The organism is Bartonella sp. B23 (assembly GCF_053793815.1).
Genome location: NZ_CP200033.1, coordinates 922,746 through 980,416, shown reverse-complemented (window position 1 = coordinate 980,416; position 57,671 = coordinate 922,746). Strand labels below are relative to the sequence as shown.

The 57,671-nt window shown below is 38.6% G+C and carries 42 protein-coding genes, 2 other RNA genes and 3 pseudogenes (1 of these 47 only partly in view); 36 read left to right on the top strand and 11 right to left on the bottom strand.

Features of this window, described 5'->3' with window-relative positions; translation table 11 throughout:
• The 24 genes from ettA to ligA all read left to right on the top strand — a co-directional run.
• Nucleotides 1-343, top strand: partial view of an energy-dependent translational throttle protein EttA gene (ettA, locus tag V4B17_RS04405; protein ID WP_455478995.1) — the 3' end only. 1,307 nt of this gene lie to the left of the window's left edge; the window shows 343 of its 1,650 coding nt (coding positions 1,308-1,650); its start codon lies beyond the left edge, outside the window; its stop codon occupies nt 341-343.
• Between the two features lie 357 nt (nt 344-700).
• Nucleotides 701-1,642, top strand: a complete 942-nt coding sequence (locus V4B17_RS04400; RefSeq protein WP_455478994.1) for an ArsR/SmtB family transcription factor — start codon at nt 701-703, stop codon at nt 1,640-1,642.
• Between the two features lie 1,484 nt (nt 1,643-3,126).
• A complete protein-coding gene (locus V4B17_RS04395; protein WP_455480184.1) occupies nt 3,127-3,501 on the top strand; it encodes a hypothetical protein in 375 nt (124 codons plus the stop codon).
• A 918-nt stretch (nt 3,502-4,419) separates the two neighbouring features.
• On the top strand, nt 4,420-4,935 hold the full coding sequence (locus V4B17_RS04390; RefSeq protein WP_455478993.1) for a lytic transglycosylase domain-containing protein: 516 nt from the start codon (nt 4,420-4,422) through the stop codon (nt 4,933-4,935).
• A gap of 80 nt (nt 4,936-5,015) precedes the next feature.
• Nucleotides 5,016-5,406: RNase P RNA component class A (gene rnpB, locus V4B17_RS04385), an RNA gene on the top strand.
• Nucleotides 5,407-5,698: 292 nt separating this feature from the next.
• A complete protein-coding gene (gene rsmH / locus V4B17_RS04380) occupies nt 5,699-6,697 on the top strand; it encodes a 16S rRNA (cytosine(1402)-N(4))-methyltransferase RsmH (protein ID WP_455478992.1) in 999 nt (332 codons plus the stop codon).
• Nucleotides 6,694-7,101: a cell division protein FtsL gene (gene ftsL, locus V4B17_RS04375; RefSeq protein WP_455478991.1), complete on the top strand. Its 408-nt coding sequence runs from the start codon at nt 6,694-6,696 to the stop codon at nt 7,099-7,101. The genes rsmH and ftsL overlap by 4 nt, the downstream gene beginning before the upstream one ends.
• Nucleotides 7,098-8,840, top strand: a complete 1,743-nt coding sequence (locus tag V4B17_RS04370; RefSeq protein ID WP_455478990.1) for a peptidoglycan D,D-transpeptidase FtsI family protein — start codon at nt 7,098-7,100, stop codon at nt 8,838-8,840. Before ftsL ends, V4B17_RS04370 begins: the two co-directional genes overlap by 4 nt.
• Before the next feature lie 23 nt (nt 8,841-8,863).
• On the top strand, nt 8,864-10,315 hold the full coding sequence (locus tag V4B17_RS04365; protein ID WP_455478989.1) for a UDP-N-acetylmuramoyl-L-alanyl-D-glutamate--2,6-diaminopimelate ligase: 1,452 nt from the start codon (nt 8,864-8,866) through the stop codon (nt 10,313-10,315).
• Nucleotides 10,312-11,733 (top strand): UDP-N-acetylmuramoylalanyl-D-glutamyl-2,6-diaminopimelate--D-alanyl-D-alanine ligase, encoded by a 1,422-nt coding sequence (locus V4B17_RS04360; RefSeq protein ID WP_455478988.1) that lies wholly within the window; start codon nt 10,312-10,314, stop codon nt 11,731-11,733. Before V4B17_RS04365 ends, V4B17_RS04360 begins: the two co-directional genes overlap by 4 nt.
• Nucleotides 11,734-11,755: 22 nt before the next feature.
• Nucleotides 11,756-12,826 carry a phospho-N-acetylmuramoyl-pentapeptide-transferase gene (mraY, locus tag V4B17_RS04355; RefSeq protein ID WP_455478987.1) on the top strand — a complete coding sequence of 357 codons (1,071 nt, stop codon included), beginning with the start codon at nt 11,756-11,758 and terminating at the stop codon, nt 12,824-12,826.
• A 4-nt stretch (nt 12,827-12,830) separates the two neighbouring features.
• A complete protein-coding gene (gene murD / locus V4B17_RS04350) occupies nt 12,831-14,231 on the top strand; it encodes a UDP-N-acetylmuramoyl-L-alanine--D-glutamate ligase (RefSeq protein ID WP_455478986.1) in 1,401 nt (466 codons plus the stop codon).
• Nucleotides 14,232-14,362: 131 nt separating this feature from the next.
• Nucleotides 14,363-15,517 (top strand): FtsW/RodA/SpoVE family cell cycle protein, encoded by a 1,155-nt coding sequence (locus V4B17_RS04345; RefSeq protein WP_455478985.1) that lies wholly within the window; start codon nt 14,363-14,365, stop codon nt 15,515-15,517.
• On the top strand, nt 15,510-16,646 hold the full coding sequence (locus V4B17_RS04340; RefSeq protein ID WP_455478984.1) for a UDP-N-acetylglucosamine--N-acetylmuramyl-(pentapeptide) pyrophosphoryl-undecaprenol N-acetylglucosamine transferase: 1,137 nt from the start codon (nt 15,510-15,512) through the stop codon (nt 16,644-16,646). Before V4B17_RS04345 ends, V4B17_RS04340 begins: the two co-directional genes overlap by 8 nt.
• Nucleotides 16,630-18,057: a UDP-N-acetylmuramate--L-alanine ligase gene (murC, locus tag V4B17_RS04335; RefSeq protein WP_455478983.1), complete on the top strand. Its 1,428-nt coding sequence runs from the start codon at nt 16,630-16,632 to the stop codon at nt 18,055-18,057. The genes V4B17_RS04340 and murC overlap by 17 nt, the downstream gene beginning before the upstream one ends.
• On the top strand, nt 18,035-19,012 hold the full coding sequence (murB, locus tag V4B17_RS04330) for a UDP-N-acetylmuramate dehydrogenase (protein WP_455478982.1): 978 nt from the start codon (nt 18,035-18,037) through the stop codon (nt 19,010-19,012). Before murC ends, murB begins: the two co-directional genes overlap by 23 nt.
• Before the next feature lie 241 nt (nt 19,013-19,253).
• Entirely contained in the window at nt 19,254-20,174 is a 921-nt protein-coding gene (locus V4B17_RS04325) for a D-alanine--D-alanine ligase (protein ID WP_455478981.1), read from the top strand.
• The gene (locus tag V4B17_RS04320) at nt 20,162-21,070 is read left to right on the top strand and encodes a cell division protein FtsQ/DivIB (RefSeq protein WP_455478980.1); all 909 of its coding nucleotides are present in this window, start codon (nt 20,162-20,164) and stop codon (nt 21,068-21,070) included. Before V4B17_RS04325 ends, V4B17_RS04320 begins: the two co-directional genes overlap by 13 nt.
• Nucleotides 21,067-22,368 (top strand): cell division protein FtsA, encoded by a 1,302-nt coding sequence (gene ftsA / locus V4B17_RS04315; protein WP_455478979.1) that lies wholly within the window; start codon nt 21,067-21,069, stop codon nt 22,366-22,368. Before V4B17_RS04320 ends, ftsA begins: the two co-directional genes overlap by 4 nt.
• A 69-nt stretch (nt 22,369-22,437) precedes the next feature.
• Nucleotides 22,438-24,189: a cell division protein FtsZ gene (gene ftsZ, locus V4B17_RS04310; RefSeq protein WP_455478978.1), complete on the top strand. Its 1,752-nt coding sequence runs from the start codon at nt 22,438-22,440 to the stop codon at nt 24,187-24,189.
• A 212-nt stretch (nt 24,190-24,401) separates the two neighbouring features.
• On the top strand, nt 24,402-25,277 hold the full coding sequence (gene lpxC / locus V4B17_RS04305; RefSeq protein WP_455478977.1) for a UDP-3-O-acyl-N-acetylglucosamine deacetylase: 876 nt from the start codon (nt 24,402-24,404) through the stop codon (nt 25,275-25,277).
• A gap of 171 nt (nt 25,278-25,448) precedes the next feature.
• A complete protein-coding gene (locus tag V4B17_RS04300; protein WP_455478976.1) occupies nt 25,449-26,342 on the top strand; it encodes an outer membrane protein assembly factor BamD in 894 nt (297 codons plus the stop codon).
• 6 nt (nt 26,343-26,348) lie between these two features.
• Complete coding sequence (gene recN / locus V4B17_RS04295; protein WP_455478975.1) at nt 26,349-28,010, top strand: DNA repair protein RecN; 1,662 nt, start codon at nt 26,349-26,351, stop codon at nt 28,008-28,010.
• 107 nt (nt 28,011-28,117) lie between these two features.
• A complete protein-coding gene (gene ligA / locus V4B17_RS04290) occupies nt 28,118-30,277 on the top strand; it encodes an NAD-dependent DNA ligase LigA (protein ID WP_455478974.1) in 2,160 nt (719 codons plus the stop codon).
• Between the two features lie 286 nt (nt 30,278-30,563).
• On the opposite strand, the gene V4B17_RS04285 is transcribed toward ligA, so the two are convergent.
• From V4B17_RS04285 to V4B17_RS04275, 3 genes are read right to left on the bottom strand one after another with little or no spacing between them, the layout of a single operon-like run.
• Complete coding sequence (locus V4B17_RS04285; protein WP_455478973.1) at nt 30,564-32,390, bottom strand: aminopeptidase P family protein; 1,827 nt, start codon at nt 32,388-32,390, stop codon at nt 30,564-30,566.
• A gap of 17 nt (nt 32,391-32,407) precedes the next feature.
• Nucleotides 32,408-33,277 (bottom strand): 50S ribosomal protein L11 methyltransferase, encoded by an 870-nt coding sequence (locus V4B17_RS04280; protein ID WP_455478972.1) that lies wholly within the window; start codon nt 33,275-33,277, stop codon nt 32,408-32,410.
• 31 nt (nt 33,278-33,308) lie between these two features.
• Nucleotides 33,309-33,890 (bottom strand): SCO family protein, encoded by a 582-nt coding sequence (locus tag V4B17_RS04275; RefSeq protein WP_455478971.1) that lies wholly within the window; start codon nt 33,888-33,890, stop codon nt 33,309-33,311.
• A 132-nt stretch (nt 33,891-34,022) separates the two neighbouring features.
• Here V4B17_RS04275 and V4B17_RS04270 point away from each other — a divergent pair.
• Nucleotides 34,023-34,316 (top strand): annotated as a pseudogene (locus tag V4B17_RS04270) (chloramphenicol acetyltransferase); the annotation flags it as partial.
• Between the two features lie 48 nt (nt 34,317-34,364).
• Here V4B17_RS04270 and V4B17_RS04265 read toward each other — a convergent pair.
• The 5 genes and pseudogenes from V4B17_RS04265 to ssrA all read right to left on the bottom strand — a co-directional run bounded on the left by V4B17_RS04265 (nt 34,365) and on the right by ssrA (nt 38,358).
• Nucleotides 34,365-36,709, bottom strand: a pseudogene (locus V4B17_RS04265) (ATP-dependent helicase).
• 120 nt (nt 36,710-36,829) lie between these two features.
• Nucleotides 36,830-37,081 carry a ribbon-helix-helix domain-containing protein gene (locus tag V4B17_RS04260; RefSeq protein WP_455478970.1) on the bottom strand — a complete coding sequence of 84 codons (252 nt, stop codon included), beginning with the start codon at nt 37,079-37,081 and terminating at the stop codon, nt 36,830-36,832.
• A 10-nt stretch (nt 37,082-37,091) separates the two neighbouring features.
• Entirely contained in the window at nt 37,092-37,274 is a 183-nt protein-coding gene (locus tag V4B17_RS04255; protein ID WP_455478969.1) for a DUF4169 family protein, read from the bottom strand.
• A 12-nt stretch (nt 37,275-37,286) separates the two neighbouring features.
• On the bottom strand, nt 37,287-37,832 hold the full coding sequence (locus tag V4B17_RS04250; protein ID WP_455478968.1) for an SspB family protein: 546 nt from the start codon (nt 37,830-37,832) through the stop codon (nt 37,287-37,289).
• 169 nt (nt 37,833-38,001) lie between these two features.
• Nucleotides 38,002-38,358: a transfer-messenger RNA gene (ssrA, locus tag V4B17_RS04245) on the bottom strand.
• 95 nt (nt 38,359-38,453) lie between these two features.
• Here ssrA and V4B17_RS04240 point away from each other — a divergent pair.
• Nucleotides 38,454-38,759 (top strand): DUF2853 family protein, encoded by a 306-nt coding sequence (locus V4B17_RS04240; RefSeq protein ID WP_455478967.1) that lies wholly within the window; start codon nt 38,454-38,456, stop codon nt 38,757-38,759.
• Between the two features lie 81 nt (nt 38,760-38,840).
• On the opposite strand, the gene V4B17_RS04235 is transcribed toward V4B17_RS04240, so the two are convergent.
• Both V4B17_RS04235 and V4B17_RS04230 read right to left on the bottom strand, forming a co-directional pair.
• Entirely contained in the window at nt 38,841-40,148 is a 1,308-nt protein-coding gene (locus V4B17_RS04235; RefSeq protein WP_455478966.1) for an MFS family transporter, read from the bottom strand.
• A 1,069-nt stretch (nt 40,149-41,217) separates the two neighbouring features.
• Nucleotides 41,218-42,522, bottom strand: a complete 1,305-nt coding sequence (locus tag V4B17_RS04230; protein ID WP_455478965.1) for an MFS family transporter — start codon at nt 42,520-42,522, stop codon at nt 41,218-41,220.
• A 202-nt stretch (nt 42,523-42,724) separates the two neighbouring features.
• Between V4B17_RS04230 and V4B17_RS04225 the strand changes: the two genes are divergently transcribed.
• The 10 genes from V4B17_RS04225 (at nt 42,725) to ilvC (ending at nt 55,496) form a co-directional block, all read left to right on the top strand.
• Entirely contained in the window at nt 42,725-43,519 is a 795-nt protein-coding gene (locus V4B17_RS04225; RefSeq protein WP_455478964.1) for a thymidylate synthase, read from the top strand.
• Nucleotides 43,516-44,025, top strand: a complete 510-nt coding sequence (locus V4B17_RS04220; protein ID WP_455478963.1) for a dihydrofolate reductase — start codon at nt 43,516-43,518, stop codon at nt 44,023-44,025. Before V4B17_RS04225 ends, V4B17_RS04220 begins: the two co-directional genes overlap by 4 nt.
• A 137-nt stretch (nt 44,026-44,162) precedes the next feature.
• Complete coding sequence (gene hflK / locus V4B17_RS04215; protein ID WP_455478962.1) at nt 44,163-45,308, top strand: FtsH protease activity modulator HflK; 1,146 nt, start codon at nt 44,163-44,165, stop codon at nt 45,306-45,308.
• Between the two features lie 2 nt (nt 45,309-45,310).
• Nucleotides 45,311-46,246 (top strand): protease modulator HflC, encoded by a 936-nt coding sequence (gene hflC, locus V4B17_RS04210; RefSeq protein WP_455478961.1) that lies wholly within the window; start codon nt 45,311-45,313, stop codon nt 46,244-46,246.
• Between the two features lie 177 nt (nt 46,247-46,423).
• Complete coding sequence (locus tag V4B17_RS04205; protein ID WP_455478960.1) at nt 46,424-47,917, top strand: Do family serine endopeptidase; 1,494 nt, start codon at nt 46,424-46,426, stop codon at nt 47,915-47,917.
• 605 nt (nt 47,918-48,522) lie between these two features.
• Entirely contained in the window at nt 48,523-49,410 is an 888-nt protein-coding gene (miaA, locus tag V4B17_RS04200) for a tRNA (adenosine(37)-N6)-dimethylallyltransferase MiaA (RefSeq protein WP_455478959.1), read from the top strand.
• 226 nt (nt 49,411-49,636) lie between these two features.
• Nucleotides 49,637-51,436: an acetolactate synthase 3 large subunit gene (locus tag V4B17_RS04195; protein ID WP_455478958.1), complete on the top strand. Its 1,800-nt coding sequence runs from the start codon at nt 49,637-49,639 to the stop codon at nt 51,434-51,436.
• 370 nt (nt 51,437-51,806) lie between these two features.
• Complete coding sequence (locus V4B17_RS04190; RefSeq protein ID WP_455478957.1) at nt 51,807-52,928, top strand: ATP-dependent DNA helicase; 1,122 nt, start codon at nt 51,807-51,809, stop codon at nt 52,926-52,928.
• 84 nt (nt 52,929-53,012) lie between these two features.
• Nucleotides 53,013-53,747, top strand: coding sequence for a pyridoxine 5'-phosphate synthase (locus V4B17_RS04185; protein WP_455478956.1), 735 nt, complete (start codon nt 53,013-53,015; stop codon nt 53,745-53,747).
• A gap of 729 nt (nt 53,748-54,476) precedes the next feature.
• Nucleotides 54,477-55,496: a ketol-acid reductoisomerase gene (gene ilvC / locus V4B17_RS04180; protein ID WP_455478955.1), complete on the top strand. Its 1,020-nt coding sequence runs from the start codon at nt 54,477-54,479 to the stop codon at nt 55,494-55,496.
• 167 nt (nt 55,497-55,663) lie between these two features.
• Here ilvC and V4B17_RS04175 read toward each other — a convergent pair.
• Nucleotides 55,664-56,971: pseudogene (locus V4B17_RS04175) on the bottom strand (amino acid permease).
• Between the last annotated feature and the right edge of the window lie 700 nt (nt 56,972-57,671).

Sequence of the window (57,671 nt, the reverse complement as noted above, 5' to 3'; positions counted from 1 at the left end):
AGCAAGTTTGTCAGGAGGGCAGCGCAATCGCGTACATTTGGCAAAGCTTTTAAAAGAAGGGGGTAATGTCCTTCTTCTTGATGAGCCAACCAATGATCTTGATATTGAAACGTTGGGTGCATTGGAGGATGCTCTGGAAAATTTTGCTGGTTGTGCGGTTATTATATCGCATGATCGTATGTTCCTTGATCGATTGGCAACGCATATTTTGGCCTTTGAAGGTGATGGACATGTAGAGTGGTTTGAAGGTAATTTTGCAGAATATGAGGCTGATAAGGCTCGTCGTCTTGGGCCAGAGTCCCTTAATCTGAAGCGTAGGAATTATAAGTCCCCTATACGTTAGCGTTGCTTATTTACTTTGCCCTCTTGTCTTAGAAGATGGTGATGCTTTCGGTGTTGCTTTTATTCTTCGGGAGGTATGTTATTATCATATTTTTTCTAAAGTATAAAATAGCTTAGCATTTATCTAGATTGTAATAGAGAATCATAGGTTTTTATACGCAGTTTTGTAGATGGTTGGAATACTGATAACTTTGTCATCGTTGTTGTGAAATAGCCGGGAGGGGCTTTTCATTTTTTAGCAATTATCCATTTTTATCTTATCAAAAAACAGTATGAACAGAAGTGATGCAACTATATTCCTTCTGCTTGATTTTCTATTTGTAGGAATAGATGCTTATCTGAGCAGTAAGGAATATTTATGGAAAAAGTAGAAAGCTTGGATGTGATGATTGTGTTGCTAAAAGCGATGGCAGAGACGAGTCGTTTGCGTATTCTTGCACTTTTGTATCATGAAGATTTAACAGTAGCGGACTTTATATTTATCTTTGGTCAGTCGCAATCGCGTGTATCACGGAATTTACATTTATTGTGTGAAGCACAATTGATTGAGCGTTATCAGAAGGGGGAAAAGGTTTGTTTTAAACTTTGTCATAGTTGTTTGGCTAAGAAAGATATTGTGATGGCTGCTCTTTCAGTTCTTCCAGAGCATGATTTAATGCTTATGCACGATTTGGTACGCTTGGTAGATGCAAAAAAACAGCACCAAAAGAAAGAAAAGAAGGATTTCTTACAAAATGTGGCGCAATGGAATGCATTACGGTTATCGTATGTTGCAGATCACGTGGTGGAAGACGCTTTACTTGAAATTATTGGTGATAAACCATTTGAGACTATGCTGAGTGTTGGTACGGATACAAGTTATCTCTTAAAATTGTTTTCAAGTCTTTATACGCGTGCTGTTGAAGTTGCGTTTAACAGCGATGTTTTGCATTTATCTGTTGGAGATGCGACTTTTGATTTGGTTATTCTTTATTGGGCTTTAAATTTTCTTGAGAATCCTGAGATAGTTGTTAATGAGGCAGCGCGTGTTTTGCGTCCTTGTGGGCGTTTGCTGATTGTAGATTTTGTTTGTTATGAAGTTGATCCTTTGCATTCTTCCCATGCTTATAGGCATTTTGTATTTTCAGATTCACAAATAGAACAATGGCTTAAAAATGTGGGGCTTACTATAGAACAAACGGCTTATTTTGCTCCTCTGAAAAATAAAAATAATGAAGGGTTGATGGGTAAGCTTTGGCTTGCACGTGATCCGCGTTTACTAGTTGATGATATCAAAGACAAAAAAGTAGATTTTGCATAATTATATTTGTTAACGTGCTTCATTTTTTGGCTTTTCTCAATTAGAGGCGCAAGAATGGGATTTTAGTAACTCTTTGAAGAGTTATCGTTTTTGGGGCGTGTATTGTATTTTTTTATGAGATTATAGATGCTTCAAGAGATGCATATGTAGATGTATCAGCTAACGGAATTTTTATAGAGATGAGGCTATAATGGCAGCCATTTAATGCATGTTGTATAGTATTTGTCGATTGACTAGTCTATTGATTTTATGAACGTTAATTCTAGGTGTAAGAATATTTTCTTATTTTAAACTTTTTGATTTAGAAATTAAAAATTATTTATTTTTATGTTACGAGAGAAATTAATGTACGAATAAAAATCATTTGAACAAGTGGTAAATATGTCTCTTAAATCGTTGATATGTAAGAACAGTCATACATTGGAATTAGGTAGATATAGTATGGTATTGGAATGTAGCTTCACTGGATATAAGGATAGATAGTTCTAATAGATCTTGTATTTTATCGTTCACAAATAGTGCTGGGAGATGAGATTAGGAGCAAGGTGAGATCTTTTTAAAGTAAATAGGCGAGCGCGTAGTCTAAAGGCGTACAGTTCCTCGTAGAAGATGTGATTCCATTAAGAAGGATGAACAGCAAAAAAGAAGATACTGTAGAATTCCCTTAAGAGCGGATAGCATACAAAGGTTTCCGAATACAGAAGCTATAATTTTGTTATTTTCTTGGGTGATCGTTTCTATCGTAGAGATTGGAAGAAATTCTCTGCGCTGGTCGTTGTCTATGATGTGTTATAATTTATTGCTTGTTGTCAATTAATATGCAGTTATTTTAAGCTAAAATAATGGATGATTCGAAGAATATTACATTTAGAATTTCGGATTTTTGTGGTGGTAACTACTGAACAAATGACTGCTGCTTTTATGAATTTTGCTATTCATAAGGGGAGTTTGTGTAAATTACCTGTATTGTTAACCTTCTACGGTTACGCGATTTTTTGGGAAAGGTTATTTTTCAAATTGTGATGATTTCAGATTCTTCTTATTGATACTTATTGAAATAAAATTGCTTCAAATTGGATCAATTAGAATATTTTTTGCCTAAATTTTTCCATTTTTAAACGATTTATAATTTTTTTATGTTTTTTTGCGTGGAAGATGATAAGAATTTCTTGTTGTTTAAAACATTTTATTCCATAGCAGGAATATTGTGTTAGCTACGTTAGTAGTTGATGCGAAAGACGATCGGGGAACCTCCTCCCCCCCCCCCCGCGTGGATCCCTTAGATTGTCTGGCCTGGCTGGGGCTTTCCTCAGTCAGGTTTTTAGGTTTTAATATTGCGGTTTTTGGAGTGTTATTAAAGGGGGAAGAGTGTAGGCATTTTGGCTTGTGTAGTGTTTGTATATTAAAGAGGAATGCTATGGTTTTTGATGGGTGGTGTTGTTTATAGGGATGCTTTTTGTGCTATGATGCTTAGGTAATAGATGATGGGATTTTGCTGGCGTCGTGTTGTTTTTATTTTGTTTGTGTTTTTGGTGTTTTTCATCAGTTTTTTTGCTTTTCGGAATGCTTCTGTTTATAGGTTTTTGTTTCATCGACCTTTTTTTTCTCAGCAGGTTGATGTTACGGAGGAGGCGATTCTAGAGAGATTAGCGGTTTATTTTCCTGATATTATAACACAACTTTCTAAGTTAAATCCTAAGCAACAGAAGCAACTGATTGAGAAGGTTTGTCGCGATATAGTTGCTGCCGCTTCTGCAGGTGGTCAGAATAATGAACAGGCTCAGAAGTTGGGTAGAAAGGTTGCTATGGTTTTATCGAGAGCGGTTTCTCGTCCCTCCATTGCTGATGCTTATTTTTAATTGTTTTTTTATTATACATCTGCGATCAATTTTAAAGGGCTCTTGTGTTTTTCGTGGATTTTGGAAAATGTGCAGGAAAAGTACTGCTGATTTTGTTCCATAGGATGATAAAAATAGTAAAGTTTTTGAAATCTCTTTCTTCCTGCAGATTTTAAAATTTTTGTTCGTTTCTATGATTTCTGAAGACAGCATGAGGTTTTGCATGGTTTATGAAACCATAGTATGCAGGTGAAATATTTCAATGGGAATGAACAATGCAAATTTTTATGTAGATGTTTTTGAGATTTTTGTATTACTTCTTTTACAGAATTTTCCAAAAATAGACAGAATAATTATTAATTTTTTCTGTAAAATCAAAGACCGGTGTGTTTGTGCATATTTGTGCGTTTCCTATACATAGTAGTCGTTTTTGGTAGATGACTTGTTTGGTATAGTATTTTCCGCAGTGAGTATTTATCAAGCAACAGAAAAGCTGATAATGATTTCCCTTCTTGGTAGATTTTTTGCGATATAGATGGCATTTGATGAAGGTGTCTTAGATTATGTTGCTTTTTAAGATTATGAAACTTATTTTTAATAAGATTCAATAATAAGATGTAAAATATAGAATAAGTGTTTTTAATGCTTTTTTCATTTATTAAAATTATATTTTTGTGCAGTTATTGTAATAAGTTAATGTTGTATATCGTATTTTTATTGCATTTAAAATATCTTTGTATTTTATTTATTATTTGATATCCTATAAGATGAAAGACATATAATAAGAGATTTGAGTTATTTTCTTATTTTTACAAAAAAATATCTTGAAATAATCTTAATATTTTCATTTTCGAGCCGTTTTTTGGCTTTTTTTCTCTGTATGATGCGTCCATAAAGCCGTTGCGGTTAGGATTTGAAAATGTCTTGAAGAGAAAGAAAATGCAATTTTTGAAGATTTTTTTAAGTGCAGCATTTGCTGTATTTTTTGTGTTTGATATAAGTTTTGCTCATATTATCTTGAATGTTGCAGACTCAAAAGAAAACTCAGGGGCAGTTGCTTCTAAGATTCTTTCTCGTCCTTATGAATCTCTTATTCAGAGATTTGCAAATAAGTATAATGTTCCTGTTAATTTAGCACATGCTGTTGTAAGAGTTGAAAGCAATTACAAGGCGCGTACAAAGGGAGCTGCTGGCGAAATAGGCTTGATGCAAATTAAACCATCTACTGCGCGATGGTTGGGTTTTAATGGTTCTGTGCAAGATCTTTATGATCCTGCGATCAATCTTGAATATGGTATGCGTTATTTGGCGCAGGCATATACGCTAAGCGGTGGGAACACATGTGGTACGATTCTTAAATATAATGCAGGTCATGCCGCAAAAAAAATGAATTCTATTTCAGCGAAATATTGCTCAAAAGTGAAAATTTATTTAGCTTCATTAAAATGGAAATAATCTTAAAGGTAGTGCACTTGCTATAAAATATCTTGAGAGTGCTATTTTCACGTGATAAAAAATATTTTATAAGTGTTGTGTCAGTCGGCTGGGCAGCCGCGCTTGTCTTGTGCCTAAAGGCGGCAGGTGAGGAAAGTCCGGGCTCCACGGAAAAACGGTGCCGGGTAACACCCGGCAGGGGCGACCCTAGGGAAAGTGCCACAGAAAGCAAACCGCCTATTTTTATAGGTAAGGGTGAAAGGGTGGGGTAAGAGCCCACCGCGCATTCAGTAATGAATGTGGCAAGGTAAACCCCACCGGGAGCAAGACCGAATAGAAATGACGCGCAAGGCTTAACTTGCAGCCATTTTCCGGGCGAGTCATTTGGGTAGGTTGCACGAGGCGGATGGTAACATCCGTCCCAGATGAATGGTTGCCATGGAGAGTGTAAGCTTTACCATACAGAACCCGGCTTATAGGCCGACTGATATTTCATGCTGAAATTCTATTTTATAGATTAGATATGAACAATTGATATTTCCACGCTGTATTATATAGTTTTTTCTATAAAAGATGCATTTTTGAAAGTGTACATTTAAAAAAGAATATTTCAAAAAATCATAACATTTCTTTAAATATAATGCATTATGATATGCCTCGGATTAGCTTTGACTTTGTTCTCTTTCGTTGTGATAGATATGAGAGTCGAAGTTTTGGTTACTCTGACATCAGTTGCTATTAAACAATTATTGATTTGAAGAAGCATAAATCAAGACGGATTATTTTGACAGAGCATGGTCATAAAACTGAGCGCCATATTCCAGTGTTATTGCAGCCAGTTTTAGCTGGTATTGCGCCATTGGGTGGGGCAAAAGTGATTGATGGTACCTTTGGTGCCGGTGGTTATACGCGTGCTTTTTTAAATGCGGGGGCAGAAGTTGTTGCTCTTGATCGTGATCCTCATGCTATTCGTGAGGGACAATTTCTTGTTAATGAATTTTTTCCACGGCTTCGTTTGGTGCAAATGGAATTTTCACAGTTGGATCGCGTTGTTGAAGAGAAGGTAGATGCTGTTGTTTTGGATATTGGTGTTTCTTCTATGCAGATTAATGAAGCTGAAAGGGGATTTTCTTTTCAGAAAGATGGTCCATTAGATATGCGAATGGCTCAGACTGGTTTTACCGCTTGCGATGTTGTAAATCGTTTAAAGGTTAATGAGTTAGCTCGAATATTTAAAATATTAGGAGGAGAGCGCTATGCTGGTCAGATTGCACGGATGATTGAAAAACGCCGCTGCATTCAGCCTTTTTTGCGTACAGGTGATCTTTCTCATGCTATCAAGGTGTTAGTGGGGCATAAATTAGGAGATCGCATTCATCCTGCAACACGTGTATTTCAGGCTCTTCGCATTTATGTTAATGATGAAATTGGTGAACTTGCACGTGGCTTATTTGCTGCTGAACGCATTTTGAAACCGGGTGGTCGTTTGGGTGTTGTCAGTTTTCATTCTCTTGAAGATCGTATGGTCAAAAGGTTTTTTTCTGCTCGTTCAGGGAAGCGTATGTGGTCGCGCTATTTTCCTGAAATAGAGACAGATCCAGCAACATTTTTTCCTTTGTTTAAAGGAGGGATAACTGCAAGTGAAGAGGAATTGCGGCAGAATCCTCGTTCGCGTTCTGCACGGTTACGTATTGGTGTACGCACCAAGGCGGATAGTTGCATGGCAGATATGAAATTATTTGGTATGGCAGAGATTCCTAGTTTTGAAAGCGGAAAAAAATGACAGTTTTTCGTACATTTGATATGATTTTAGTGATGATTATGATTTGTATGGCAGGTCTTACCTATAAAGTGAAATATGATGTTCAAAAACGGATGAGTGAAATCCGTCGTCTTGAACATGAAATTGTTGCAGCAAAAAATACAGTGGGTTTACTTCGTGCTGAGTGGGTTGTGATGATAGAGCCAGTACGCATGCAAAAACTTGCGAAGCGTTATAAAAAAGAGCTTAATTTAGAGATTATACAGCCTCGCCAAATCGTAGAGTTTAAAGATATTCCAGTACGTGTCCATGATAAAATTGAAGAAGTGATTAAACAAACTATCTTGGAGGAAGAGAAGGATATTTTGGCAAATAATCGTACTTCTCGGGTGAACAATATTGTTCAAGAAGGTGTGCGGCGATGAAATCGTACTTTCTATTTTCACAGAGGAAAAAGTTTTTAAAGACTCCATTAAATGTTCATAACTCTCCTGTTCGTCGTTCTTATTCTAGTCGTCCACGTTTGCTTTTTTCTTTGTTTTGTTTTCTTATTTTATATGGTGTTATGGGGGCTTGTCTTATTTCTTATGGATTTGAAGGTGGGCAGATTGAAGAAGCAAAAGGGCCAAGACTTCTTCAATTGACTGCGCGGCCTGATATTGTTGATCGCAATAACCGTTTGCTAGCAACTGATATTAAAACCTATTCGCTTTTTGCTGAACCACGGCGTATTATTGATGTGGATGAAACAATTGAATTGCTCTCAACAGTTTTACTTGATCTCAATTGGCAGGAAACTTATAAACGTCTCAAAAAAAAATCTGGTTTTTCTTGGATTCAGCGTGGTTTAACGCCAATGCAAAAGACGCAGATTATGGCTCTTGGTATTCCAGGGATTGGTTTTCGTACTGAAATTCGTCGTTTTTATCCAAGTGGATCGGTAGTTTCGCATATTCTCGGTATGGTTAATGTTGATAATCAGGGTATAGCGGGAATGGAAAAATATATTGATGATGCCGGATTGAGTGCTTTGCGTGCTGCTGGTCTTGCAACAGAGGAATCATTAAACCCAGTTCAGCTTTCGATTGATGTGCGTGTTCAGAGTATTGTGCATGATGAACTTGTTAAAGCAATGAAGCGCTATAAAGCACTTGCTGCAGGAGCTGTTATTTTAAATATTCATACCGGTGAAGTTTTGGCTTTGGCATCACTGCCAGATTTTGATCCTGGAAATCCTGTTGAAGCTCTGAAAAGTGATCGTCTTAATCGGATGACTGCTGGAACTTTTGAAATGGGATCTATCATTAAAAGTTTTACGACCGCCATGGCGCTTGATTCAGGTCTTTTTCATTTAGATAGTGTTATTGATGCTTCACGGCCTCTTCAAGCAAGTCAGAATTATTTTATTCGTGATTTTCATGGAAAAAATCGTCCTTTAGCACTTTGGGAAGTTTTTATTTATTCCTCTAATATTGGTTCTGCTAAGGAGGCATTGGCGGTGGGGATTGATGGACATCATAATTTTTTGAAACGACTTGGTTTATTGGACCGATTGATAACAGAATTACCTGAAGTTGCCCATCCTATTGTGCCACGTCATTGGAAGGATATTCATTCAATGACTATTGCTTTTGGACATGGTATGGCAACAACACCTTTGCAAACAGCAGTTGGTGCTGCCGCTTTAATGAATGATGGTTGGTTGATTGCCCCCACCTTTTTGAAACGCACAAAAACAGAAACTTTGAAACATGCAAAACAAGTTTTAGATCCAAAAACAAGTCAAAATATGCGTTATCTTTATAGGTTGAACAGCGATATTGGCTCTGGACGTAATGCAAAAGTAGAAGGCTATCGGGTTGGTGGTAAAACAGGAACAGCTGAAAAAGTCGAAAATGGAAAATATTCTAAAACAAAAAATTTCAATAGTTTTCTTGCTGCTTTTCCTATTGAAAATCCCTCCTATGTTGTTTTAGCAATTATTGATGAACCTCATCCTGAAGATGGACAGCGTTCAGCAACAGCAGCAATGAATGCAGGGCCGATGATTGCCAATATTATTCGACGTTCAGCGAGTTTTTTGGGAATAAAACCAGATTTTGAAAAAGAATACGAGCCTTTTTCGCGTACAAAGAATAGTTTGAGATTCGTTAAACAACAGTAAAATTAATATAAAGGTACGTTGTTATGTTGTTTGGAACAGTTTTTACAGAATGCATTGAAGATGAGAATCTTTTTTCAATGGAAATAACAGGAATAAGTGCGGATTCTCGGCAAGTTTTGCCAGGTTATGTTTTTGTAGCTGTTCAAGGCAATCAAGGTGATGGGAGACACTATATAAATGATGCACTAAAGCGTGGTGCACAAGCAGTCGTTGCAGATTGTAATGTTGTTCTTGAGAATTTACCTGTTCCCCTTTTACGTGTTCGTGATGTTCGTCATAGTTTAGCGATAGCAGCTGCACGTTTTTATAGTTCTCAACCTGAAACTATCGTTGCTGTGACAGGGACAAGTGGAAAAACATCCGTTGTCTCTTTTGTTCGGCAAATTTGGACTCATGTTGGATTATGTGCCGCCAGTATAGGGACGGTGGGTGTTGTTTCTCATCACCGGAATGATCATAGTTCTCTCACAACACCTGATCCAGTGGTTTTACAGCGCCTCCTTTATGAAATTTCTAATGAAGGTGTTACACATGCTGCTCTTGAAGCATCTTCGCATGGGCTTGATCAATGCCGACTTGATGGAGTCCGTTTAACTGCTGGTGCCTTTACAAATTTAGGGCGCGATCATATGGATTATCACACGAGCGTAGAGGATTATTTGCGTGCTAAAATGAGGCTGTTTGATACACTTTTGCCTCAAGATTTTCCTGCTCTGATTTTTGCGGATGATGTTTATTCGCAAAAGGTTATTGATACGATCACGCAAGCACGCCGCCGTGTCTTAACGGTTGGGCGTAAAGGGAAATTTATCACTATTAATCGTATTGAACATCAACGATCAAAACAGTGTATTGAGTGTCGCATAGAAAACAATATTTATACATTTGATTTGCCTTTAGCTGGAGATTTTCAGGTAATCAACGCACTTATGGCAGCGGGATTGGCAATTGCAACAGGTGTTTCTCCTGATAAAGTTTTCCATTCACTTGAAACTTTGCAAGGAGCCCCTGGGCGCTTGGAATTGGTTGGAAAGACAGAAGATAATGCGCCTGTTTATATAGATTATGCGCATAAACCAGAAGCTTTAGAGCAGGTATTGCTTTCTGTTCGCCCTTTTACACAGAAGCGTTTAATTCTTGTTTTTGGTTGTGGTGGTGATCGCGATCGGGGAAAAAGACCTTTAATGGGAAAAATTGCAGAAGATAAGGCTGATATTGTTATTGTAACGGATGATAATCCCCGTACTGAAGAACCTAGAAAAATTCGAAAAGATATTTTGCAAGCAGTTCCAAAAGCGATGGAAATATCGGATCGTGGTAAAGCTATTGCTTATGCGGTTGGAATTTTGCAAGCTGGAGACACACTCATCATTGCTGGAAAAGGTCATGAGAATGGTCAGATTATAGGGCAAAAAACATATCCTTTTTCAGATCGCTTGAAAGCGATTGAGGCTTTGCAGGAACGAAAGAGATGAAAGTGTTATGGGATAAACAAGCACTTATTTCAGCAATTGATGGTTTTGTAATTGGATGCTTACCAGAAACTTTTTTTGGAATTTCTATTGATAGCCGCACGCTTGTAAAAGGTGATATTTTTTTTTGCATTAAAGGACATCATCTTGATGGTCATGATTTTGCTGCGCAAGCTTATGCACAAGGAGCAGGCGTTCTCATTGTTGCTGAAGATCGTTTGACTGATATGAAAAAAATATCCGCTCCACTGCTTGTTGTCCCTGATGTTTTGCAAGCCTTAGAAAAACTTGCGCAAGCTGCGCGTAGGCGTTCAGAGGCTAAAATTATAGCGGTAACAGGTTCTGTTGGAAAAACAACAACAAAAGAAGCTCTCAAACAAGCGCTTGCAACTGTTGGAAAGGTTCATGCGAATTCTGCTTCTTTGAATAATCACTGGGGAGTGCCGCTTAGCTTAGCACGAATGCCAGCGGAATGTGATTATGGTATCTTTGAAATTGGTATGAATCATAAAGATGAAATTCGTCCTCTGGTAAAATTGGTTCGTCCGCATGTTGTTCTTATTACGCATATTTCTGCGGCACATATGGGTTTTTTCAAAAATCTTAAAAACATAGCAAATGCAAAGGCTGAAATTTTTGAAGGATTGGATGAGGAAGGTGTTGCTGTTTTAAATGCAGATAATGATCTTTTTTCTTATTTAATTCAAAAAGCAAAGCAATGTGGTGTGAAAAAAATCTTAAGCTTTGGTGAGGCTAAAAATTCCGATTATCAGGTTAGAGATGTACATCTTCTAACGGGTTCTTCGTCTATCATTGTGCGCATTTCTGGGCAAGATAAAGAGATTAAAATTGGTGCTCCTGGACGACATATTATTCAAAATAGTTTAGGTGTTCTTGCGGTTTGTGATGCAGTTGGTGCTGATTTAGAATGTATTGCACTTGCTTTGAGCCGTTTTTCTCTCCCAAGGGGGAGGGGGCTCCGCTACAAGTTGTCTTTACCAAATGGGGGCGAATTTTATCTCATTGATGAAAGCTACAATGCGAATCCTGCGTCCATGTGTGCTGCTCTTGAGCTGCTTGCTACGGGGCCAGTGGGTTTATATGGTAGGCGCATTGCTATTTTAGGCGATATGTTGGAGCTGGGAGTTCATAGTGAAAAACTTCATCGTGATTTAGTAAAACCAGTATATCTTTCTAGAGCCAATCCAGTTTTTTTATTTGGTAAGGCAATGAAATTTTTGGCCGTTGATTTATCTGTTTACGTTAAGGTTTATTATGCTGAAAATATTGAAGAAATTTTACCGCTTCTTTTGGCAGAAATTTCCAATGGGGATCTGCTTATGATTAAATCATCGCGTGGTCTTAATTCTTCTGATATTGTGGCGGTACTTTTTGATCATTATAAAGTGGTTTCTTTCTAATTTTAAATAAGTTTTTTATATTATGATGCTATTTTTTTCTTTGCTTAATGATTGGCTCCCAGGCGTTAACGTTTTTCGTTATATTACTTTTCGCACTATAGCAGCAATGCTCACATCGGGGCTCATTGTGTTTTTATTTGGTCCTAGTATTATTGCTTCTCTAAAATTGCGGCAGGGAAAAGGGCAGCCAATTCGCGCTGATGGTCCTCAAACACATTTTAAAAAGGCTGGAACGCCTACTATGGGTGGTTTGATGATTTTAACAGGCATTGTTGTATCAGCGTTTTTGTGGTGTAATTTATTGAATATTTATTTTTGGGTATCGCTCTTTGTTATGCTTTCTTTTGGAGCAATTGGTTTTTATGATGATTATCTTAAGGTAACAAAACAAACATACAAAGGATTTTCCGGTAAAGCTCGGTTAGGATTAGAATTTTTAGTTGCAGCAATTGCTGCTTTTATGATTTTACAAGTTGGTTCTCCTGGATTAGCTTTGCCCTTTGTGAAGGATTATTTTATCAATTTAAGTTGGTTTTTTCTTCCTTTTTCTGCTTTCGTTATTGTGGGAACTGGGAATGCGGTTAATTTGACTGATGGTCTTGACGGTTTAGCTATCGTTCCTGTGATGGTTGTTGCTTTATCTTTTGCTTTAATTGCTTACCTTTCTGGTAATATAAATTTTGCTGATTATCTACAAATTCATTATGTATCAGGAACCGGTGAACTGGCTGTTTTACTGGGAGCCGTTGTTGGTGCGGGGCTTGGCTTTTTATGGTTTAATGCGCCGCCAGCGGCCATTTTTATGGGCGATACTGGTTCTTTGGCGCTTGGAGGACTTTTGGGTACTGTTGCTGTAGCAACCAAGCATGAGATTGTTTTGGCTCTTATTGGTGGGCTTTTTGCTCTGGAAGGATTTTCGGTTGTTATTCAGGTTGGTTATTTCAAATTAACAAAAAAGCGTGTGTTCCTTATGGCACCAATACACCATCATTTTGAGAAAAAAGGCTGGACTGAAAGCCAAATCGTGATACGCTTTTGGATTATTTCGATTGTTCTCGCTCTCATTGGTCTTTCAACACTTAAATTGCGGTGACATTTTGATTTCTGTTACGTGTTATAAAGGTCAAAAAGTTGCTTTGTTTGGATTAGGGTCATCTGGATTGGCAGCAGCAAAAGCATTGATACGTGGTGGTGCGGAAGTTGTTGCATGGGATGATAGTCCTTCAAGCGTGCAAGCGGCTTCACAGCACAATGTTCCAACACGAAATCTCTATTATGAAGATTGGTCAGAATTTGTGGCATTGATTTTAGCTCCTGGTGTTCCTTTAAATTATCCTCAACCCCATTGGGTTGTTGAGAAAGCACGTCAAAAAGGTATAGAAATTATCGGCGATATTGAATTATTTGTTCGTGCGCGCAACCATTTTTTACAGCATTATGGTTTTTGTAATCAAGATGTGCCCTTTATCGCTATTACGGGTACGAATGGGAAATCAACGACGACAGCTTTGCTTACTCATTTGTTAGAACAAATGGGCTATGATGTACAGATGGGAGGAAATATCGGAACTGCAGTATTGACTCTTAAGCCATTTGTAAAAAAACGTATTTATGTGATTGAATGTTCATCGTTTCAAATTGATCTTACACCCTCTCTTCAGCCGACTGTTGGTCTTTTATTAAATCTCACACCTGATCATATTGATCGCCATGGTAGCTTTTCTCAATATGTACAAGCTAAAAGGTATTTAGTGACTAGGGCTTCTCATGCCTTGATTTCAGTTGATGATGCTGCTTGTCGGGATTTGTATCAACAATTTCTTCATGAAGGTCGTCAAGTCGAGGCAATTTCCAAGGAACATTTTGTTAAAAATGGTTTTTATGCTGAGAGCACTAAACTTTTTTCTGTTCATCGAGGGCAGCGCTCTATGCTTGCAGATCTGGCTTTTATGACATCTTTACGTGGTAGCCACAACGCACAAAATGTGCTTATGGTTTTAGCAACATTGCAAGCTTTAAAAATTACTGATCCATATATAGAGAACCATTTAGCAAGTTATAAAGGATTGGCTCATCGTATGCAGCAGGTGCGTAAAATGGGGACAGTTTTGTTTATTAATGATAGCAAGGCTACCAATGCAGATGCATCAGCTCCTGCACTTTCTGCTTTTAATGATATTTTTTGGATTGTTGGAGGGCAGGCAAAAAAAGGTGGGATTGAGTCTCTTAGAGGATTTTTTCATAAAGTTCGCAAAGCTTATTTGATTGGGAGCGCGGCGGAAGAATTTGCCGGTGTTATTGGATCTGTTTTTCCTTTTTCGATGAGCTTAACTTTGGAAAATGCGGTGCATGAAGCTGCTACTGATGCAATGCATTGCAAGGCGAAGGAGGTTGTGGTTCTTTTTTCACCTGCTTGTGCAAGTTATGATCAATTTAAAAATTATGAAATTCGTGGAGAAGCATTTATTTCCTTGGTTATGCAGCTGAAAGAAGCATGAATTTAAAAAAAGCGTTTTCACGTTAATATTCCGGAATCTTTTTTCGTGTAATTCAGTTTTGAAGTGTTTTGCTAAAAAGTAGGGAACCATATCACTTTGAGTAGAATTATGAAAAAGATGAGGTAGATGTAATGGTTACGCGTGCTGATAGAGATCCAATTGCGAATTGGTGGTGGACGATTGATCGCTCTATCTTTGCGGCTTGTTTAATCTTAATGGGGATTGGCATTATGCTTTCTTTTGCTGCAAGCCCCACTATTGCAAAAAAAATCGGAATTGCTGATAGTTTTTATTTTGTTCGCTGGCATATCATTTTTAGTATTCCAGCGTTTTTTGCAATGGTTACCATTTCTTTTTTTTCGATTCGTAATATTCGCCGTTTATGTGCTCTTTTGTTAATTGCAACGCTTGTTCTTATGGTTGCAACTTTGTTCGTTGGTCCAGAATTAAAGGGAGCACGCAGGTGGATTCTTCTTTTTGGTTTTTCTGTACAGGCTTCAGAATTTATGAAGCCAGCTTTTGTTGTGATGTCTGCTTGGCTTTTTTCGGAACGGATGCGCAGGAGGGGAATTTTGGGTTATGCGTTGGCAATTATACTTTATGCCATTTGTTGTGTGCTTCTTGTTCTACAGCCTGATATTGGCCAAACGCTTTTAATAAGTGCAACATGGGGAGGGTTGTTTTTTATTGCTGGTGTACCTCTTACTATTCTTTTCCTTTTTCTCATTTTAGGGATTGTAGGAATTGTTTTTGCCTATTTTTCTCTTCACCATGTGCGCGAGCGGATCAATGGTTTTTTGACAGGTGAAGGCAATACTTTTCAAGTGGATGTGGGACGTGAGGCTATTTTGAATGGTGGTTGGTTTGGGCAAGGACCGGGCGAGGGAACGGTGAAACGTATCATTCCTGATAGCCATACAGATTTTGTTTTTTCCGTTGCAGCTGAAGAATATGGTATTATCCTCTGTTTTTTGATTATGATGCTTTTTGGCTTTATCGTCATGCGTTCATTGTATATAGCCATGAATACACGTGATTCCTTTATACGTCTTGGTATTGCTGGCATAGCAATGATGATTGGTTTTCAATCAGCGATTAATATGGCGGTTAATCTTCATCTCATCCCTCCAAAGGGAATGACATTGCCATTTATTTCCTATGGTGGTTCCTCTATGGTGGCGATTGCATTGTCAATGGGGATTTTACTTAGTTTAACGCGCCGCTGGCCAGAAGCACGCCTTTCCGCTTTTTCTTCCTCTGCTGTTTTGGATATCATTTATGACTGATAAAAAAGTTATTGTTTTGGTGGCTGGTGGTACGGGTGGGCATCTTTTCCCTGCTGAAGCACTTGCTGTTGAATTAAGACGGCGTGGATATGATGTTCATTTAGCTACAGATGAAAGAGCTCAATGTTTTATACGCTGCTTTGATGAAGAGCATACACATATACTTTCATCAGCGACGTTTACACGATACCATCCTTTTGCACTTGTAAAAACATTTTGGGCTTTGCTAAAAGGAATGGGGCAGTCATTGGTGCTTTTTTATAAGCTGCGTCCTGTTCTCGTTGGTGGATTTGGGGGATATCCTACTGTTCCTCCTCTTTTTATTGCTGCTTTAACACGGCGTGTAACATTTATTCACGAGCAAAATGCCATTATGGGACGTGCAAATCGAGCGTTGGCAGCTTTTGTGAGTGCAATAGCAGGTGGTTTGTTGTTGCCAAATAATATTTCTACCAATAAAATACTTCTTACTGGCAATCCTGTGCGTGAGGCTGTTCTCAAAGCAGCGGAAATTCCTTATCATCCCTCAATTGGTGAAGATCCATTTCATTTCTTGGTTTTTGGTGGTAGTCAAGGGGCTTCTTCTTTTTCACGAATTGTTCCTGCAGCAATTGCTTTGCTAGATGAGAAGGATCGTAAACGCTTGCGAATTGTTCAGCAAGTTCGAGGTGAAGCCGGAGAGTTAATAGAAATCTACCGTAAGATTGGTGTGCGTGCAGAAGTTGCCTCTTTTTTTGATGATATGGCAGAACGTATGGCGCGTGCTCATTTTATTTTGTCACGTGCTGGTGCTTCATCTGTTTGTGAAATAGCTGTGATTGGTCGACCCGCTTTGCTTATACCGTATCCTTATGCTTTAGATCATGATCAGGCGGAAAATGCAGCACTGCTTTCTGCTGCGGGAGGTGCTCAAATTGTATCAGAAAAAGATTTTAATGCACAAAAACTTGCGTCTCTCTTAACAGAAGCCTGTCGTACGCCGTACTTATTGGAAAAACAAGCATTTGCTGCAAAAAAAGTTGGACAACCTTATGCAACCAGCCGCCTTGCTGATGTGGCTGAATCGTTGATTGCAGGGAAATTATTGTCAGATATAAAAGAGGAGTTTTTTGATGAAAATGCCGCTTAATATAGGTGTTATCCATTTTGTTGGAATCGGTGGTATCGGTATGAGTGGAATTGCGGAGGTTTTTCATAATGTTGGCTATCAAGTTCAAGGATCAGATCAAGTTGAGAATGCGAATGTTGAGCGTTTACGGGGAAAAGGAATTAACATTTATATCGGTCATAACCCTGAAAATTTAGGAAATGCAGAAGTTGTTGTTTTTTCTACTGCTATTAAAAAAACAAATCCTGAATATATTGCCGCAAAAGAAAGGCATTTGCCGCTTGTGAGGCGTGCAGAAATGCTAGCAGAGCTTATGCGGTTTCGTCGGGCAATTGCTGTTGGTGGTACACATGGTAAAACAACGACCACATCAATGGTAGCAGCACTTCTTGTTGCCGGTAATTTGGATCCGGTGGTGATTAATGGCGGTATTATTAATGCTTATGGTACCAATGCTCGTATGGGGGGAGGTGATTGGATGGTTGTTGAAGCTGATGAAAGTGATGGTACATTTTTAAAGTTGCCTGCTGATATTGCCGTTGTTACTAATATTGATGCTGAGCATTTGGATCATTATGGGAATTTTTCTGCTTTACGCCAAGCTTTTCGGAATTTTGTAGAGAATGTTCCCTTTTATGGTTTTGCTGTTTTATGCCTTGATCATCCAGAGGTTCAGTCTTTAGCTAGTCGTATTCATGACCGTTGGGTGATCACTTATGGTGCCAATCCACAAGCAGATGTTCGTTTTCTTAATCTGTCTATGGATGGTCAAAAAACGCATTTTGATGTTCTTATTCGTTCGCGTAAGACAGGTAGAGAGACTGAGTTAAAAAATTTAATTTTGCCAATGTCTGGGCAGCATAATGTGTCTAATGCAACGGCTGCGATTGCTATTGCTCATGAACTTGGCATTTCAAACGGCTCTATAAAAAAGGGGATAGAAGGATTTAGTGGAGTAAAACGGCGTTTTACACAGATAGGGAGCTGGAATGGTATTGAGATCTTTGATGATTATGGACATCATCCTGTCGAGATAAAAGCTGTTTTACGTGCAGCGCGTGAAAGTGCAAAAGGGCGCATTATTGCTGTTGTGCAACCACATCGTTATTCTCGTTTGCATAATCTATTTGATGATTTTGCTGCTTGTTTTAATGATGCTGATACTGTGATGATCACACCTGTTTATGCAGCCGGTGAAGAGCCAATCGCTGGTTTTGGTGCTAGAGAATTGGTAGAACATATTCAAAAATCCGGTCACCGTGATGCACGTTTGATTCATTGTCTGGAAGATGTCATTTCGCTTATCTCTACATTTGCTCAAGCGGGGGATTATGTTGTTTTTCTTGGTGCTGGCAATATCACACAATGGGCTTATGCTTTGCCTCGCCAGTTGATGGTGCTTGATAATAATGATGAATTTTCAACTCATTGATGGTGAGGCGCTGTTGGCGCGATTGCAACCGATGTTGGGCGGGATAAAAGGCAAAATTACGCCTAATGTAGAGATGCGGAAAGTAACATGGTTTCGTACTGGTGGGTTGGCAGAGCTTTTTTATCAGCCTGCTAATGAAGCGGATTTGGTTTTTTTTCTTCAAAATTTGCCTGAATCTATCCCTATAACAATTGTGGGGATCGGTTCTAATCTTCTGGTGCGGGATGGGGGGATTCCTGGTGTTGTTGTTCGTCTTTCTGCAAAAGGTTTTGGGCAAGTACAACAAGTTTCTCCAAAGCGATTTTTGGTTGGTGCTGCTACGGCAGATAAACATTTAGCAGCGGTAGCTTTAGAAGCTGAGGTTGCAGGTTTTCATTTTTATCATGGTATTCCTGGTGGTATTGGAGGAGCACTCAAAATGAATGCAGGAGCTAATGGTATCGAAACAGCTGCGCGTGTTGTTGAAGTTTATGCACTTGATCGTAGAGGGAAGCGTCATGTTTTGACTTTGAAGGATATGCACTATTCCTATCGCCATTGTAATACTCCGGAAGATTTTATTTTTACTGCTGCTTTGTTGGAAGGACAACCAGGAGATAAAAACAATATTCGTGCGGCTATGAATGAAGTTACACTTCATCGGGAAAAAGTACAACCTGTTCGTGAAAAGACAGGTGGATCAACTTTCCGAAATTTTGAAAATATATCTGCATGGCGTGCTATTGATGAGGCAGGGTGCCGTGGTTTACGGGTTGGTGGGGCTCAAATGAGTGAAATGCACTGTAATTTTATGATCAATACAGGGCAAGCAACAGGCTATGATCTTGAAGCATTGGGAGAAACAGTGCGTGCCCGCGTTTTTGCTCACTCAGCCCATTTATTACAGTGGGAAATACAGCGTATTGGACAATTTGAACAGGGTCGTAGTGTTCCTTCTTTTGATCAGTTTAATTAATTTATTCGGTGTAATAAAAAATTTGTAATAAAAAATTGAGTCATTTCAAAGAGATAATAAAAAAATCCATTAAGAATCAATAAATTAACAAAGAATCTCTTGCGTCATACGTTTGAGTCTGATTCACTGTGCAAAATGCTTAGGTTATTGATTCGCAAGGATAAATCTTGGTATTTTCTGTATATAGTATTGGTGATTTCTATATGGTCTATATATAGTATGCTAAGGAGGATAGGTTATTATGAAAGATGAGCATATAGCTGTGTTAATGGGGGGGATCTCCTCTGAACGGTCTGTAAGTTTATCTTCAGGTGCCGCTTGTGCTGATGTTCTTGAGGTGCAGGGATATCGTGTGAGCCGCGTGGATGTTGATGGTCATATTGCTTCTGTTCTTGAACAATTGCGTCCTGATATCGCTTTTAATGCATTGCATGGAGCATTTGGTGAGGATGGTTGTATTCAGGGTGTTCTTGAGTGTTTAAAAATTCCTTATACCCATTCTGGAGTAATGGCGTCTGCATTGGCAATGGATAAGGGGCGTGCAAAAATTGTTGCTGCAAGCGTTGGTGTTTCTGTTGCTCCTTCTTATGTGATGAACCGCTTTGCTGTAGGGCGAGTGCATCCTATGGAGCCTCCTTATGTAATTAAGCCTGTGCGTGAAGGGTCGAGCTTTGGTGTCGTTATTGTAAAAGGAAATGAATCTGCGCCGCCGCGTAATGTTGTGGGGGATGAATGGATTTATGCAGATGAGGTGATTATTGAAAAATATATTCCTGGGCGTGAACTTACTTGTGCTGTTTTGGGAAATGAGGCTTTGGATGTTTGTGAAATTCTACCTGATCAGTGTTTTCGGTTCTATGATTATGACTCGAAATATAAATCTGGTGGCTCTCGTCACATTTGTCCTGCACAACTTTCACCAAATATTTACCAAAAGGTGCAAAGAATGTCTTTAGCCGCACATCAGGCGATAGGTTGTCGAGGTGTTAGCCGCTCTGATTTTCGTTTTGATGAGGAAACGGAAGAGTTAGTTTGGCTTGAAATTAATACACAGCCTGGTATGACATCGACTTCTCTTTTTCCTGATATTGCAAAAGCGAGTGGTCGTACCTATCGCGATATTGTTCAGTGGATGGTGGAGGACGCGTCGTGTATGCGTTGAATATTGGTAAAACAAATGTTCCGATGATGCTTTCAGTGTCGGCTTTGCCACGTCTTTATCGTCGCTTTCTCCGATTTATGTTTGAGTTTGTATTTACCAGTATTTGTGTGCCTCGCCATTTCGGTTCTTTTGCGGTTTTATTCTTTTTCTTTGTTACAGTGCTTTATGGGCTTTCATCAAGTGGTCGTATGGAGATGATCATGAAGACTGTAATATCGGATATTGGTTTTGAGGTTACCGATATCGAGATAAGTGGTAATAAGCGTGTAGTAAAACAGGAAGTTTTAAAAATTTTAGGACTTGATCTTTCTCCATCAATGTTTGTTTTTGATGTTGATAGGGCACGTTCTGTTTTGGAACAGCAGGCTTGGATTCAGTCGGCTAATGTTCAAAAGATTTATCCTAACCGCGTGCGTATTTCAGTCGTGGAGCGTGAGCCATATGCGATTTGGCAGCATGACGGTGTGATGGATATTGTTGATAGTACAGGGCGCGTAATTGTGCCTTTTCGGGGAGGTCTAGTTCAGGGATTGCCCCTTGTGGTTGGTCGGGGTGCACAAAATGCTGCCAAAGTTTTTATTCAAGCGCTTTCGGCATATCCGCAGTTGTATGATCGTGTTCGTGCTTATGTGCGTGTAGGTGATCGGCGTTGGGATCTTGTCTTGGATAATGGCATACGCGTTAAGTTGCCTGAAAATGGTGCACTTGAAAGGCTTTCTTCTTTTATTAGGACAGGTACAGCGCAAGATCTTTTTTCTCGCGATATTTTAAGTGTTGATTTACGTCTTTCTGATCGAATTACAGTTTCTTTATCAGATGAAGCATTGGAACGTCGTGGGGTTGCTGTGGCTGAAGAAGAACGCGCTTTAAAGGCGCGAAAGGCGAGAGGTTTATGATGTTGCTTGGATCACAGCATATGGGGGGACGTAAAACACGTTTTTTGACGGTTCTCGATGTCGGCTCAAGTAAAATTGTTTGTCTTATTGCTTGTTTGCGTCCTTTGAAGAATATGCACTATTTACATGGTCGCACACATTCTATGGAAATTCTAGGTTTTGGAGTGCAGCGTTCACGCGGTATCAAATCGGGGGTTGTGATGGATATGTGTGCAGCAGAACAATCCATACGATTGGCTGTTGATGCAGCGGAAAAAATGGCCGGTTTGGTAGTTGATTCTGTGATTGTGAATTTTTCTTCAAGCCGATTACAAAGTGCTCTTGTTAATGGCATGGTACGTCTGGATGGCCGTGAGGTAACCAAGCGTGATGTGCGTGTGGCATTTTCAGATGTTTCGCGTAAGATTTTTGATGCTGAACGTCATGTCATGCATTCAGTTCCAGTCTCTTATGTGTTGGATGGAGATAAAGGGATTTCTGATCCTATTGGAATGACAGGGGAATTGTTTGGTGTGGATGTGCATGTGGTAACAGCGGAAACAGCATCTTTGCGTAATCTGGAGTCTTGCATTAATCGTGCACATTTAAGTGTTGAAACAATGGTTGCAACTCCCTTTGCAAGTGGTCTTGCTGTTTTGATGAATGATGAAGCGAATTTAGGGGCTGCATGTATTGATTTTGGTGGTGGAACAACGACATTTTCAGTATTTTTTGAAGGAAAGTTTGTCCATGCAGACGCACTTGCGATTGGCGGACATCATGTGACTCTTGATGTTGCACGGGGGTTTTCTATGTCGCTTACAGAGGCAGAACGTTTAAAGGTTGTTTATGGTTCAGCGCTTCTGACAAGTGCTGATGAGCGACATATGATTAATGTGGCAGAGATTGGGAATGGGCAGCGTGAAACTCAATATCCTCGCGCTGTTCTTGGTCGTATCATTCATGCACGTGTTGAAGAAATTTTAGAGATGGTACGTGATTGTTTAAATCGTTCTGGTTTTGGTCACATTATCGGTAAACGCGTTATTTTGACTGGGGGAGCAAGTCAGTTAACAGGATTGCCAGAAATGGCACGTAGTATTTTGGGAAGAAATGTTCGCATAGGACGGCCTTTGGGTATCTCGAGGCTTCCTTCTCTTGCAAAAGGGGCGGCGTTTACATCTGCTGTTGGATTGTTGATTTATCCGCAATTGGTGGGTTTTGGAGAAAAAACAATGCAGGGTGCAGTAAAACATTTATCGATGGGCACGTGTGGGTATTTTCAGCGTGTCGGTCAATGGTTGCGTGAGAGTTTTTAAGTAAGTCTATTGAGGTAAAGTTAAATTTCATCGCTTTGACTTGCGATGTCTTATGAGAAGGAAAAAGAAATGACGATTAATCTGCATCGGCCAGATATCGCGGAATTGAAGCCACGCATTACCGTTTTTGGTGTTGGCGGTGGTGGTGGGAATGCCGTGAATAATATGATTAATGCTGGTCTTCAAGGAGTTGATTTTGTTGTTGCCAATACAGATGCACAGGCTTTGGCTATGTCGAAGGCTGAACGTGTTATCCAGCTTGGTGCAGCCGTTACGGAAGGTCTTGGTGCTGGTGCTTTACCAGAAGTTGGGCAGGCGGCTGCGGAGGAATGTATAGATGAAATTATTGATCATCTTGCAGATTCCCATATGATTTTTATTACGGCTGGTATGGGTGGAGGTACAGGAACTGGGGCGGCGCCTGTTGTAGCTCGCGCAGCGCGTGATAAGGGTATCTTGACCGTTGGTGTCGTAACAAAGCCATTTCAGTTTGAAGGTGCTCGCCGTATGAAAACGGCAGAGGCTGGTATTGAAGAACTACAAAAGTCTGTTGATACATTGATTGTTATTCCCAATCAGAATCTTTTTCGTATTGCAGATGAGAAAACAACATTTGCTGATGCTTTTGCTATGGCCGATCAAGTTCTTTATTCTGGTGTTGCTTCTATTACAGACCTCATGATTAAAGAGGGGCTCATTAATCTTGATTTTGCTGATGTTCGTTCTGTTATGCATGAAATGGGTCGTGCAATGATGGGAACAGGTGAGGCATCTGGTGACGGTCGTGCTTTGGCAGCTGCTGAAGCTGCTATTGCAAATCCGCTGTTGGATGATACTTCTATGCGGGGCGCTCGTGGCTTGCTCATTTCTATTACGGGTGGTCGTGATATGACTCTTTTTGAGGTGGATGAAGCAGCGAATCGCATTCGTGAAGAAGTAGATGCGGATGCAAATGTTATCTTTGGTGCTATTGATGATGATTCCCTAGAGGGAGTTATTCGTGTATCTGTTGTTGCAACGGGTATCGATCGTGAGGTTAGTGATGTAGTTCAACCTTCTCATTCTCAGCTTCAAAGGCATGCAACCTCAGCTCGTAGGAGTGATCCTACAGCATCGCAGACTTCTTTTCCTATTCAGTCACCACCTTTGCGTTCTGAGTCAATGGTAGAAGTGATAGAGGCGCTTGAAATAGAGAAGGGTCAACCGGCTGGAGAACAGTTTCGTCCTAAGAGTAAAATTTTTGCACAACCTGCAGATGCTATTGCCGCACGAAGTGCGAATGCTTCCCCTTATGGATCAAGTGTTGTGCATGGGCAGATATCAAATGCACCACGTATGCAAGTTAGCCGTAGTTCTCAGCAATCTATGATTGCACCTGTAAGCATGGAGGCGACGGCGCATGTTCTTGATGATATGGTAGGCATTGTGAAGCAGAAAGACAAGCAAGCACAACAGATGCAGGTACGTTCACCGATGCGTATGCCTGAGTTAAAAGACTTTCCTCCCGTTGTTCATGCTCAACGTGAGAAAGTATCTGCAGCTGGCCAAGGACCTCGAAATCTTTGGCAGCGTTTGAAACAGAGCTTGACACATCGGGAAGAAGTTGAATCAGAAGCTCGACTAGAGCCTGCTGTGAAATCTTCTCAGCAGCAAGAAGTGCACTATAAGAAAAATTCTCAAACGCTTGCTCAGGATGCTTCTGTTTATGTTCCACGTCGTTCTGGTGAGCTGAATCCCCATGTATCGCAAGATCAGCGTACTTTTATAAGCGAAGAGGATCAGTTGGAGATACCGGCGTTTTTACGTCGTCAGGCAAATTAATTAGTAAAAAGATGAGAAATATGGGGAGATTTGGTGCTTTCTTTTATGATCAATAAAAGCTTTGTATGGTAAAAATCTGTTGTGATTTTTGATGAAGTATTCTGTTTTTATAAACCCGCGTATTATAAGCGGGTTTATTATTTTCTTGGGTTATGATTTTTATGCGTTTATAAATATTTTGAAAGTGCGTAAAAACTACTCAATGAAACAATATGATGAAGTTGGTGCAAAAATATCAGTCCACTCTAAAAAAAGCAGTAACATTTAAGGGGTATGGTGTTCACAGTGGGTGTTTATCTATGGTGAAGATTTGTCCAGCTGACGTTGGATGTGGTATTGTTTTTAAGCGTCGTATGATGGATGGAACAGAGCAAATATTGCAAGCGCATGCATCGCAAACGGGAAAAACTGAATTATCAACAGTGCTTGGATATGGAGAAGTGAGAGTTGAGATGATTGAGCATTTGATGGCTGCAATCGCTGCTTATAATTTGGATAATCTTGTCATTGAAGTGTCGAGTAATGAGATACCTATTTTAGATGGTTCTTCATGGCAATATTGTCAAGGGTTTGAAGATGTTGGCGTCGTACAGCAGGATGCATTGCGTTGCTATTTTGTTATAAAAAAGCCACTGTTGGTTGAAGTAGGTGGTGGAGTTGCTGAGTTCTTGCCGTTTGATGGACGCCGTTTTGATGTAACAATTTCTTTTCCTTCTTGTGTTATTGGTAAGCAACATTTCAATTTTGACCTTACCACAAAAGGGTTTCGAGATAATTTATCCCGTGCGCGCACTTTTGGTTTTGTCAAAGATGTGGAAAAATTATGGGCTGCTGGAAAAGGGATAGGCGCTTCTTTTGAAAATTCTCTTGTTATCGGACTTAATGGTAAAATCATGAATCCAGATGGTCCTCATTGGGAAAACGAATATGTGCGGCATAAAATGCTTGATGCGATTGGCGATACTGCTTTGCTTGGAGCACCTTTTATTGGATTATTCCGTTCCTATTGTGGTGGGCATAAAATTAATTCACAATTGGTAAAAACTGTTTTGGCAGATAAATCTTGTTACGAAGAAAGTTATTTATAGGGTAGTATGAAAGAAAAATTGAAGAGATTTTCTCATAGCTTATTTGATTTTTAAGGGGATGATTGACCTAAGTCACTAAATTGGTTGGTGGATTTTAAAGTGATATGGTATAAAAATTTTTAATAAATAATTTTTGCTACAAGGTGATATTCTCTGGAGGCCAGAAAAACTATGACAAAATTTGATGTATGTATTGAAAATATGGCAGATAGGAGATCTAACATTGTACGCACGGTATTGGGAGTGATGCTTTTGGGGAGCACCTGCATGTTAGCAGGTTGTTTGTTTAAAGAGAAAAATACCCTTGATCCATCTGCATATGTGTTAAAAATAGATCCACCAGATGTTTTATATAATCAGGCGCTTGCTAGCCTTGATAGTGGACGGCTTGAGGATGCGTCGAAAAAATTTTTTATGATTGAAAAACAGTATGCTTATACGGATTGGGGACGTAAATCCTTGGTGATGGGTGCTTTTACAAATTATCGGCTTGGTAAGTATGATGATTCAATTAGCATGGCTCAGCGCTATATTGCTCTTTATCCAGGGGCAGGGGATTCCGCTTATGCTTATTATATTGTTGGTCTTTCTTCTTTCCGTCGGATTCCTGATGTTACACGTGATCAACGTGATACGAAACGTGCTATTGCTGCTATGCAGCTTCTTATAGAGCGTTACCCTAATTCTGAGTATGTTGAAGATGCTAAGGCAAAAATACGTTTTGGTCGGGAGCAGTTAGCCGGTAAAGAGATGCAGGTTGGCCGTTATTATGAGGAGGGGCGACGTTATCTTGCCGCCAGTAGGAGGTTTCGTACAGTTCTTGAGGAATATTCGGATACAAACCAAATTGAAGAGGCGCTTTTTCGCTTGACGGAAGTTAATCTTGCTCTTGGCTTAATTGCGGAAGCGCAAACAGCAGCGGCTATTTTAGGACGTAATTATCCAAAAAGTGAATGGTATAAATTTTCTTATAATTTATTACAGAAGAATAGTATGTCACCAAAGGAGCATAAATCTTCTTGGATTTCAAATGTTTTGAGTGGTGATAAGAATAAGGCACGTTGATTTTCTATGCTGGTACAGCTTTCGATTCATAATATTGTTTTGATCGAAACGCTTGATATTTATTTTACAGCGGGTTTATCGATTTTGACTGGAGAAACGGGTGCTGGAAAATCTATTCTCCTTGATGCTTTGTCGTTAGCTCTTGGTGGACGTGGTGATGCTTCTCTTGTGCGTCATGGCACTGCTCAAGGGCAGGTGACGGCTGTCTTTGATGTGCCTATTTCACATCCCGCGCGTCAAATTATTCGTGAAAATGGTTTTGATGATGAAGGCGATATTATTTTACGGCGTGTGCAATCAAGTGATGGTCGTAGCCGTGCCTTTATCAATGATCAGGTGGTCAGCATTGCATTGATGCGCAGTGTTGGCCGTATGTTGGTTGAAATTCATGGACAGCATGATGATCGCGCGCTTGTTGATGCCGCTATGCATCGCCAACTATTAGATGCTTTTGGTGGGCTTGAGGATGAAACGGAAAATCTGCGCCAGTGTTATCAGATATGGCGTAAATTTGAAGAGCGTTTGCAGCAACAGCGTATTAAAGTAGAGGATGCTATGCGTGAGGCTGATTATCTTTGCGCGTGCGTGGAAGAGCTTGATAAACTTGATTTTCAAGTCGGTGAAGAGAATGCGTTATCTCTTCGTCGTGCGGATATGCTTAAATTAGAAAAAATAGCGACAGATATTAAGGAAGCTGATGATCTTTTAAGTGGATCAAAATCACCAATCCCAGTTCTTTCTAATTTGGTGAGGCGTTTAGAGCGAAAAATTCCTGATTCGCAAGAGTTGATTACACCTGTGGTCAAATCTATTGATGATGCGTTGCATGCACTTGCAACAGCACAAGAAGGTCTTGAATCTGCAATACGAGCATTGGATTTTAAACCTGATGAATTAGAGAAGATAGAAGAGCGTCTTTTTGCTCTTCGTGGTTTTACTCGTAAATATCAAGTTTCTGCCGACGAACTGGCTCAGTTGCGTGATAAAATGGATGCTGAACTCGCTAACTTTGAGGAGGATAAGATCATATTGATGCGTTTTGAAGATGAGGCGCGGGAAGCACAGAAAAATTACGACATATTGGCGCAAACGTTGTCAATAAAACGTCGAAAAGCAGCAAAGCGTTTATCTGAAAGCGTGATGGCTGAGTTGCCAGCGTTGAAATTGGAAAAGGCAGAATTTATCGTTGAAATGCAGAGTGATGTTGAAAGACGTAGTGCAGAGGGAATAGATCATATTGAATATTGGGTTCGGACAAATCCTGGAACACGCGCTGGGCCGATGTTGAGTGTTGCTTCTGGTGGTGAATTATCCCGTTTTTTATTGGCATTAAAGGTTGTTTTGTCTGATCGGGGATCGGCTCCCACATTGATTTTTGATGAAATTGATACGGGGGTTGGTGGAGCTGTTGCAGCTGCTATTGGGCAACGATTGCAGCGTTTATCAGAAAGTGTTCAGGTTTTTGCTATTACGCATGCACCGCAGGTAGCATCGAAAGCGCAGAGCCATTTTCTTGTTTCAAAGGTTGAAAGCGATGGTGAAGGACGATTTGTTACGGGTATCTATAAAATGGAAGAGCATGAGCGCGCAGAGGAAATTGCTCGCATGTTGGCAGGAGAACAGATTACTAAAGAGGCGCGTGCAGCTGCTCAAAAACTTCTTGCGTAGGTATAATTGATGAGCGATAAAAATACTGGCGGGTATTTATTTGAATTCTATTCGTGATAAAAAATTGAGATTCCTATGGCCATAGCCCATAATTTGGAATAGATTTTATGAACAAGGACGAAATTAAAAACTTAACTGCTCTTGAAGCAGAAAGTGAATTAGAGTGGTTGGCGAAAGAGATTGCACGTCATGATGTGCTTTATAATAATCACGACCAGCCTGAAATTTCTGATGCAGAGTATGATGCTCTTCGTCGCCGTAATGCAGAAATTGAATCCCTCTTTCCGGAGCTTATTCGTTCAGATTCTCCTTCACATAAAATTGGGGCACCGGTTTCTGAAAAATTTGAAAAAGCTGTTCATTCACAGGCGATGCTTTCACTTGATAATGCATTTAACTTTGAAGATGTTAGTGAGTTTATTGAGCGCGTTCGTCGTTTTTTACGACTTCCAGAAAAACAGATATTAGAAATAACAGCTGAGCCGAAGATTGATGGTTTATCTTTGTCTTTGCGCTATGAAAAAGGGAGTCTTGTGCGCGCTGCTACTCGTGGTGATGGGTATGTAGGTGAAAATGTTACAGCGAATGCGCAGACAATTTCTGATATTCCGAAAGTCTTGAAAGGCAATTTTCCTGATGTTGTTGAGGTTCGTGGTGAAGTTTATATGGGGCGGGGGGATTTTCAAGCGCTTAATATGAATCAACAGGGGAAGGGAAAATTGGTTTTTGCTAATCCTAGGAATGCTGCAGCTGGTTCGCTACGACAGCTTGATTCACGGGTAACCGCAAGTAGAAAGCTTAAATTTTTTGCTTATGCTTTAGGTGAAGTGAGTGAAATGCCAGCAGAAAGCCAAATAGGGATGATAAAAAAGATAAAAGAATATGGATTTATTATCAATCCATTAACAAAAGTTTTTAAGACATTAGAAGAGATTATTTCTTATTATTATCATATCGAAGAATGCCGCCATTTCTTAAGTTATGATATTGATGGAATTGTTTATAAGGTTAATGATTTGATGCTCCAGATGCGTTTGGGGTTTGTCTCTCGTTCGCCACGTTGGGCAATTGCGCATAAATTTCCAGCAGAAAAAGCGATGGCACTTTTGGAAGGAATTGATATTCAAGTTGGACGAACCGGAGCATTAACCCCTGTTGCGCGTCTTGCACCTATTACTGTTGGTGGTGTGGTGATCACCAGTGCGAGTTTGCATAATGAGGATTATATTAAGGGAATTGGTCATAAAGGAGCTCCAATTCGTGAAGGGCGTGATATCCGTGTGGGAGATACAGTGATTGTGCAACGTGCTGGTGATGTGATACCTCAAATCGTCGATATTGTTGCTGAAAAGCGTCCAAAAGACGCTTCTGCTTTTGTTTTTCCTCACTTATGCCCAGTATGTGGGAGTCATGCTGTTCGTGAAGTGGGAGAAGCGGTGCGTCGATGCACTGGTGGGCTTATTTGCCCTGCACAAGCAATTGAGCGTATTCGTCATTTTGTTTCACGCAATGCTTTTGATATTGAGGGACTTGGAAAAAAACAAGTAGAGTTTTTTTTCCATGTTCAAGATGAGACGCTCTGTATTCATACGCCAGCTGATATTTTTACTTTACAACGCCGCCAAGAAAAATCTCTGGTGCATTTAGAAAATATGGAAGGTTTTGGTACCACTTCAGTTCGTAAACTTTATGATGCGATTAATGCACGCCGAAAAATTCCTTTAAGCCGTTTTTTATTTGCATTAGGAATTCGCCATGTTGGACAGGTTAATGCACGGCGTCTTGCACGCACCTATCAAAATTATACAGCTTTTGAGATGGCGGCGATGACGGCTATTATGCCATGTGATAAGAATAATACGGAAGGAAATGAGATTTGGATAGATCTTATCAATATTGAAGGAATTGGACCACAGGTAGGGAGTGCGATTCTTAATTTTTATAAGGAAGCGCATAACCGTGAGGTTTTGTCTGTTTTGCTTAAGGAAATTACGCCTCTTGATGAAAAACTTGTGATGACAGATTCTTCACCAATAGCAGAAAAAATCATTGTTTTTACAGGAATTTTATCACGGATGTCACGCGATGAAGCAAAAGCATTAGCGGAACGGTTGGGTGCAAAGACTTCCGGTTCACTTTCTAAAAAAACAGATCTTCTCGTTGCAGGAAATGGGGCAGGATCAAAATTGGCTAAAGCACAGGAGTTAGGTGTTGAGATTATCGATGAAGAGACTTGGTTGCAGTTAATTGAAGGGCATTATGTTTAAAATTTTTCCTTCAAGAATAGTGAATATACCAGTATTATCATTCATTTTATGTAAAACATTGTTTGTGCCTGTGTGCTAAAATGAGAAATGCTGATACTCTCTTTCTTTTCTTAAAATTGTTACGCTCTCTCTTATTTTGCGAAGAGTTTTGATTTGTGAATATTTCAAGTACGATTGTCCATATAAAGAGTGCTTCTTATATGCTTTTATGAAAAATCTGTATCCTTCTTTAAAAAAAGAGAAAGAGGAGTTTTTGTGGAAAAAGTAAAGTTGTATGCTGTTTTACTTAAAGAGGCATGGTTGCTTCTTTTGCCCATTTTTTATCTTCTTCGTTCAAGTAAGGCACATTAACCTCATAAACATGTGCATGGTAATCATTAAGCCATTGTCGCTCCTGCAATGTCAAAATCTCTGGGAGGATTAAGCGTCGATCAATGGGGCAATTTGTAAGTGTTTCAAATGAGAGCATTTCTATATCTCCGCCATCAATTTTTTGCGCTGGCTTCACAATCATCAAATTTTCAATACGAATACCAAAAACACCTTCACGGTAATATCCAGGTTCATTAGAAATAATCATTCCTGGAATGAGTTTCTGGCATCCATTGCGCGAAAGATTTTGTGGACCTTCATGAACAGAGAGATAAGATCCAACCCCATGGCCCGTGCCATGAGCATAATCAAAACCCGCTTTCCATAAGGCGATGCGTGCTAGACTATCAATGTCTTGTCCACGTGTGCCTTTTGGAAATCGTGCTGTTGAAAGAGCAATCATACCTTTGAGAACAAGGGTAAAACAGCGTTTCTCTTCCTCTCCAACATTTTCAATTGCTATTGTACGCGTGACATCTGTTGTACCGTCACGATATTGTCCACCTGAATCAACAAGATAAAGTTCACCAGCTTTCAATAATTTATTTGTTTTAGTTGTCACGCGATAATGAACAATAGCACCATTTGCACCTGCTGCTGAGATTGTATCAAAAGACAGATCTTTAAGTTTTTCTCCCATTTCTTTTGCTGTTGTTATGCGAAATTCTTCTAATTTTTGAGCAGCAGAAATTTCACTTATTGTGCCAGGTGTTTGTTTATCTAACCAAGAAAAAAAGCGGGTAAGTGCTACACCATCGCGCAGGTGTGCTTTGCGCGCACCGTTTAGTTCTGTGTTATTTTTAATAGCACGTGGTAGAGCAGCGGGATCAGTAATCGTAATAAAAGAGCCTTTTTGTTCTTCAATAGTAATGCGTAATTTTTCGCACGTTAGTCGTGGATCTAAGGCAAGCACTGTCCTTTTTTGAACATACTCTTTGATCTTTGGAATAAATTGTTCTGGCTCATATAGCTTTGCATAACGTTCCAGATATTTTTTTTGTTCTACACCAAGTTTTTTGCTGTTAATGAATAAGGATGGTGTTTTTTTAATTGGAACGAGAGCAAAACAAAGGGAAAAAGGTGTGTTGGAAACATCATTGCCACGTATATTAAATGTCCATGCAATGGAGGAGGGATCTGTAAAAATAAAGGCCTCTGCATTGGCTTTTTGTATATATCTGCAAATCAATGCCAATTTTTCATCTGAACTGCATCCTGCATATTTGAGAGGATGAACTGATAGGGCAGATTGTGGCAGTTGTGGTTGATCATACCAAATGAGATCGATGGGATTAGAGTGAATTGCTACAAGTTTTCCACCTACTTTCGTTTCTAATGCGTTTTTCAATGCATCGGCGGAAACAATGGTGTGAAGCCATGGATCAAAGCCAATAGTAAGTTTTTGCTCATTTTTTTCAAGCCATTTTGAGGGAGGGCAAGCTATGAGATCTTCATAATCAAAAATATCAGGATCGGTTTGTTGGCGAACTTGGAGCTTATATCGCCCGTCTGTAAATATGATGGCTTTGTTTTTTAAAATCAGTGCAATCCCAGCTGATCCAGTAAAGCCAGTTAGCCAGCTAAGGCGTTGAGCATGAGGAGGGATATACTCTCTTTGGTGTTCATCTGCATGTGGAACAAGAAAACCATCGAGTTCAAGGCGGTCTAGTTCTTTACGAAGAGAGGTAATACGTCCTAGAGCATGGGCTGGATTTGTTGTCATTTCAAAAGATTGATACATAACAACGTCCTTTCTTTTCATTTTAGATGTATCGTAACCCATCCTTGACGGTGGTATGTTTCAATGTGCTTCAGCCCTTGTTTTGCATAAGCCTTTAGAATATCTGCATGTTGTTCTTCAAGGATTCCAGAGAGTATGAGTGATCCGCCCTTTTGGAGTGCTTTTACCATTTCTTGTGCAAGTTCGATCAGAGGATTGGCAAGAATATTAGCAACAATGAGATCAAAGGGCGCCCGTGAAGCAATTTCATTATGAGAAAAACCTGTTGCTGTGACTGCTGTGATATATTTTTTCACGCCATTGAGTTGGATATTATGTTGCGTGACTTGAATAGCAACTGGATCAATATCAGATGCAAGCACAGAAATAGATTTGAGCATTGCAATGCCGATGGCCAATACTCCACTGCCGGTACCAAGATCAAGTGCATTTTGGGGATTTTCGTGTTTTATCACTTTGGCAATCATTTCTAAACAACCAGCTGTTGTTCCATGATGTCCTGTACCAAAGGCTTGATTTGCTTCAATTTCAATAGGCAATACACTGGATGGAATGTCGCTTCTATTATGGCTTCCATGAAGAAAAAAAGGCCCAGCATGCACAGGTTTTAGTCCTTCAAGGCTTTGTTTAACCCAATCAATATTGGGTAAGATTTCACTGTTAATTTTATCATAATTTATAGAAAAAATGTGTGCAAAGCGTTTTGAAGCAATCTCTTGGCTTTCTTGGTCTACATAAAGTGAAAGTTCATATATAGAATTTTTTTCATCTATCTCTGCAAGAGCAAGAGGATACCCCTCTTCATCAAAGGCTGTTTCCATAAGTGTGTACAATTGCTCTGCTTCGTTTTTGAAGATAGTACAATACAAACGAACCTGCTGCGACATGCTGTTTTTTCTCTTAAATCAGCTCTTAAATTTAATTCGAGACGAGTTTTTTTAGCCGTTCAATGGCAATATCATCTCTTAGTTCCTCGTTATCTTCTTTAATTTCATAAGGAATAACGCCAGCTAATTTTCCACCTTTTTTGAGTAAAAAAATTGCTGCTGTATGGTTATATGTATAGTTTCCATCTGTTCCAGGAACTTTTTCAGCAACGATGTTAAAAGAATCTACCATTTTATGAACTTTATCAGGATCTCCACTGATACCAATGATTTTATTGTTAAAATTACGGAGATATTCATGGAGCACTTCTGGTGTATCACGTTCAGGGTCAACAGTAACAAACCATATTCCCAATTTATCGGCATTGGAGCCAAGAGCTGTAAGCCATCGATCAAGATTGATCAGTGTTGTAGGGCAACTTTCAGGACACATAGTGAAGCCAAAAAAAATTACTGAAGGCTTGCTCCGAATATCAGCTTCGGTAACAGTTTTTCCATTGGAATCGGTGAGTGTAAAATTATCACCTAAAGGCTTATTTTTTAGTGTATCATAAATAAAAATGCCTGCAAGAAATATGACCGTCAGCCCCAAGATGCGTATTACATTTTTCATAGTTTAGACTCTCTTAAATAGATCGGAGAATTGTAACATTGGCTGGTTAACTTTGCAATCTCATGTTTCATGATTGATTTTATTTACCTAGTCTGTCTTTTTATTTATGGAAAAATAATTTGTGGAAGATGAATGGATGGAGATAAAGATCTTCGATTTCATGACAGTGATCCTCGTATTCATACGACAGCACGGCTATAAGGTTGTAAATTGAGACGCTATGTGAAAATCAATAAGCGGGTGGTTTTGCGCGATGTGATGGTTGGAGATTTTTCTTATTTTGAGCGTAACAGTAAGGATATTTACAGCAATATTGGACGTTTTTATTTTATTGCATCTCATGTTTTTGTAAATGCGCTAGAGCATCCCATGGAACGCCTTTCAACGTATAAAATAACTTATCATCTTAATAAATATTTTCGTTATAATGAAAAAATATTTTTTGTTTTGTGGTTTGGTTCCATTATGCTTGTGCTAAGCTTTGTTTACAAAACTGTCGAGCACGCGTTTTTCTCCAGCTTTCTCAAACATAATAGTTAATTTATGGCCGTCTATTGCGGAAATATGACCATAACCAAATTTTATGTGAAAAATCCGATCATTGATTGAAAAGTTTGAAGGAATCTCAGATACTGATTGTGTAATCACTTTTCCTTCAATGTTTTTTTGTGTACGTTTCCATCCTGATTTCGAATAATCATTATAAAAGGAATTTTGATGTTTAAAGTACGATTTCCCATAACCACTATAAGGTGTTGCCATTTCTACTAATTCTATATGTTCTTGTGGTAATTCATTAAGAAAACGCGAGGGAAGTGTAGCTTGCCAAAGTCCATGAATTCTTCGATTGGATACAAACCATATATGCAGATGTTTTTTTGCTCTTGTTAGTCCTACATAGGCTAGTCTGCGTTCTTCTTCTAAACCCGAACGACCTCCTTCATCTAATGAGCGCTGATGGGGAAAAAGTCCTTCTTCCCAACCAGGAAGAAAAACTGTTTTAAATTCAAGCCCCTTGGCTGAATGAAGAGTCATGATATTGACCGCATCGGTATTTTCGTTATTTTCAGCATCCATAACCAGTGAAACATGTTCTAAAAAGCTATGAAGACTTTCAAACTGTTCCATAGAGCGGACCATTTCTTTAAGATTTTCTAGTCGCGTTGGTGATTCTGGTGAGCGATCTTCTAGCCACATAGCTGTATAGCCTGAATCATCAAGGATTATTTCGGTAAGCTCCCTATGGGGGGTGTGTTGCAGCATATTTTGCCAGCGGCGAAAACTTTCTACAATGCTTCGTAAAGCACTGCGTGCTTTTGGTTTTAGCTCGTCCGTTTCAATTATTTCAGCAGCAGAAGAAAAGAGAGGAATAGAGCGTGCACGTGCACTTTCATAAAGGGTGCGTAAGGTTGCATCTCCTAAACCACGTTTAGGTGTGTTGATAATGCGTTCAAAAGCCAAATCATCAGCTGGTTGAACAACAACGCGTAAATAAGCTATGGCATCACGTATTTCCATTCGTTCATAAAAGCGTGGACCACCAATGACGCGGTAATTAAGACCAAGTGTTACAAAGCGATCTTCAAATTCACGCATCTGGAATGATGCGCGCACCAGTATAGCTATGTGATTTAATGAATGACCGATTTTTTGTAGCTGTTCAATTTCTTCTCCGATGGCGCGTGCCTCCTCTTGTGAATCCCATGCTGCATGAATTTTTACTTTTTCTTCTTCATTATTTGTTTGATCAGAAAAAAGTGTTTTTCCAAGTCTTCCTTGATTATGAGAAATGAGATGAGAAGCGGTTTTGAGAATGTGGGATGTGGAGCGATAATTGCGTTCTAGACGAATAATTTTTGCAGGAGGAAAATCTTTTTCAAAACACAATATGTTGTCAATTTTAGCGCCACGCCACCCGTAAATAGATTGGTCATCATCGCCAACACAACAAAGGTTGACATGTTGTCCTTTTGATTGTTGTGCCAAAAGACGAAGCCAAAGATATTGTGCTGCATTTGTATCTTGATATTCATCGACAAGAATATAGCGGAATTTGGAATGATATTTGCTGAGAATATCTGGATTGTGTTGGAAGAGAGAGATAGAATGAAGTAAAAGATCACCAAAATCACAGGCATTAAGACTTTTTAATCTTCTCTGATAGCTACGGTAAAGTTCTCGCCCCATGCCATTTCCGAAGGAATAGGCATCACTTTCTGAAATGTGTTCTGGTGAAAGTCCTTGATTTTTCCAGGAATCAATCATTATGGCGAAGCTTCGTGCTGGCCAACGCTTATCATCCAAGCCTTCAGCTTGAATAAGCTGTTTTAAAAGACGAAGGACATCATCGCTATCAAGAATTGTAAAGTTGCTTTTTAAGCCAACAAGTTCTGCGTGGCGGCGCAAAATCTTAGCACCGGTGGAATGAAAGGTTCCAAGCCAAGGCATGCCTTCAACAATTTCACCCATAAGTTCAGCAATACGCGTTTTCATTTCACGTGCCGCTTTGTTGGTGAATGTTACAGCAAGTATTTGCTGAGGAGAGGCAAGACCGGAGCGCAAAATGTGAGAAATACGGGTCGTTAAAACGCGCGTTTTTCCAGTACCTGCACCCGCAAGAACCAAAAGAGGTCCTTCTGTATTTATGACGGCCTGTCGTTGTTCTAGATTAAGCTTTTCTAAATAATCGGCATCATTTGAAATCATATTGCATTTTTTCTTTTGCTGTTATGCAGCTATTGAACCTAGAGATATTTTCATGCTTATGGAGAGAGAGGATATTCTTCAAAGAACGGTATGTGATCGTGAAAATTACTCATTACACCTTTTTTGTAGTATTTTTTTCATTTGAGCGCTAGGTCTAAAAAACTTTTCTTAAAATCACCATAAAACCCTCAATTGAATAAGAAGACAGAGATTGCAAAAAATAAAAACGGATATTAAAGGTCTTGGGTGAGAACACTTTGAAGTACATAAACGCGTAACGAAGCTGAGAGATTTACTTGTTGTGGTCTTTTGCTGTCAATATCGGTGATAATAAAGGCTAAAGATTGCCCTTTTTTGCGCGCTATGGCTTTGAGAATGTCTAAAAATGGTTGTTCCAGAGATACACTCGTTGCGTGACCATCAATTCGAACAGATATTTTTCGTGGAATCATTTTTGACCAATCGATGGAATTATTTTCGTGCATTTCTCTGCTCTTACTCGTTGTACCACAAACGATTTTGATCAAGAAAATTTTGTGCTTTTAAAGATTCTTTTTGCTCAAAAAGTTTTCCAGCTTTTGTTCGTCCAAAATGATAGCGATTTTCTTCTGCACGAACAGCTTTTTCTGCACGCTTTTTTTGTTTTCGAAATCGGCGAAGGTTAATCGGTTCAATCATGAGAAAGTTTATTTATTTTTTCCGAAAAGAATCTAATGAGACAACGTCAGCACTTTGTTTAGTATCACTGTTTGAAGGTTCCTCATTTGTACTAAGATTTTGTTCTTTTTTGAGTGTATTCTCTTTTTTTTGTTTGTCTGATAGAGTGATAGGTGTGAGTGAGGTATTGCCTGAATTTTTACTTTCTCCAGAAGTAAAGTTTGATGGTAGGTCAAATGCTGCTTCAAATGCTGCTACAGGGTCATAAAATACTTGGATAGATGTGAAAGGAATTACTAATCTTTCGCTAATTTCTCTAAAAGATAATGTCACTTCAAAAGCAGTCTCTGATACACTTAAATCTCTAAATTGATGTTGTAATACAATTGTCATTTGTTCTGGATAACGGTTTTTAAGTCGAGTAGAAATTTTTACTCCTGACCCATTTGTCAAAAAAGTAATAAAAAAATGGTGATTGCCTGGAAGTCCTGCTTTGGAAACTTCCGATAAAACCTTACGGATAACCCCACGGAGCGCATCCTGAACGAGAATATCGTAACGGATTTGATCTTGAATCATCGAAATTTATTCCTTTTATTTCACACAGTAGATGAGCATACATAATATTGTGCGATGAAATGTTTTTCTAGGGTAGCAATATTTTTTTACAATGCACCTCATTAATTGAGAAAAACACGAAATCTTATGACAAATAGTGTCTGAAAGATCAATCAATAATACTCACAAAAGTGAAGGCTTCTGTTGCCAGGTGCCTTCGAACCCCGCTTAAACCTGCGATGGTTTAAGGCTTAATTTGAAACATTCGCACCGCATTAAGCAGCGAGACGTGCTTCCGCATAGTTGTCATTTGCAACTACTCATTTAGTCCGATAACGGTGGTACTATACCGAGTAAAAGAGCAATCTTTACGCCCTTGTCGATCCTATTTCGCCCCCACCAAAATATAACTTTTATTTGTTATATTTTGGTGGAGGCGCCGGGTACTGCCCCCGGGTCCAATGAGTTTATTTCATTGTCCATTTATTACCATAGCTGGCAAGCCAGCCCTTTAAATATAGATGAAAAACAATCTTTGTAAAAGGGGGCTTGTTAATATTTTTAATCCTCTAGTTATTTATGAAACTAGATAATGCGATTGTAAAATACAGCTGCTGATTTTTGGAGAGGAAATGTTGTAGAATGACAAATGATTTAGAAGATATTAAATTGTACGATTCAAATCCCGATGAAGCTGCAATAGAAAGACTTCGTCATCGTTTAGCTTTGGTGATGAAAAAGCAGGATGCATCACTTGTTGCTACATCGGATCCAAAAGAATTAGAACGTGTTGAAAAATGGGTTCAAGATGTATTAGTTGCTGATGAGCAGAGCGCTAAAGCCGCTGTTGCAAAAGTTGCGGAAATGATGTCTGGAGATCGCAGAAAAAGTCGTATGACTTTCTATTATTTGCTAGCCAAACAATTAGACGCACTTGATAAAATTTAAACAATTTTAAAATTAAATTTTTGCTCAATAATTATAAAAAAGCCCAATAATTTGGGCTTTTTTTATTTTTATGTAGAAAACTTAATAGACATCATTATCTTTAAGGTATCCTCCTTTGTCTATATCCGGCATCAAGAGAATTGAGATGAGTGCAATGATCATCATACCGGTTATATAAAAGAAGAAGATAGTTTCATGTCCTATACTTTTTAATGCAAATGCTACAGTTTCAGCAGAACCACCAAACAGCGCATTCCCTATGGCAAAAGAAAACCCAACTCCGACTGCTCGGATTGAAGTAGGGAACAGTTCTGCTTTTATAATACCAGCAATAGAGGTATAAAAACTCATAATACAGAGCATTCCAATAATAATTAATAGCGCAACCCATGCACTGTTAGTGCTACCAATTGCTTTTAGTGTAGGAATTGTACAGATGATGGATAAGGTACTCCACATGATGAGCGAAGTTCTTGCTCCAATTTTATCGGCTAGAGAACCAAATAAGGGCTGTAGTAACACAAAAATAAGGAGTGCAGCAGTCATTATTGTTGTGCCAGTCTGTTTATCAAAACCGGTGGTTGTGATCAGATATTTTTGCATGTAAGTGGTGTAGGTATAAAATGTCAGAGATCCTCCAGCTGTAAAACCAACAATCAAAAAGAAAGCTTTTTTATGATTGCGTAAAATCTCTTTAAGACTCCCAGTGTGTTTTTGAGAGCGGCTTTCTTTGGTCGTTGTTTCATGCAGCGAACGACGCAGATAAATTGCAATCATTGCTCCAAAGCCACCAATTAAAAAAGGAATACGCCATCCCCATGCTTTTAACTGATTTTCAGTAAGGTAAAGTGCTAAAATAAATATGGTGAGGCTGGCGAGAAGTTGACCTGTAATCGTTGTAGCATACTGGAAGGAAGCAAAGAGCCCACGTCGATTTTTAAGAGCAACTTCACTCATATAAGTTGCGGTTGTACCATATTCACCGCCAACTGAAAGTCCTTGAAACATACGGATTAAAAGTAGAAGAAACGCTGCTGTTATTCCTAGAGTTTCGTAAGTAGGGAGTACGGCAATGAGGAATGAACCACCACACATCATAAAAACAGAAATAAGCATTGAGCGTTTACGTCCATAACGGTCAGCAATAAAGCCAAAGAGCCATGCTCCAATCGGGCGCATAAGAAAGCCAATAAAAAATATTCCTGCGACTTTTAACAGCTGCGTAATGGGATCTTTATCTGTAGGAAAAAATTGCGAAGCAAAATAAATTGACGTAAATGAGTAAGCGTAAAAATCATACCATTCTACTAAATTTCCTGATGCACTGGATATGATAGCAAAGATACGTTTTCTTGTATCATTTGGTTTTAATATTGCTTCGTTTTTCATGAAGTGCTCTCCTTTTAAATATGTAGTTTATATTTTTTTATTTAAAGTCTACTATAGTTTGTATTCTATATCATAAAAAAATTAATTCTAAAGTGATAATTTTTTATAAAAACTATTTAATAACAATGATTTTTATTATAAATTTATATATTTTTATGAGTTTATTTCAGTAATTTAATATAATTATAATATTAGTATGTAATATATATTTTAGTTTTTATTTATTATTTAATAATATTAATTATTATTATATAAATAATACATAAACATATAGTATTTTAATAAAATTATAATTTAATTTCTATTTTTTATAATAATAAATTATGTAGTTACTTTAATTATAATACAATTTTTAAACTTATTTTAAATATAGTAATAAAATTATGTGGTTAATTAAATCATAATTTTATTGTTATTTTCAATAAATATATGGAAGTATAAAGTTTAATACTCCTACGTTTAGGTAATTTTTGCTATTTTTAAAATATCATTATCATATTTATTTGTGAAATTCTTGATATTTATTGATAAATTTGCAATATTTGAAGATGTTAATCTATAATACGTTTATGAGATGAAACAAGATTTTTTTCTCAAGTAAGGTTTATTATGCACATCCGTTTTGTGATGATCCACAATTCCACATGTTTACAGCTGAGGGTGCTGTTGTTATTTATTTTATTTTACACTTAACCTACTGTTACAAAAATAATTTTCCAAAATGTGGAGCATGTAATTTTTATTATGGAAGGGGGATGATTTTTAATAAAGGTTAATTTTTTTTGAAAAAAATCCTTTTTTCTTTGATTTTAATAGAAAGAGCGAATGCTTTTTAAAGGTGATACTTGTTACAATAGTTAAATATTTTTTGATCTTAAAGGTTATGTTTTGCAGAAGCATAAAATGACATATTTGTAGTAATAGAAAGCAATTTACTTTTTAGCGCTTTTCACAAAGAGAGTATTGCTTCTTTATGATACGAGAGGAGGGAAGGTTGCAAATATTCGCTTTCTATACGACAGGCATAAAAAATCCCGATGTTCCAAGCTTTTTTGATTAACATAAAAAGTTAATGAATATCGTCACCTTGAAGATAGCCCTCTTTTCGGGCATCGGGCATTAAGAGAACTGCAATGAATGCAATAATCATCATACCGGTTATATAAAAATAGAAAGCAGATTCACATCCAAGCTCTTTTAATCCAAGTGCGACATATTCAGCAGAACCGCCAAACAGTGCGTTGGCAACAGCATAAGAGAGTCCAACTCCGATCGCCCGCACCGAAGCGGGAAACATTTCTGATTTTACAATGCCAGAGATGGATGTATAAAAGCTCATAATACAGAGCATTCCAATAACGACTGATAAAGCAATCCACGTATTATTAGTGCTACCAATCATATTAAGTCCAGGAATAGTAAAGAGGGTAGAGAGTGCACTCCAAATGAGGAGTGAAGTTCTTGTTCCAATTTTATCAGCCAGAAAGCCAAATGCAGGTTGAAGTAACATGAAAATAAAGAGTGCAGCAGTCATTATAGTTGTTGCGGTATGTTTATCAAAGCCGGTGGTTGTGATCAGATATTTCTGCATATAAGTCGTATAAGTGTAGAATGTGAGTGATCCTCCGGCGGTAAAGCCGATAACTAGAAAAAAAGCTTTGCGGTGGTTACTCAGAAGTCCACTAATACTACCAGCTTGTGTACTAGAACGACCCTCTTTTGTCGTTGTCTCGTGGAGTGTGCGGCGTAGATAAATCGCAACAATTGCTCCTAGTCCACCAATGGCAAATGGAATACGCCATCCCCATGCTTTTAGTTGATCTTCGGTGAGGTAAAGTGCTAGAATAAATATAACGAGACTGGCTAGAAGTTGACCGCCAATCAGTGTGGTGTATTGGAAGGAGCTAAAGAAACCGCGGCGATTTTTTAAGGCAATTTCACTCATATAAGTTGCTATCGTACCATATTCACCACCGACAGAAAGTCCCTGAAGCATTCGGAGTAAAAGTAAAAGAACTGCTGCTGTTACTCCAATGGTTTCATAGGTGGGAAGTAGGGCGATTAAAAATGAACCACCACACATCATAAAAACAGAGATAAGCATTGAGCGTTTGCGGCCATAACGATCGGCAATGAAGCCAAAAAGCCATCCCCCGATTGGACGCATAAGAAACCCAATAGCAAAGACACCAGCGGCCATTAAAAGTTGCGTAATAACATTGCCATCTGAAGGAAAGAATTGTGATGCAAAGTAAATGGACGTAAAGGAATAAACATAAAAATCATACCATTCTACTAGATTACCTGATGCACTGGACACGATAGACCAGATACGTTTTCTTGTATCATGGGGTGCTAATGTTTGATTTGCCATAAAGCTATCCCTTTGTGTGTTCAGATCTGTTTACTTGGTTTTGAAGTTGTTTACAGTGTTTTATTTTTTGCGTCATCAAAATTTTAATTTTACAATGCCAATTTCTTGTGTAGGATGCCCTTTTAGTGGGTTTGGGCTGTATTTTTATGCATTTTGCTATTTTTCTTTTCCTGTAATGGGTAGAATCGGTCATAATGTTTATATGAAAACTTATCTTGATCTTTTATTCCATGTTCTAAATGAGGGTGTTGATCGTTCAGATCGGACGGGTGTTGGGGTGCGATCGATTTTTGGGTATCAGATGCGGTTTGATTTACAGGCGGGATTTCCTCTCTTGACAACGAAAAAGTTGCATTTGCGTTCGATAATTTATGAACTTTTGTGGTTTTTGAGAGGCGATACAAATATTGCATGGTTGAAAGAACATGGGGTGTCAATTTGGGATGAGTGGGCTGATGAAAAAGGTAATCTTGGTCCTATTTATGGTTACCAGTGGCGTTCTTGGCCAGCTCTTGATGGATGTCATATCGATCAAATCAGTAATCTTTTAACTATGATTAAAGAAACGCCAGATTCTCGTCGCTTGATTGTATCTGCTTGGAATCCGGCTTTGACAGAGAAGATGGCTTTGCCACCTTGTCATTGTTTTTTTCAGTTCTATGTTGCTAATGGTAAATTATCGTGTCAGCTTTATCAGCGTTCAGCGGATATTTTTTTAGGTATTCCATTTAATATTGCTTCCTATGCGTTGTTGACGATGATGATTGCCCAAGTAAGTGGGCTTAAAGCAGGTGATTTTATTCATACTCTCGGCGATGCACATCTTTATTGTAACCATTTTGAACAGGCAAGATTCCAGTTGTCTCGTATACCAAATGCTTTGCCGTCGATGATTATAAACCCAGCGGTAACAGATCTTTTTTCTTTCAAATTTGAGGATTTTGAATTGCTTAATTATGAAGCACAGCCACATATCAAGGCACCGGTAGCAGTATGACTTTTCCAGTTTGTTTAATTGCAGCTGTTGCAAAAAATGGTGTTATCGGTCGTGAAGGTGCAATGCCTTGGCATTTGTCGACGGATTTGCAGCGCTTTAAGGCTTTGACTTTTGGTAAACCCGTCATTATGGGGCGAAAAACTTGGGATTCTCTTGGACGTCTTTTGCCAGGGCGTACAAATATCGTCATTACCCGCAATCGTGCATTCACGGCTGAAGGTGTCGTTATTGTTTACTCTTTGTCTCAAGCTTGTGCCGTCGCAAAAAAGGTGGCTTCTCAAAATGGAGCAGATGCAGTTTTTATTATTGGTGGCGGCGAAATTTTTCAACAAGGGTTGAATATTGCTGATAAAATATTCCTTACAGAAATTTTGGATTCCATTGAAGGTGATAGTTTTTTTCCTGTTCTTGATAAAGAGAAGTGGATTATTGTGCAAACACAATATATTCCAGAAGGGGAGAAAGATAGCCATCCTACACGTTTTGTAGTTTATGAACGAAAATAATTGTTTGTGATAAAATAATCGTTTGTGATTAAAGTGGAAAGAGTATGTCAGTTGTGTTGTAATGAGGTAAGAGGTACCCTATAAGATCAAGCGAATGGTTGATATTTGAGTAGTGGTAGTTAATTAAAGAGGTGAGGATGCCCTGGACAAATCAAAATGGTGGTAGCCCGTGGAGTGGTGATAAAAGCAAACTTGGTGGTGATAAAAAGAAACCAGCTAAGAATTTCTTTGGTTCTGGTGGCAATAACGGTGGTGATAATAGTCCCAATCTTGATGATATTTTGCGTAAAGGGCAAGATCAGTTTAAACAATTTAGTAGGAGCGGGCTTTCTGTTTTATTACTTCTGCTTGCTGCTTTTTTTTGGCTGTACCAATCAATTTATATTGTTCAGCAAAATGAACAGGCTGTGGAGTTACGTTTTGGCGTTCCTAAAGAGGGAATCATCAGCGATGGTTTACATTTTCATTTTTGGCCAATTGAGACCTATATGAAAGTCCCTTTAACGGAAAAAACAATCATGATTGGTGGGAAGCGTGGTCAGGCACAACAAAGTGATGGTTTAATGCTTTCAAGTGATCAAAATATCGTTAATGTTAATTTTTCCGTTTACTATCGAATTTCATACCCCGGTCAGTTTTTATTTAATGTGAATGATCAAGAAGGGACAGTTCGTCAAGTTGCTGAGAGTGCAATGCGTGAGGTCATTGGTTCTCGACCAGTTGATGATGTTTTGCGTGACAAGAAAGAAGAAGTTGCTAGTGATGTCAGAAAGATTATTCAGTTGACTGTAGATAAATATCAACTTGGTGTGGAAATAAGCCGTGTGTCTATCAGTGAGGCTGCTCCTCCTACAAAGGTTGCTGCTGCGTTTAATTCTGTTCAGCAAGCAGAGCAGGAACGTGGTCGAATGATTGAAGAAGGGAATCGTGTGCGTTTTGCGAAGATTGGTTTGGCAAATGGTGAAGCTTCACGCACACGGGAAATTGCAAAGGGTGAGAAGGCACAAATGGTTGAAGAGGCAACAGGGCGTGCGGAGCGTTTTCAAGATATAGCTCGTGAGGCTGCAGTTTCACCAAAGGCTGCGCGCTATCGTCTTTATATGGAAACAATGGGGCGTATTCTTTCTTCACCAAATAAGTTGGTTCTTGATCAGGCAAATTCTCCAGCGGTGCCCTATTTGCCTCTAAACGAATTGTTACGTAGCAATTCATTAGAAGAAATGAAGGCAACATCAGCGCGTCCTGCATCGCCTTTGGATTCTCGCATTTCTGGAGGACATTAATTATGCAACAGTCTCGTTTTTTGTTTGTTTTGAGTGCTATAGTGCTTGTTTTGATGATTTTGTGGATGTCTATTTTTATCGTCTATCCTCGTCAACAGGTGGCAATTAAGCGTTTTGGACAGATTGTTCAGGTGGAATCTAATCCAGGGATCTATTTGAAGGCACCTTTTATAGATAAGATGATTATTATTGATAATCGGTTGTTGCGTTATGATGTTCCTACACAATCTGTACAGGTTCGTGGTGGTGCATATTATGAAGTTGATGCGTTCTTTATTTATCGTATTACAGATCCTAAGTTATTTTTGCAGCGCATTTCTTCTGGGCGTCCGCAAATTGCTGCTCGTGAAAATCTCGCGCCGCGTTTTATCGATGCTTTGCGTGCCGTTTATGGGAAGCGAGAATTTAAAGCAGCTTTATCGGATGAACGAGGAGCGATGATGGCTGAAGTGCAGAAGCAGTTTTCTGTAGATGCTGGTTCTTTGGGCATTGCCATTGTTGATGTGCGTATTCGTAAAACTGATTTAACTGATGCTGTCTCAGAAGATGTTTATCGGCAAATGGCAGCTGAGCGTGAAGCTGCTGCGGAAAATATTCGTGCTCGTGGCCAACAGGAACGGGATCGTATTGTAGCGGAAGCTAATCGTGAATATGAAGAAATTGTAGCAGCTGCAAAGCGTGATGCTGAAATTACTCGTGGTGAAGGTCAGGCTGAAAGTATTCGCCTTTTATTGAATGCGCGGGAAGCTAATCCGTCTTTTTACGATTTTTGGTTAGCTATGGAGCAATACAAGAATTTAGAGCGTACTCCGATGGTGATTTCACCACATGAGGATTTCTTTTTCTATTTTCGTAATTCGCCACAAGCAAATAGAGAATTCTCACCGACGATGAATACTGGTCTTAATAATACGGATAAGAAATCCGTAGGAGAGTAGATAGGGTGATGGATTGCAGTTTGAGCTTTTTGTGAGATAATTCGTGATTGCTTCCTTATATGATAAAGGCGGTATAGCGTCTTGAAAGCCATAATAACTTCGCGGGAATGAATTTAGTAACGCCTTTGGTAGTATTTATCAAAGGCAGGTTATGGGTAAAATATTAGGGATAAAGATATGTCTCTGAAGCGCTTTGCTATAGGAGCTACCATCGGTGTAGTTTTGTTTTTTTCGGGGACAATGAGTTGTTGGTCTCTAGAAGAAGTATCTGAAACTACGCCACTTTCCGTTCCTGATTTGGCCGCTAAACTTTTGGAGACGGTTGTGAATATTTCCATAGCACAGACTGTTGATGGAACCGAACAGGACGAGCATATTTCTGTGCCCACCATACCAAAAGATTCATTGTTGCAAGAATATTTTAGTGATTTTTTTACACCAAAAGATGGTCAAAAAGATAGTCAATTTCAAAAAATTCGTTCTTTGGGCTCTGGTTTTGTGATTGATGCGCAAAGAGGGCTTATTGTTACAAATTACCATGTTATCGTTGATGCTGATGATATTGAAGTTAATTTTACTGATGGTACAAAACTAAAGGCAAAGTTGCTTGGAAAGGATAGCAAGACTGATTTGGCACTTCTTCAAGTGGATGCTGGGAGTAAGAAATTAAAAGCTGTACGTTTTGGTGACTCAGAAAGGGCACGTATTGGTGATTGGGTTATGGCTATTGGTAACCCTTATGGTTTTGGTGGTAGTGTAACGGTTGGTATTATTTCTGCACGTAATCGTGATCTTAATGCCGGTCCTTATGATAATTTTATTCAGACAGATGCTGCGATTAACCGGGGCAATTCTGGTGGTCCGTTATTTGATAGAAATGGTAAGGTGATTGGTATTAATACAGCGATTATTTCGCCTTCTGGTGGGTCTATCGGTATTGGTTTTGCTATACCATCAGATATGGCTCTCTCCGTGATTAATCAGTTGCGTGATTTTGGAGAAATAAGACGCGGTTGGTTAGCTATTCGTATTCAACCGGTAACAGAAGATGTTGCAAAAAGTCTAAAACTAGAAGAAGCTGTGGGAGCACTGGTTGCTGGTAAAATAGAACAGGCGAATGTGGATAATAGTCAGCTGCAAATTGGAGATGTTATTCTTCTCTTTGGGAATGCAAAAATTAAGCATGCACGTGATTTGCCGCGTTTAGTAGCAGAAAGTCCGGAAGGAAAAGTGGTGGATGTCACTGTTTTTCGGAATGGACAAGAAAAAACAGTAAAAGTTAAGCTTGGACGTTTGGTTGAGACAGATGCAAATGAAAATACAGTAGAAGAAGTCGATGATGAAAAAGGCGGTGCTCTATCAAAAAGCGTGATAATGCAATTTATGGGAATGACATTATCAGAGCTTACAACTGATTTGCGGCATCTCTATTCAATTACGGATAAAGTTCGGGGGTTGGTGGTGACATCTGTTGCAAAAAATAGTGCTGCGGATAAAAAGCGTATTCGCATTGGTGAAGTGGTTGTTGATATCAATCAAAGTTCCATTACAACCATTGATGAGGCTAAGAAACGTATTCATAAGTTACGTGAGGCTGGGCGTAAAAATGCCCTCTTCATTGTTGCTCGGCCAAATGGAGAGTTGCGACTCGTGACAATTCCAATGGATTGATATTCTTGAATGCGTGTTGAGTTATTTGTGTTTTTGTTATCGCTATTCAAAGTGTGCAAGAGGTGGTGGTTTGCTCTTATATTGCAATAGGAAGATTAACATAAGAACCCGTACGCTGTGGGCATTACTGTATTTTACTTCGTAGCCGGTGAAAAAGAAGCGGCTGCAAGAAAAATAGGAGTTTAAAGGAAGTAATTTTCAGTCACTTACTGTGAATCGGAGAGCCACCAATTTTAATGTAAAAAAATAGAGCTGTTTGATTACATGCGATAGGCTAAGTGTTATTTTTCCATGCGATTGCAAAAAGTATGTTATTTTATAGTTTTCTATCTGAAAGGGCTTTGGTGGTTGTGTTTTATTGTTGAATAATAATAGCAGAAATAAATGCTTTTAAGGCCTTTTAACATTGTTATTGTATTCATTTTTTATTCTTCTAAGGAATTAAAACTATCATAAGCACTTTTTCTGTATTAGGCGTAGAGATCTTGCTCGCGTTTTTTTGAAGAATTCATTCTATGGCAATGTAGGTAAAATAAAGCTTCTTTGAGATTTGTCATGTGTGTTGTGATACGTTGGTATTGGATAGACATAGGGGAGATCCATTCATGACAAAGAGAGAGATTACGTTGATAGCGGGGCCTACGGCAAGTGGTAAGTCAGCGCTTGCTTTACAAATGGCTCAAGAAAAAAATGCTTTCATCGTTAATACCGATTCAATGCAGGTTTATGAGGTTTTAAATATCTTAACAGCACGGCCTACAGAGTCTGATATTGCGATCGTTCCACACTATCTTTATGGCTATGTGAGTCCGACTCTTCATTATTCAGTGGGACAGTGGTTATGTGATGTTGGAGAGCTTTTAACTGCATTCACGTCAAAATCACTTATTTTTGTTGGTGGAACGGGACTTTATTTTCGTGCTCTTTTAGAAGGACTTTCGGAAATACCTCATATTCCAGATACTGTGCGGCAGAAATGGCGGCTTTTGCTTGATAAAGAGGGTGCTGAAGGCCTTTACCGCCAATTGTTGCAGATTGATGCCGTTCTTGCTGAGAAAATTTCTTTGCAAGATGGTCAACGTATTGTTCGTGCTCTAGAAGTTTATGAGGCAACTGGTAAAAAGCTTAGTTGGTGGCAGAAGAAAAAAACGCCTCCTCTGGTTTCGTCAGATTGTGCAGAAAAAATTCTTCTTCTTCCAACACGTCAACAGCTTTATGAACGTATTCATAAGCGGTTGGACGCTATGATTGAAAGAGGGGTTTTAAAAGAAGTATTTGCTATGAAAAATCTTATGCTTTCTCCTCTGTTGCCGGCGATGAAAGCTATTGGTTTGCGTGAATTTATGGATTATTTGGACGGATGTAAAAGTTTTGAGGATGCTCTTGAAATAGCAAAAACACAAACGAGGAGGTATGCAAAAAGGCAAATGACGTGGTTTCGTCATCAATTTGACGAGGAATGGATACCCATTTTTTCAGATGAAGAGCTGTAGAAAATTTTAAAAGAAAGAGAGCATTTGGGATGGAAAATTTTTTAAAAGATAATTTTTGATTGACGGGTAGCATTGATGAAATTAATGTCTTCCCAACAAGGAATATCTTTCTTACGGTATGTCGTGCGTTTGAATGAGGGGATAATTATACGGTGCATATCTTTGCGTGTAATGGGCTCTTTTGGGAGCCTTTTTTTATTGTGCTATAGATGGGCGAGAGGGGAAAATGGTAAATCATCTAAGAGAAAAAGAGAGTGCGGACGGAAAAATAATGTCTGGAGCTGAAATGGTGGTGCAGGCTCTTATTGATCAAGGGGTTAAACATCTCTTTGGTTATCCTGGTGGGGCTGTTCTCCCTATTTTTGATGTTATTTATCAACAAGACTCACTTCAGCATATTTTGGTGCGTCATGAACAAGCAGCAGGGCATGCTGCTGAGGGATATGCACGAAGCACAGGGAAGGTAGGAGTTATGCTGGTGACTTCTGGCCCGGGTGCAACTAATGCTGTGACACCTCTTCAAGATGCGCTCATGGACTCTATCCCTCTTGTTTGTTTTTCTGGTCAAGTACCGACAACAGTGATTGGAACAGGTGGCTTTCAAGAAGCTGATACGGTTGGTATTACAAAGTCTTGTACAAAATATAATTGTTTGGTTAAAGATGTAAATGATCTTGCGGTGATCATTCATGAGGCCTTCTTTATTGCTCAATTGGGACGTCCTGGACCAGTTTTGGTTGATATTCCAAAAGATGTTCAATTTTCTGCAGGGATTTATAGAGCACCTCGAGTGCCGACGTTTATGCGTTCTTATTCAAAACCGAGAGGGAATACACAGGCTATTGGAGAAGCGGTTTCTCTCTTAGCAGGAGCAAAGCGTCCTGTTATTTATTCTGGTGGTGGTGTTATTTCATCAGGTTCTGAAGCTGTAAGGCTTTTGCGTGATTTTGTTCAACTTGGTAATTTTCCCATTACGTCAACACTCATGGGGCTTGGTGTTTATCCTGCTTCTGGCAAAAATTGGCTTGGAATGCTTGGGATGCATGGGACTTATGAAGCTAATATGGCTATGCATGATTGTGATGTTATGTTGGCCGTTGGGGCGCGCTTTGATGATCGTATCACTGGGCGACTGGATTCGTTTGCACCTCATGCACGTATTATCCATATTGATATTGATCCTTCCTCCATCAATAAAATCGTAAAAGTAGAAGTGCCTCTTATTGGTGATGTGGCTTGTGTTTTGGGAGATATGATGCAACTCTTAAAAATACAGCAATTAGCGTTTAACGGTGAAGTTCGTGAGGCATGGTGGACGCAAATTAATCGCTGGAGAGCCCGTAATTCGTTGGCATATGCGGAGAAAAAAGATGTTATTATGCCGCAATATGCTCTTGAACGACTTTATGCTCTTACTAAAGATGCACGTGCTTATGTAACAACAGATGTTGGACAGCATCAGATGTGGGCAGCACAATATTATCGTTTTGATGAACAAAATCATTGGATGACTTCTGGTGGTCTTGGAACTATGGGTTATGGTTTGCCTGCTGCTATTGGTGTTCAAATCGCACATCCTGATGCACTTGTTTTGTGTATTTCTGGTGATGCTTCAATTCAGATGAATATTCAAGAGCTTGCAACGGCGATACAGCATAATGCTCCAGTGAAAATTTTTATTTTAAATAATCGGTATATGGGTATGGTTCGACAGTGGCAGCAATTGTTGCATGGCAATCGTCTTTCTCATTCTTATACGGAGTCGATGCCTGATTTTGTGAAATTGGCAGAAGCTTATGGAGCCGTTGGTATCTGTTGTTCAAAACCAGACGAACTTGATGATAAAATTCAGCAAATGATTGACTGTGATAAGCCAGTTCTCTTCGATTGCCGTGTTGATAATTTAGAAAATTGTTTTCCAATGATCCCATCTGGATGTGCGCACAATGATATGCTGTTGCCTGATGAGGCTAATGATGAAGCAGTTGCAAATGCTGTTCCTGCTGGAGGACAGTGTTTTGTATAAGGCGTTTGTAATTGCGATAACATGAATTTAAATTTTGCCTTTATTTCACTTCTTCATTTTGAAAATGATTTAGTAGAGATCATGTGCAGTTTTTTGAGATTACTTCATATTCTTAATTTAGTTGTTCGTATTGTTGTTCCTTTAGAATAGAGTGTTTTGTTCAACGAAAATGAGGTTTGATTAAAACATCTGATACGAGTTTTGTGTAAATGCAAGATTTAGGTTGTGGAAATATTTTATTCGACAGTTATTATATGATGCTTGGGATTTGCTTTAAAAGTGGTGGCCAATCTATTGAAAAGTCCTCAATAATGAGGACTATTTCGCAATAGTTCTTGCTCTTTTTATGCGAATCTTATTTTGATAAATTATGCAATTTTCACCGGAACAGGACAATGCATTGAAGGCTGTTGCTGCATGGTTGAAAGAGGGGTATTCTCCACTTTTTCGCCTCTTTGGTTATGCGGGGACGGGAAAGACAACGCTTGCACGTTATTTTGCGGAAACAGTTGATGGTTCTGTCCAATTTGCGGCGTTTACAGGCAAAGCAGCTCAGGTTTTGCGCTCTAAAGGTGCAAGCAATGCTTGTACTATTCATTCGCTGATTTATTGTCTGCGTGGGGAAGAAGAAGTTTCCGATGAAGTTACCGGAAAGAAGTTTATTGCGCCGACATTTGCATTAAATCGGAAGAGTACAGCTGCACAAGCCAAACTCATTATTGTCGATGAGTGTTCGATGGTAGATGAACAATTAGCGCATGACTTAATGAGTTTTCGGACGCCAATTCTCGTTCTTGGTGATCCAGGTCAGTTGCCTCCCATTTCAGGAGGTGGTTTTTTTTCTAATGGTGCGCCAGATTTTCTTCTCTCAAAAATTCACCGACAAGCGCGGGATAATCCGATTGTTCGTTTAGCTATGAATGTGCGTGAAGGACGCGATATTGCTTATGGTGATTATGGGACAGTGCGCGTTGTTACACGTAAAGAGGTTGAGAAACAATTTATTTTAGAAGCTGATCAGCTTTTGGTAGGGATTAATCGAACACGTTATCTTTATAATAAACGTTTGCGTGAGTTGAAGGGGTTTACAGCAAATTATCCGCAAGCAGGAGACAAGCTTGTGTGCTTGCGCAATGATCCCGTTAAAGGTTTGTTAAATGGCTCTTTATGGAAAGTTCTCACTTCACAGAAGGAAACTGTTAAACCGGGTGTTAATCTTCTCGTTAAGTCTGAAGAGAATGAACGTGGAGTGGTGAAGATCAAGCTTTTAAAAGCATCATTTGAAAATCCTGATAATGATATTTCATGGCAATTAAAAAAAAGATATGATGATTTTGATTATGGATATGCACTAACTGTTCATAAAGCGCAGGGATCCCAATGGGACAATGTGGTTTTATTTGACGAAGGTTTTGCATTTCGTGATATGTATGCGCGCTGGCTTTATACCGGAATTACACGTGCGGCAGAGCGTTTGATGATTGTTCGATAGAGAAAAATATTTTTATTGTTTGAAATTATGCTGGGGAATGTATTTTTTCTGTCTTTTAAAATATATATGTAAATAGGGATGTATATGGCAATAAAACTTTCGGTTAATCTCAATGCTGTTGCTGTTTTGCGTAATCGCCGTAATCTTCCATGGCCAAATATTAAAAATGTTGGGCATATCGCACTTACAGCTGGGGCGGCTGGTTTGACAGTTCATCCGCGTCCAGATGAGCGGCATATTCGTTTTGCTGATTTGCCGGATATACGCAGTTTAATTAACAGCTTTTTTCCTACTGCTGAATTTAATATTGAAGGTTATCCAAGCGATACATTTTTGGATTTGGCAGAAAAATATGCTGATCAGATTACCCTTGTTCCGGATGATCCAGCTCAATCAACTTCTGATCATGGTTGGGATTTCGTTCGTGATGCAGAATTTTTGGCACCCATTATTCAGCGCTTGAAAAAAAGAAAAATTCGTGTGTCGTTATTTGCTAATCCTCTTGTAGATGGTCTCGACATTGCTAAAGCAATTGGCGCTGATCGTGTGGAATTTTATACTGGCTCTTATGGAGGGGCATTCAAAGATAAGACAAAGCAGGAACAAGAGTTGAATAAACTTACTTTAGTGGCAAAAAAAGCCAAAGAGCTGCAGTTAGGTGTTAATGCAGGTCACGATTTGACGATTGCTAATCTTCCCGCTCTTGTCAATCGTGTTCCTTGGCTTGATGAAGTTTCTATTGGTCATGGGCTTATTGCTGATGCATTAGAATATGGAATGCATGAGACTGTGCAACGTTTTGTTGGGCTGTTGTCTTAACTTTTGTTCTTTATTAAATTTTGCGGATGATGTCTTATAAAGCTCTATTAGTTTTGTTGCAAAAGAATAAGTTTGCGTATGATAAAATAAATAGCACCACTTTGTTGGTTATATATTGATTTATAGCTCACTATATGTTGTTTAAAACATAAATTTTTTATCTTCATACTCTCGATTATGAAGATTCTTTTGGTTAAAATTTTCCCATGTGCTCTTTAAATGAGAGATAAAAATAAGATTTTGCAGATATTATTTTTATCAAAAAGTTGTATAGAGCTTTGTATGAGTGATGTTTTTTATAGTTATAAATGTGAATTTAAATCTTCACGTTAGAGTGTATAGAAATACTATGCTCATTTTGTAATTTTTTTTGCTATCCACTTTAATTTAGTTCATGCCGAAAGGCCATATGGTGTCCAGAATGCAAGAGTTTATCATGCGAAGAAAAGCAGAATTTTAGAGTGTGTATTTTTTTGGCAATGTTGTTGTGTATAATGCTTCGTTTTTGTAGAGTAGCGGTTGAGGTCTATTTTTGATCTGAATATTTTTGGGGAAGGTTTGGATTGTATTTTTGTGTAGAAGACTTAAACTCTAGAGATTATTTAGATGTCATGTTTTTATGAATAATGGTGTGGTTGTTCATGGTGTGCGAGGTGTGTTAGGGGGTGGATTTTTTCTTCAATAAAAAATTTAAATTCAGTTTGAGTATAAATATAAGGAAGTATTTTCATGCGTGTTTGTTATGATCGTGATGCGAACGTTAATTTGATTAAAGAAAAAAAAGTAGCTATTGTTGGTTATGGTTCACAAGGGCGTGCCCATGCTTTAAATTTAAAAGATTCTGGAGTTCAAAAGATTCAAATTGCTCTGCGTTCAGGATCGGAAACAGCTAAAAAGGCTGCTGTGGATGGTTTTATGGTTGTTAGTGTTGCTGAAGCAGCAAAATGGGCAGACCTCATTATGATGGCAACACCAGATGAATTGCAGGCTGATATCTATAAAGAGCATATTCATGATCATTTACGTGACGGGGCAGTGATTGCTTTTGCCCATGGTTTGAGTATTCATTTCGGCTTAATTGAACCTAAAAAAACAGTTGATGTCGTGATGATTGCTCCGAAAGGTCCAGGTCATACAGTGCGTAATGAATACCAATGTGGTCGTGGTGTTCCTTGCTTAATTGCGATTGCACAAGATGCTTCAGGGCATGCTCGTGATGTAGCATTATCTTATGCGTGTGGTCTTGGTGGTGGACGTGCTGGGATGATTGAAACAACATTTAAAGAAGAGTGCGAAACTGATCTTTTTGGTGAACAAGCTGTTCTTTGTGGTGGTCTTGTTGAGCTTATTCGCGCAGGTTATGAAACACTAACGGAAGCAGGTTATGCGCCAGAAATGGCTTATTTTGAGTGTTTACATGAGGTTAAATTGGTTGTCGATCTTATCTATGAAGGTGGCATTGCAAATATGAATTATTCGATTTCCAATACGGCTGAATGGGGCGAATATATGTCTGGTCCACGCGTGATTACTGATGAAACAAAAGCAGAAATGAAGCGTATTTTGAAGGATATTCAGACGGGTAAATTTACGTCAAATTGGATTCAAGAGTATAAGGCCGGTGCAGCTCATTTTAAAGGTATGCGGCGTTTAAATGGCCATCATCCTATCGAAGAAGTTGGCAAAAAACTCCGCTCTATGATGCCTTGGATAAAGTCTGACGCTTTGGTTGATAGAGAGCGTAATTAAAGTCATAAAAATTTCTATGCAAAAAGCTCTTATGCTTTGTTCATAAAAAGGGTACCTAAAGTTACCCTTTTTGATGTGCCTTTCATATATAGGCCTTATTCCCCGGATTTTTGTATTTGCAAACTCTTTTTTCCGAAAATAAAGTATACAATTTTAAAAAAGGTAAATTACACTAGGATGTATTTTAGAGCTATTGCAGTATCATTCATTCTAATGACAACAAATAAATAGTGAATGTAAAGAAGATTAAAAGATTCCATACGCATAAAAATATCTACAGGATTTTATAAGGAGATACGGCATGTTGGAGAGGACATTTGCGACGATGGACAAATATAGCTGATCAAAATTATAAACCATACAAATATAAACAAAATTTTTGCGATTGTGCTTATAATTGTAAAAGCGTCTATGACTGCTGGTGATAGAGATAAAACTGCATAGCTTAATAAGATGCATAAATAAGGGAAGAGTAATGCATTGGATGGAATGCGATTGCTAAAAAGTTTTCCTAAAAATTTAGGTGATCACTTTTGTGTTGCGAGATTGGATATCATGCGGCTGTTTGAAAAAAATACCACTATTGATTGAAGATGTGGTAGCTGTTAGAACAACAAAGTTCATCAAATCATCAGCAGTTGGAGTGTCAATAAGTGCATACATCGTTACAAATGAGCTTTTTTCTGTAATGATTTGGTTCCAAGGAGTGACAGGATAATAGTCATAATGAGAAAGAAAATATAAAGGAAAATAATGCGGATGGATATCGAGTTGATAGCTTTTGGAAAAACTTCTTATGGTTCTTTTATTTCAGCTGTAGCTGTTCTAGCAAGTTCGAGATCAACAAAAGCAAAAATAACAATTTGAAATCCTGCAAAAATGCTGTAATGCCTCGAGAAAAGATATTTCTACTGTCCCATATATTGCCAAAGGAGGTAATGAGGCTGTTCAGGGATATAAAGCGAGTAAAGATCATGTAAAATCCTGCAATAATTAATACTAAAATTGCTAGGATTTTGATAAGATAAAACCAAAATTCAAATTCGTTAAATAGTTTTACGGCTCTGAGGTTGAATATTAAAAATGACAGAAGATCTATGAGAGTAGGAGTTCACGAATTGAGTTCAGGCCCTCAAGAGTGTGTATAGCTGACAGTAGCAATAATTTCGGCAATTTCAGTTACAGTTCAGCACAACCAATACGTTTAGCCGATAAAAAATCCAACACTTGAACCAAGAAGATCGGTTGAAAAATCAATAAAAGATCAAGAAAGTAGTGGCTATCCCATAATACGTGTTACAAAGTATATAGCACAACCAATAATAGCGTAAACTAATAAGATTGAAGAATCATTGGTACTAATTGTTTTTTTCTGACTCCATAAAAATGCCTGTTTTAATAATTTTACAAATGGCTATAAGTTGTATGTGGCGATTATCTAGTCCACGTTGCAATTTTCTTAGATTTTTTCTAATTTTTTACAACTCATTTAAAAGAGGTTTCCTTTAATTATGATGAGATAAAAATTACCTTAAAAAGGGTAATTCTCCTCATCAATCATGATATGGATGAAGAATAAAGGAAAGAAAGATTTTTTATGATTCCATGCGAATCAAAGAAAAAGAATATGAAATGAACGGGGGTATGCTATTTTACTGAAAAATAACGGAATAGAAATTTAAGTGCGGAGTTTTTAAGTATAGCTGTGATGGCTATGAGAAAGCATACTATGATTAATTAGACAATTACTCTTGAGCTGCTAAATTTTTGTGAGAGATCACTTGGATTATCGATAGGTGGATGAGAACAGTTTGAGGTGAAATAATGTGTTTACATTATGCTTATCCTCCATAATTAGGTGTAATGATTATTTTGGATGTTATGGCGGGCGGCGGAGTTTTGATTTTTCAGATAGAGTTTAGGATTGCTATCCTCTTTAAAAAAATACGGTAAGAAATTTTGAAATGATTTCTCTATGAATTATTATAATTACAGTAGAGGATAGAAATAGAGAGAAAAATTCCACTATTAATTTTTAGAAGGGTATTTTCTATTCCAATATGCCTATGTTGTTAATTGGAATGCAAGATTTATTCACGGTTATTTATTTTTATTTAGTGGTATAAACGGGAGAGATTTCTTTTCTTTTTCACAAAGAAAATGAGAAATACGGTG

Coding starts and splice junctions, on each gene's coding strand:
- V4B17_RS04400 (WP_455478994.1), top strand. CDS start 701: ATGGAAAAAGTAGAAAGCTTGGATGTGATGATTGTGTTGCTAAAAGCG.
- V4B17_RS04395 (WP_455480184.1), top strand. CDS start 3,127: ATGGGATTTTGCTGGCGTCGTGTTGTTTTTATTTTGTTTGTGTTTTTG.
- V4B17_RS04390 (WP_455478993.1), top strand. CDS start 4,420: ATGCAATTTTTGAAGATTTTTTTAAGTGCAGCATTTGCTGTATTTTTT.
- ftsL (WP_455478991.1), top strand. CDS start 6,694: ATGACAGTTTTTCGTACATTTGATATGATTTTAGTGATGATTATGATT.
- V4B17_RS04370 (WP_455478990.1), top strand. CDS start 7,098: ATGAAATCGTACTTTCTATTTTCACAGAGGAAAAAGTTTTTAAAGACT.
- V4B17_RS04365 (WP_455478989.1), top strand. CDS start 8,864: ATGTTGTTTGGAACAGTTTTTACAGAATGCATTGAAGATGAGAATCTT.
- V4B17_RS04360 (WP_455478988.1), top strand. CDS start 10,312: ATGAAAGTGTTATGGGATAAACAAGCACTTATTTCAGCAATTGATGGT.
- mraY (WP_455478987.1), top strand. CDS start 11,756: ATGATGCTATTTTTTTCTTTGCTTAATGATTGGCTCCCAGGCGTTAAC.
- V4B17_RS04345 (WP_455478985.1), top strand. CDS start 14,363: ATGGTTACGCGTGCTGATAGAGATCCAATTGCGAATTGGTGGTGGACG.
- V4B17_RS04340 (WP_455478984.1), top strand. CDS start 15,510: ATGACTGATAAAAAAGTTATTGTTTTGGTGGCTGGTGGTACGGGTGGG.
- murC (WP_455478983.1), top strand. CDS start 16,630: ATGAAAATGCCGCTTAATATAGGTGTTATCCATTTTGTTGGAATCGGT.
- murB (WP_455478982.1), top strand. CDS start 18,035: ATGATGAATTTTCAACTCATTGATGGTGAGGCGCTGTTGGCGCGATTG.
- V4B17_RS04325 (WP_455478981.1), top strand. CDS start 19,254: ATGAAAGATGAGCATATAGCTGTGTTAATGGGGGGGATCTCCTCTGAA.
- ftsA (WP_455478979.1), top strand. CDS start 21,067: ATGATGTTGCTTGGATCACAGCATATGGGGGGACGTAAAACACGTTTT.
- ftsZ (WP_455478978.1), top strand. CDS start 22,438: ATGACGATTAATCTGCATCGGCCAGATATCGCGGAATTGAAGCCACGC.
- lpxC (WP_455478977.1), top strand. CDS start 24,402: ATGATGAAGTTGGTGCAAAAATATCAGTCCACTCTAAAAAAAGCAGTA.
- V4B17_RS04300 (WP_455478976.1), top strand. CDS start 25,449: ATGACAAAATTTGATGTATGTATTGAAAATATGGCAGATAGGAGATCT.
- recN (WP_455478975.1), top strand. CDS start 26,349: ATGCTGGTACAGCTTTCGATTCATAATATTGTTTTGATCGAAACGCTT.
- ligA (WP_455478974.1), top strand. CDS start 28,118: ATGAACAAGGACGAAATTAAAAACTTAACTGCTCTTGAAGCAGAAAGT.
- V4B17_RS04285 (WP_455478973.1), bottom strand. CDS start 32,390: ATGTATCAATCTTTTGAAATGACAACAAATCCAGCCCATGCTCTAGGA.
- V4B17_RS04280 (WP_455478972.1), bottom strand. CDS start 33,277: ATGTCGCAGCAGGTTCGTTTGTATTGTACTATCTTCAAAAACGAAGCA.
- V4B17_RS04275 (WP_455478971.1), bottom strand. CDS start 33,890: ATGAAAAATGTAATACGCATCTTGGGGCTGACGGTCATATTTCTTGCA.
- V4B17_RS04260 (WP_455478970.1), bottom strand. CDS start 37,081: ATGCACGAAAATAATTCCATCGATTGGTCAAAAATGATTCCACGAAAA.
- V4B17_RS04255 (WP_455478969.1), bottom strand. CDS start 37,274: ATGATTGAACCGATTAACCTTCGCCGATTTCGAAAACAAAAAAAGCGT.
- V4B17_RS04250 (WP_455478968.1), bottom strand. CDS start 37,832: ATGATTCAAGATCAAATCCGTTACGATATTCTCGTTCAGGATGCGCTC.
- V4B17_RS04240 (WP_455478967.1), top strand. CDS start 38,454: ATGACAAATGATTTAGAAGATATTAAATTGTACGATTCAAATCCCGAT.
- V4B17_RS04235 (WP_455478966.1), bottom strand. CDS start 40,148: ATGAAAAACGAAGCAATATTAAAACCAAATGATACAAGAAAACGTATC.
- V4B17_RS04230 (WP_455478965.1), bottom strand. CDS start 42,522: ATGGCAAATCAAACATTAGCACCCCATGATACAAGAAAACGTATCTGG.
- V4B17_RS04225 (WP_455478964.1), top strand. CDS start 42,725: ATGAAAACTTATCTTGATCTTTTATTCCATGTTCTAAATGAGGGTGTT.
- V4B17_RS04220 (WP_455478963.1), top strand. CDS start 43,516: ATGACTTTTCCAGTTTGTTTAATTGCAGCTGTTGCAAAAAATGGTGTT.
- hflK (WP_455478962.1), top strand. CDS start 44,163: ATGCCCTGGACAAATCAAAATGGTGGTAGCCCGTGGAGTGGTGATAAA.
- hflC (WP_455478961.1), top strand. CDS start 45,311: ATGCAACAGTCTCGTTTTTTGTTTGTTTTGAGTGCTATAGTGCTTGTT.
- V4B17_RS04205 (WP_455478960.1), top strand. CDS start 46,424: ATGTCTCTGAAGCGCTTTGCTATAGGAGCTACCATCGGTGTAGTTTTG.
- miaA (WP_455478959.1), top strand. CDS start 48,523: ATGACAAAGAGAGAGATTACGTTGATAGCGGGGCCTACGGCAAGTGGT.
- V4B17_RS04195 (WP_455478958.1), top strand. CDS start 49,637: ATGGTAAATCATCTAAGAGAAAAAGAGAGTGCGGACGGAAAAATAATG.
- V4B17_RS04190 (WP_455478957.1), top strand. CDS start 51,807: ATGCAATTTTCACCGGAACAGGACAATGCATTGAAGGCTGTTGCTGCA.
- V4B17_RS04185 (WP_455478956.1), top strand. CDS start 53,013: ATGGCAATAAAACTTTCGGTTAATCTCAATGCTGTTGCTGTTTTGCGT.
- ilvC (WP_455478955.1), top strand. CDS start 54,477: ATGCGTGTTTGTTATGATCGTGATGCGAACGTTAATTTGATTAAAGAA.